Genomic DNA, 57671 nt, shown 5'->3' with positions numbered 1-57671 from the left:
ATGGATTTGGGAACTTGGGGTGCTAGGATGAGTGAAGAACAAAAGAAACAAATGCAATCACGTTTAAAAAATAGACTTGAAAAGACTTATGTCTTAAACTTCAATAAAGAAGAATCTGTTTTTGATGAAAAGGAAAAGTTAGACGCTATGTCTGGAGCGACTGACTCATGGGGTAATAATTTTGCAGCAGGAGAACAATACAAGAACGTAAAGAAAAATGAACTGGTACAAAGCCAAGAGTTTTATGGCAAGCAATTTCTAGTAAAAGACAAGCTTGCTGCTATAGATTGGAAATTGGGCTCTGAAACCAAACAAATAGGAAAGTACATGTGTTTTAAAGCTACGGCGATCATTCCTAATACAGAGTTGACATGGTATTCATTTTCTTGGAGTGAAATAACAAACAACAATGAAGAAAGTGAAGAAAAGCCCGCAGCTACCGAAGGTGATTCAGTAACTACAGAAACAATTGAAATAGAAGAAATACCATCTACTAAAGTGGAAGCATGGTATACTCTTCAAATACCAGTAGGTCACGGCCCTGCAGAATACTGGGGGTTACCAGGACTTATATTAGAAGTAAGTGCAGGAGATACGACCATGTTATGTACAAAAATCGTGATGAATCCAAAAGAGAAAATTGAAATAGAAGCTCCTGATAATGGAAAAGAAATTACTAAAGTGTCTTATAAGGAGACTATTGTAGGTAAAATGATGGAGATGAGAAATAACCGAGGAAGAAGAAGAGGTTAAGAAGAACAATTACAGCTTTTTTATTTCCATTTCAAGGATTACCTATAATGAAGAAAATATGTTTTTTACTGCTTTTAATAGCAGCAAATTTTTCCTTTGCTCAAGTTAAATTGCAAGGAGTTGTTAGAGACAGTTTAAAACAACCGCTAGAACTCGCTAGTATTGTAGCCTTTAATCAAGAAACAAAGGCACTAGAGTCCTACGGAGTTACTAATGACTTAGGTAAGTACTCTTTATCTTTAAAAAAGAACGTCACTTATAAGATACAAATCAGTTATGTTGCGATGAAAACTCTTGAAGAGTCTCTTGTTGTTAAAGAAGTTGATATTACAAAAGATTATACCTTATATGCAGAAAACTCTTTAGACGCTATTGAGCTCATTTATGAAATGCCAGTAACCATAAAAGGAGATACGGTTACTTACAATGCAGATTCTTTTCAAAATGGATCAGAAAGAAAATTAGAAGATATTCTAGCCAACCTTCCAGGTGTGGAAATCAATGAGGATGGACAAATAGAAGTAGAAGGGAAAGTAGTCAATAAACTCATGGTAAATGGGAAGGATTTCTTTGACGGCGACACCAAATTAGCTTCAAAAAACATCCCTGCTAAAGCAGTGGACAAAATTCAAGTACTGCGTAATTATTCTGAGGTAGGCCAGTTACGTGGAGTGACCAATAATCAAGATAACGTAGCGCTCAACATCAAGCTCAAAGAAGGAAAAGAAAACTTCTGGTTTGGTGATGTTACGGTGGGTGCCGGAAGTGCTCCTGATAAAGAACTCTATTTATTACAGCCTAAATTATTTTACTATACTCCTAAATACAGCATCAATTTTATAGGTGATTTGAACAATACTGGAGAACTAGCATTAACCAGAAGAGATATTCGGAATTTTGGTGGTGGTTTTAGATCTCCTAGTAGGAGCAGTGGAACTGATATTAATTTAGGAGATAACAGTCTTAATTTTTTAACTAATCAAAATAATGCCGTTGAAATTGAAAATCAATTGGCTTCAGCAAATTTTAGTTATGCTGCAAACCCAACTTTAGATTTAAGTGGATTTGTCATCTTTAACAGCAGCCAGATTGCTTCTAAAGAAACTAGTTTTGTTCAGTATACCAATGAAGATTTAGGTATTCCTGATGAGCTTACAGAGCAAAACAATAACGAACGTTCTAATCAAGGGCTGGTAAAATTAAGCGCTTCCTATCAACCTAATTTTAGTAATCAATTGGAATATGATGTTTTAGGTCGTATTTCAAACGATAGGCAGCGACAGAATCTCTTCTCTTCTATTATTGGTAATACAAATCAGGCAGAAGAAGTCACTCCTTATAATATCAATCAAAGTCTTAAGTATTATTATACATTAGATGAAGACAATATTTTTTCACTAGAAGCACAACACCTTCTTAAAAACGAAAATCCGTTTTACAACGCCATATTAGAAAATGATCCAACTGGAGCAGATGAGTATGATGCTACCGCAGATAATTTAGGATTGAACCCTAATTTAGATACTTACAACATAGGTCAAAATAGACGTATCAAATCCAACCAGCTGGATGCTAAAGTAGATTATTTTCATATTTTAAATCCTAGAAGCAACTTGAATTTTACGTTAGGAACGATTCTGAGTAGTCAAGAATTTAACTCCAACCTATTTCAGTTTTTAAACGATGGAACAACTTTTAATCCTACACCTACCATTAATAATGGACTTGCTGTAAACGATACACAGTATAACTTTACAGATTTTTATTTAGGTGCTCATTACCGATGGAAAACGGGGAAGTTTACGATAACTCCAGGATTTTCTTTACACGCATATGGCAATAAGAATACTCAATTTGGTGAAACTTTTAAAGATAACTTTTTAAGGTTGCTACCAGATTTGGAAACACGTATTCAATTCAAGAAAAGTGAGTCCCTTACTTTGAGATATGACATGCGTAATCAATTTACAGATGTTACCAGACTCGCGCAAGGTCTTGTTTTGAATAGTTTTAACAGCATACAATCTGGTACGCCAGACTTACAAAATGCGTTATCTCATAATGTGAACTTGATCTATAGCAGCTTTAACCTCTTTAATTATACCAACGTATTTGCTAGAGCTTCTTATTCTAATAATATAGATCAGATAAGAAGTTCGACAGATTTTGAAAGTGTTATCAGAACCAACACATTTTTAAATTCTGCTTTTGCAGATGAAAACGCTAATATTTCTGGACGTATACAACGTACTTTTGGAAAAGTAAGAGCAAGTTTTAATGCGGGTCTTAATTACAGCAAGTTCAATCAATTTATACAGGATCAGCGTTCCGTAAATGAAGGCTATACACAATCTTATACGCCTAGCATACGTACGAATTTTAAAGTAGCTCCTAATGTGACTCTAAGTTACCGATACAGCATTAATGATAACAATCAAGGTGGTCGTAAAACGCAGTTTATCACCACATCTCCTTCTATAGATGTAGATGCTTATATTTGGAAGTCTGTAACTTTTAGAACCAACTATTCTTATACCAATCAAAATATAGGTAATGGACAGTCACAATCCTTTCAAAATTGGGATGCCAGACTTTCTTATAGAAAAGATCGAGATGCCAAATTTGAATATGAAATTAATGCGACAAATCTTCTGAATATCGCATCTCAGGTAACCAACAGAGTGAATAATATATCGGCATTTACTTCAGAGACTTTTATACAGCCACGTTTTGTGACTTTTAGAGTGGTATATAGTTTGTAATAATTTAAAACAAGTAGGACCAGGTGCTATTTGCTGCGGTGGTTAAGTACCGGCTTATATGTTCTTTATAGTTATTGATATCTCGCTTCCATACCGCAACGAGTGCGGCATCACTTTCTTTTTTCGAAAAGAAAAAAGAAAGTGAAACATCCACAAACACCATTGCTTATATCTGGTAGATAACTTGAAGAAAAAAAGAGTAATACATCCCACATATTCAATGAAATTGTAGAAATTTGTTCTAAGAATAAATTCGTTAAAATGTCCACACAACTTCCAGCAACTATTACTGATACTAATTTTAATTTTCCAGGTCAAAAGAGTATTTACAAAGGGAAAGTAAGAGAAGTTTATAACATCAACAATGAGTTATTGGTGATGATTGCCAGTGATCGTTTAAGCGCTTTTGACGTGGTGATGCCTAAAGGGATCCCATATAAAGGACAAATTCTAAATCAGATTGCCACTCAAATGATGGCGGCAACTCAAGATATTGTTCCTAATTGGTTAATTGCTACGCCAGATCCTAATGTGGCTATAGGTCACCTTTGTGAGCCGTTTAAAGTAGAAATGGTGATACGTGGTTATATGTCTGGTCACGCTGCACGAGAATACAAAGCTGGTAAAAGAACCCTCTGTGGTGTCTCTATGCCAGAAGGAATGAAGGAAAATGATCCATTTCCAACTCCCATCATTACCCCAGCTACCAAAGCAGAAATGGGCGATCACGATGAAGATATTTCTAGAGAAGATATTATTTCAAAAAGCATAGTTTCTAAAGCCGATTATGAAGTTTTAGAACAATATACCAAAGCCTTGTTTCAACGAGGTACAGAACTGGCCGCAAAACGCGGATTGATTCTCGTGGATACGAAGTATGAATTTGGTAAAACAAAAGAAGGAAAAATAGTCCTTATAGATGAAATTCATACACCAGATTCTTCTAGGTATTTCTACGCAGACGGTTATCAAGAGCGCCAAGATAAAGGAGAATCTCAAAAACAATTGAGCAAGGAATTTGTACGCCAGTGGTTAATTGCCAATGATTTTCAAGGGCTTAAAGGTCAAAAAGTACCTGAAATGACTGATGAATACATCACATCAGTGAGCGATCGCTACATAGAGCTTTACGAAAATATTACAGGTAAAACTTTTGAAAAAGCAAATACCTCAGATATTATTTCACGTATAGAGACCAACGTGTCTGCTTGGATGGAAAAAAGGGTCTAGTTACTAAGGCTGCTATTCAACTATGAGGAAGGAACTTTTTTATAGCATTCCTAACGAATCCATTTTTAGACAAGTTCAAGTCATTTCAGCTCTTTTGCCAAAATTATAAAATAACTCTAATTAAATAATATTAACAGAAATTTACCTACTGTAATTCTGTTAATTTATTGAATATTTATCAAATTGTAAGTTAGCTTAATATAGAAATTACTGCACTAGAACTTGACACAAGAAGAAGTTAAAATAAAAAAGAAAACTAAGAAGTATAAATGGTTGCGCAGGATAGCACGCGTGCTACTTAGCCTTTTAATTCTCTCGATATTGCTCCTCCTGTTCATACGAAGTCCTTGGGGACAAAGCATCATCATCAATCAGGCAGTCTCCTATGTAAAAGATAAAACGGGAACAGAAGTACAGCTGGAAAGTGCATTCATCACATTTGATGGTCATATAAAAGTAGATGGATTGTATCTGGGGGATTTAAAAAATGACACCTTGCTTTACTCTCGCAGTTTAGAGGCTAATATTCCGTTATTACCACTTATTAAAGGAACTGGCTTTGAAATTGACGATGTCTCATGGGATGGACTTACTGCACGAGTTAAAAGAACAGACACTATAGATGGATTCAACTATCAATTCCTTGTCGATGCCTTTTCAACCGCTCCGGACACCACCGCAAGTGAGCCTATGAATTTTAAAATAGGCACTATTCAACTGACTAATTTTGATATTATGTATCAGGATGAGGTGGGTAAAATGGACGCCATAGCAAAATTTGACGAGTTGTTAGTTGAAATGAATGAATTGGATCTCGATAAAATGCTTATTGATCTAGAGACTCTAACTCTGAGAAATGCTGTTATCAACTATGAAAAGGATATGGTTACCGCTTTCGCTAAAGCGACTGCAGCTTCCAACCCGCATAAAGACACCAGCCTTACTAAAGAATGGCCACTGCCATTACTTATAGCACATAAAATACGACTGGACAGTGTGAAAATCAACTACAATTCCGAGCCCGACGGAATCGTGATCCGTACAGATTTTGGAGTATTAGAAACCTCTATACCCAAAGCAGATATTCAAAATAGCGATATTCTTGTATCCTACCTTAACCTAAATGACAGCAATATGGAGGTAATGATGGATGATGTAGCATCTTCAGCTTCTGATGAGCTTATCATATATGAATGGCCAGATATGAAAATAGGTTTAGAAAAGCTGACGCTAAAAAACAATAGATTTTTATACGCTCTTAATGGCGCACAGCCTCATGCCTCACAGTTTCAATCAGATGCTGTTTTGCTGACAGGTATTCATGTAGAATTGCACGACTTCAAATTAGCTGATAAAAATGCGGCAGTAGTAATAGATAGTGCATCGGTATATGTAAACGCTGGTTTGCGACTGCACCAATTAAAAGGAAAATTAAAAGCGTCTGACACAGACCTTAATATTAGTAATCTGGTAACCAGTGTAAATAAAAGCTCGCTTAAGGGAAACATTTCACTAGGCTATACAAGTATCAATGCATTGATCAATAATCCGGAAGCATTACAACTAGATATTGCCTTGCCTTTCTATAGCTTTGATTTAAAGGAGATGTATACTTTTCAACCAGATCTAGCCACTAATGAATACTTTTCTAAACTAGCTCAAAAACCTTTAAAAGGTAAGATTACTGCTAGAGGAAGCAGTGAAAACCTTAGGCTAGAAAAGTTTGAAGTGACATGGGGAGCGAGTACATCCATTACAGCAAATGGGACATTACAGCACATCACTAATGTAGAACAACTGTACTTCAACTTGCCTGAACTTATTGCTACAACAAATAGAAACAGCATTCTCGCATTTATTAAAGAAGAAGATTTAGGGATCACATTACCAGAAACAGCACAATTAATTTCAAGCGTTTCTGGAACTCTTAATCGCGTAATGACTAAATCAAGCTTGCAAACCAGTTATGGTTCCCTGATGCTGGACGGTAGTTTTAGCAATTCTGATCAATTAAAATATGATGCTCAACTACAAGTAAATGAATTACAGCTTTCTAAAATGCTCCGTATGCAAGGTATCGGTCGTTTAAGCTTGCAGTTAAAAACTCAGGGAAGTGGTAGTGACCTCAGTTCCCTAGATGCTTCTATAAACGGGAAGATCCTAGAGTTTGCTTATAACGACTATCCATTAAAAAATATTCCTCTCCAAGGAAGTATAAAGAATGGGGATGGAAGTTTTTCTTCCAAATTTAAAGATGATAACATCAATATAGCGCTTTATGCAGCTGTTCAATTAGAAAAAGAGAGTGTTAAGTCACAAGCAACTATAGATATCACTGGTGCAGATTTAAAAGCTTTTAGTATGAGTTCCAAAAACCTAAAAGCTGCTGGAAAAATAGATGTGAATTATGAAGGAGATGCAGCGGGTTATAAAATCAACACTAAGGTAGCTGATGGAATTGCCGTTTTTGATGAGCAATCCTATTTATTAGGCACCCTAAACGTCGATGTTTTTGTAAAGCCAGATTCGACTTCCTTAGATCTGAAAAACAAAATGCTCGATTTACAACTGAGATCTAATTCAGATCCGCAAAATATAGGTAAAGCTTTAAAACGTCATATAAATAAGTACCTAACTAACAGCATTAAAACAGACTCCCTATCCCCAGTAGTCTTGCAGATTACGGGTAAAATTACTCCAGCACCCATATTGAGAGACGTGATACTTCCTGAATTGCAAGCACTGGATCCCGTAATTTTTAGGATGGATTTTAATGAAAAAGACCGCAGACTTGATAGTGATATAGCGGTGCCTTATCTCAAATATGCCGATAGTGAGGTTGATAGTTTGTTTATTTCCTCAGAATCTGATACACAAAACCTAACCTTTCAACTGGGCTTCAATAAAATAGAAGCGGGACCTATAACGATTAAACGAACAGCTTTGACAGGAATCGTCTCAGAAAACAAGCTGAATCTTGATTTCACCTCTTATGATGAAGAGGAACGACTCCTCCATTTTGCGAGCACGCTTTCGCGAAAGCGAGACAGCAACGGAATAGAAGACCTTATTTTTAATCTTTCACTAAATGACCTGATCCTGAACAAGAAACCATGGATCATTCCAGAAAGCAATGAGATTGCTATAAGAGAAAATAGGATTGCATTCAAAGATTTTAAACTGACTAATGGAGCACAAAGTATCGAGTTAAGAAGCGATAGGCCTACAACCGATAAAGATCATATCGCCTTGCTTTTAAGAAACTTTAGATTACAAGCTTTATTGAGTTTCTTAAATCCTGATGAAAAACTTGCTTCTGGAGAGGTTAATGGTGAACTTATTTTAGAGGATATCTATGGAACTACAGGATTCTTAGCAGATCTTGAAATAGTCGATTTGCACGCTTTAGAAATTCCTTTGGGAAGGTTGAAAATCAATGCGAAAACAGAGGATGGATCAATATATAACACTGCGATCAGTGTCAAAGGCGATGCTGTGGATGTGGTTTTAGCGGGCTATTATAAAACCGATGAAAAGGCAGCAGACCTGGATTTTGACTTAGATGTCAATAGAATCAATATGAGTACGATTACAGGTTTTTCTTCAGATTTTCTCAAGGAAGGAACAGGTTCTATAAACGGAGCGTTTAAAATAGCTGGAACTACTGCAAACCCTAAATACAAAGGGGTTTTAAGATTTGATAAAGCGGCTGCAAGTGTTTCTATGTTAAATACAAGTTTCACTTTTAAAGATGAAGAGATAAAAGTTGATAACTCTGGAATCACTATGAATAAACTTCATATAGCCGATGCGCAGGGAGATATATTTACGGTAGATGGAAAAATAGGAACCGATAATTTATTAGTTCCAACCTTTGATCTAAAGCTTACTGCAAAGGATTTTACCGCCATAAATAGTACCAATAAAGATAACGAATTGTATTATGGTCAAGCAACATTTGACGCCAAGGCCGCTATAACTGGAAATCTAGATGTACCTGTGGTGGATATAGACTTGACCGTAAAAGAGGTTACTGATATTACCTATGTAGTTCCTGCGACAGAACTAGATGTGGTGCAGCGCGATGGAATTGTACAATTTGTAAACAAACAAAATCCAGAGGCCATTTTAACCCAAACAGAAGAGGAAACGGCAACACTTACAGGCTTTGACATAACAGTAAATTTTAAGATTAAAGATGATGCTAAAGTCACTATTATCATTGATCCAACTACAAGAGATCAATTACAAGTTTCTGGAACAGGGGATCTTAAATTTCGAATGACTCCTAATGGAAGAATGACTCTTGCTGGGCGATATGAAATAGCAGATGGGTATTACCAACTCAATTTGTACGATATTGTATCCAGACGATTTGAGCTTGCCAAAGGAGGAAGTGTGACCTGGTCAGGAGATCCTTTTGATGCTAATTTGGATGTGAGTGCTATCTATAAAGTGGAAACTAGTGCAAGCGCATTAATGGCAAGTCAAACTAGTGGAGCAGATATTACTGACAAAAATAGATTCCGTCAAGTGTTGCCGTTTTTAGTGTACTTAAATGTAGATGGCGAGTTGTTACAACCAGAAATCAGCTTTCAAATAAACCTTCCAGAGGAGGAGCAAGGAGCTATAGGCGGTCAGGTAAACGGCAGATTGCAACAACTCAATACCCAAGATCAAGAATTGAACAAACAAGTATTTTCTCTATTGGTATTGAATAAATTTTTTCCAACCAGTGGTTCTGATGGAACTAATGGAGGAACAGCAACCATAGTTAGTGATAATTTAAACCAAGCTTTGAGTGATCAACTCAATCAATTTGGTGGTAAATTGTTGGGTAATTCTGGGATTGATTTAAATTTTGGTCTGGATAGTTATACGGACTATCAAAGCGGCGATGGTCAACAAAGAACACAACTCGATGTTACCGCGAGCAAGAAATTAATGGATGATCGCTTAATTGTGAGTGTAGGTAGTGAAGTAGCTATTCAAGGCAGTCCGCAAAATGGAGAGCAAGCTCCAGCAATAGGTAATGTAAGTATAGAGTACCTTCTTACTGAAGCTGGGCAATGGCGATTAAAAGGTTTTCGCAGGAATCAGTATGATAATGTGGTGGATGGACAGTTGATCGTCAGTGGTATTGCATTGGTATTTAGTAAAGAATTCAACGAGTTTAAAAACCTATTTAAAAAAACTGTAGTTGCTGAAGAAAAAAAGGCAAGACGAGAAGAAGATGAAAAAGAGAAATTAATAAAAGAAGCAGCTGAAAAATAAACATAAAAATAATAAACAAATCTTGAGTTCCAATAAGTACATACTTGGTTTTACAGCTATTTGCTTAATGTTAATAGTATCTTCCTGTGCTGTAAAGAAATACATTCCAGAAGATGAACTATTGTTTACAGGATACGATTTAGAAATAAAGCTAGATTCCTTGGCAGATGTTAGGGATGTAGCTGATTTAAAGCTTCAATTAGAAGAGGTACTAACTCCAAAGCCCAACAGTACTTTTTTAGGAATGCGACCAGGCTTGCATTATTACTATAAAGTAAATAAAGACAGTGCGGGATTTATAGGTCGCTTTATAAATAAAAAAGTAGGTGAAAAGCCGGTTTATCTCTCTGATGTGCAAGAGGAGACTACACTTGATCTACTGCGCAACCGACTGGAAAACAGAGGGTTTTTCTTTAGTAATATCAGTTCAGAGACTTTAAAAGTAGCAGACCTTAAAGAAGGAAGTGTTTCTTATAAAATAAGCTTACCTGATCCATATCGCATGAAAACCTATCAAGTAGAGCCTGATTCCATTCCTTTTTACCATGTATTAGAAAACCAAGTTAAAGAATCACCTATAGCGCTAAATTCTCGTTTTGATTTGAGTGCTTTAAAACAAGAAAGAGAGCGCATTGACACGAATTTAAAGAACAAAGGATATTATAATTTTAATTCTGGATTTTTAATTTTTCAAGCAGACACCAATCGGTACGACAATAAAAAGTTTGACTTGTTTCTTAAGCTTAAAAAAGATGTTCTTTCTAAATCGGTAAAGCCTTATCAAATTAAAACTGTGAATGTATATCCTTATAATATCACTAGAAGTGATTCTATTGCTATGGACACCGTAGGTTATGCAGGTAAGGATTACATTCAAAAATCAAACTTCTTTAGACCAGATAGACTGGATCCATTTATATTGATAGAACCCAGTGATTTATACAGTCCTAAAAAATCAAAATCTACCAGTCGCCGTTTGGGTTCCATAGGAGCTTACAAATTTGTGAATATTGAATATACAGAAATGAACGGAGAGGCAAATGATAGCCTAAATTACTTAGAAGCAAACATCTATTTATCACCACTAAATAAACGAGCCATAAGAGCAGAATTGCAAGCGGTAACCAAGTCCAATGATTTTGCAGGACCTAGTTTAGGGCTTACTTATTCTAATCGGAACCTTTTTAAAGGTGGAGAGGTGTTCAACTTAAAAGCAACAGCAGCATATGAAGTTCAAATAGCAGGAAGTAATAACGCAGGACTTACCAGTACCGAATTTGGTCTAGGTGGCGATTTAATTTTCCCGCGTATGTTAGCACCTTTTACCGTAGATAAAAATTATTTTGAATATGCGATTCCTAAAACTAAAGTCAGCCTCAGTGCTGATATTTTGAACAGGAGCCAGTTGTACAGTCTGCTTACTTTTTCTGGAAGCTTTGGTTATGTATGGCAAGCCAATAAATATGTGACGCACGAGCTCAATCCAGCTTCTATCAACTACGTGAATTTACTGAATACCTCAGAAGAATTTGATGCTATTCTTTCTGATAACCCCTTTCTTCAAAGTAGTTTTGAGCAACAATTTATATCTGGATTGACTTATTCTTTTACGTACAATGAGATGGTAAATCAGCAAAAGAGAGCCTTGTTCTATGTGAATAGCACCTTAGATATAGCAGGAAATAGTATCAGCTTATGGAGTAAAGAGAATGAACAAGGAAAAAATGAATTTCTAGGTCTAGAATATGCACAATACGCAAAAGCAGATGTAGATCTTAGGTTTCATTATTTACTAAGTAAAGAATCCAGACTGGCGACTCGATTCTTTGCAGGTTATGGACTGCCTTATGGAAACAGTGATGTGTTGCCTTTTAGTAAACAGTATTTTGCTGGTGGAGCTTATAGCGTTCGGGCGTTTAGAACTAGGTCATTAGGTCCTGGAACTTACAGTCCAGATAATTCAGATGACCGTTCTTTCTTTGATCAGTCAGGAAACCTACGCCTGGAAGCAAACATAGAATATCGTTTTCCCATTTACAGCTATTTTAAAGGAGCTGTTTTTGCAGATGCCGGTAACGTATGGACCACCGCTAAAAATGGATTGCCAGGTGGTGAGTTTGGAAGTAATTTTATCAATGAGTTTGGAATAGGTGCAGGAGTAGGACTGCGTGTGGACGTTCAGGGATTTGTCATTCGTTTTGATCTCGCAGCGCCGTGGCATGATCCATCTATGCCCGAAGGAGAACGCTGGGACTTCGACCTAGAAAATCCGGTTTTCAATTTTGCTATAGGTTATCCTTTTTAGTAGAGTGATACGTATTTCTGTTGTCTTTTATTTTAGAATGGAAGATGCTCTTTTGATCGCTCAGGGCGAAAGCAGCACGCATACAACTATTAAGATCATTTGAAATTTGCTTAAAACGTATGCTGATTTTAATGGAGTTCTCGATACAGTAATTCCCTAAGAAAAAGAGATGTACGAAGCTCGTCGACATATAAAGCAGGCGGCAATGATTTCGTCACGGACGAAAGAGCCACAAAAAGACTTTGATAGGTTTCTGGAATACTTCAAGAAAATTCTATGTTACCAGCCGTTTGGGATTAAATCTGTGAGTTACCACTGCTTCTCCCTCGTTAAACCTTGCAGGTTAGCGCTATAGTAGTTGAAGCAATGAACTAAATTCAGCACAGGCTTCGTCAAAAATGTGAACCAAAGAAAGACACTATAAAAATTACAAATCAATTATCATTAACCGTTAAAGCCTTCTAAAGTTTTCTTTATCATGGGGTTTATCATTGTACTTTTAAAATAAAAAGATGATCACCACCATAAATCCTTATAACGGCAAAGAGCTTCAGCAATACCAGGAACTGAATAAAAAGGAAATTAAAGCTAAATTAGAAACGGCTCAAAAAACTTTTGAAGATTGGAGAACAACTAGTTTTGAGCATCGTGCAAACCACCTGCGTAAAGTAGGGGCATTGCTTAGAAAAAATAAGGAATCCTACGCAAAATTAATGACAGCTGAGATGGGTAAGCCTGTTTCACAATCCAGAGGCGAACTAGAAAAATGCGCTTGGTTATGCGATCATTATGCTGCAAATGCTCCAGGTTATCTCGCAAAAGAACATATAGAAACAGAGCATTTTAAATCTTATGTAAGTTATGAGCCTATAGGGGTGGTGCTTGCCGTCATGCCTTGGAATTATCCGTTTTGGCAAGTTTTCCGTTTTATAGCACCAGCGCTTATGGCGGGTAATGTAGGAGTTTTGAAACATGCGAGCAGTGTCATGGGATGTGCAGAATTAATCCAAGACATTTTCCTAGAGGCTGGTTTTCCAGAAGGTTGTTTTCAGAATTTTGTGATTGGAAGCGATGCTGTAGAAGCTATTATTGAAAATGATATTATTAAGGCGGTAACCTTAACTGGCTCTAAGCCGGCTGGTGCAGCGGTTGCTTCTACCGCTGGAAAACAAATTAAGAAAACTGTATTAGAGTTAGGTGGAAATAACGCTTTGGTAGTGTTTAAGGACGCAAACATTGATAGCGCCGTAGAAGAATGTGTGGCTGCTAGATTTCAGAACACAGGACAAAGTTGTATAGCAGGAAAGCGATTGCTGTTGCAAGAAGAAATTGCGGAGGAGTTTCTAGATAAATTCACCCAAAAAGTAAAGACGCTTGTTTCTGGAGATCCGCAAGAAGAAAATACCTATATAGGTGTCATGGCAAGAGAGGATCTGGCTGAAGAACTAGAAGATCTTATGAATGCCTCTATAGAAAAAGGAGCAGAGCTGCATTACGGAGGTTCTAGGGATAAAACTTATTTTGCTCCTACCATTTTAACTAATGTCACTGCTGATATGCCTGTTTTTAAAAAGGAAACTTTTGGTCCTTTGATGGCTGTCACTACCTTTAAAGCAGACGAGGAAGCTATAAGATTAGTCAATAATTCAAAATTTGGTCTTGGAGCCAGTCTTTTTTCAACCGATTTAAAAAAGATGGAAGAACTGGCTGCTCAAATAAAAGATGGAGCGGTTTATATCAATCACAAAGTAGCAAGTCATCCTGCGTTGCCTTTTGGCGGTACTGGAATTTCTGGTTATGGGAGGGAATTATCTCATTATGGGATTAGAGAATTTGTAAATATTAAGACGGTGGTGATCGCATAATTTAAGGGTTGTTTTGCTTTCGCGAAAGCGGAACGGTCCAACCTTTTCTTTGATAAAAAAAAACATAAAAAAAGCCTGTCCATTTAGTTAGGACAGGCTTTCTAATGATAGAGTTTTAAGAACTACTTCTTGATAAACTTCTTAGTTACTGTTTGCTCGCCATCGTTGATTTGAATGAGATAAACATTTGCTTTAAGTGCTGCAACGTCAATTGCATTTCCATTTAGGGTTCCCATAGCAACACGTTGTCCACTGATGTTGTAGATCGTGTAAGTTACTTTCTCACCAGTTGCAGTCGTAAATAAATTGGCACCGCTTACTGGGTTAGGGTAGATGGAAATACTCGCAGGTATGTTCACAACGCTAGCAGTAGCTTCTCTTGCAGTACCACAAGTTCCTAAATTAGCCCAACTCGCAGCTAATCTTTCAAAAAGTGTGTTTTGATATACAACACGATCACCTACAGAATAAGAGTTTGCGCTATTGTATGCAGGAACGCCAGCACACTTATCAGTAGAGATGGCACCACTCGTAATTTTTAAATCATCTACAGCGATGTCACCTTGCCATGAAGAAGTAGTATTTACGGTCAATCTTAATTGAAGATCAGTACCTGCATATGCCGCAAGATTCACATTAGCAGTTAACCATGCTGAACCTTGATCTCCAGACTTCGTAAAGATAGTAGCATAAGAACCACCAGTACTCGCTTCAACTTTAAGAGTCCCTACTGCGTTACCTGTCATCTGGTATTGGAAAGATAAGTTGGCATTATTCTGACTGCTTAGGTCAAAACATGGAGAATCTAAAGAAGCCGTTTTGCTAAAGTTAGGATTAGAAGCTTCTACATAAACATAGAAGGAACCTTGAGCAGCTGCAGCTGGACCTGTACTACCAGAAGGAGTCCCACCAGAACGTAATGTCCAGTCCAGCGTATCGCTGTTGTTTTGTGACCACTGACCTAATGTATTTTCAAATCCTTCAGCATAAGGGAAAGAAGAAACTCCATTTAAACAACCAGAACCACCAGAAGTAGCAACTGTGATTCCAAATCCATCTACAGCGATGTCACCTTGCCAAGAATTTGTGGTGTCTACTACTAATCTTACTTGTGCTGTATTAGCACTTAATGTAGCCGTTCCAGTTATCCATGCAGCACCTTGATCACCAGTTTTGGTAAATACGGTAGACCATGAAGTTGAACCGTCAGCTCTCGCTTGTAATCTTAATGTACCAACAGCATTACCTGTCATTTGATATCTAAAAGAAGCAGTAGGAGACGCTCCACTTGCAAAGTTTAAACAGGGAGAATTCAAGACAGCTGTTTTGTTAAAGTTAGGGTCAGAAGCTTCTACATATATATAGAAAGAACCTTGGTCTGCTCCAGTTGGGCCTGTACTGCCTGACGGAGTTCCACCTGATTGTATGGTCCAGTCTAGGGTATCGCCAGTATCTTGTGTCCAGCCACCTAATGTGTTTTCAAAACCATTAGAATAAGGAAAACTGTTTATAGTACTGCTGCAACCAGTAGAACCGCCACCTCCAGATGGAGGAGTGCATTTAGTTGATTGTGCCAAAGCAGCGTGAAAACCACCACTTAATAAGTTAGCTCGCATACGTGCCTTTTGACCTAAAGTAAATAGGTTCATACAAGAGTCATTAGAATAATCCATATAATTTTGAACCATATCTGTAGTACCACAAGAAACAGTACCTATAGCACATCCACCATTTGAGGCGTCAGATTCTGGAGTGTCTGTCACAAAATCATCAGCACCACAAGGTCCATCGCCCCAAATATGGCGAAGACCAAAAAGGTGACCTACTTCGTGAGTGGTAGTTCTACCTCCATCAAAAGGAGCAGATATGGCACCAGTGCGACCGAAGTAGTTATAACCCATCACTACACCGTCTGTAGCACGACTTCCTCCTGGGAATTGTGCATAACCTAAAATACCAGCTTGTCCGTTACTGTTTAAAGCAGAAACGGTCCACATATTAAGGTATTGGGTAGTATCCCATGGGCTCGTTCCACCTGTTGAAGAACTTTTCATTCTGTTTTGAGTAGTATTCCAGGAAGTTACCGAGGATGCCTTTCTTGTTATACCGTTAGTAGCATTTCCATTGGGATCCACTTGAGCAAGACAGAATTCAATTTGCATGTCGGCCGCTTGAGACCAAACGTTATCTGCATCGCTGTTTGTTCTTCTGAAATCTTCGTTAAGAACATCTATTTGAGATTGAATTTGTGCAACGCTTATATTTTGTGTCGAGTTACTGTATAATACGTGTACGACTACCGGAATAGTAATGACACTTCCATTAACTGATTTTTGAATTAGTAATTCATTTGCTTTTTGCTGCGTGTATCGCTCTACATTTTCTACACTTCTTGCTAGTGCAGGATTTTGAGACATCGCCAGCTGCAAGTCTTCATGGGTGGAACACTTTCTTTGTTGTGCAAATGTAAAGGAGGAGAAAAGTACTGCAATGATCAGTACTAATTGTGTAAAGTTTTTTTTCATGATTGGTGTTTAGAGGAATAATTAAAAGCCTAAAATAGGAGCTTTTATCAATTATGCAATAAATCATTTCTTTAAGCGATGCACTATTCAAGGTATTTGATGAGTTGTTGACAGTTTGATCGATCTAAGTCTTAAATTATAATCATACTATTCTTGTAGGCTAATCAATTTGTTATCAATTTGTTAATTTTATAGCTACAACGATTGCGTAAAGTGTTTACTCGTTTTTGTATCACTTATTTTAAGAGGTTAACAGGTATCATATTTATAAAAAAGAGAGTGTATTTCATCGGTATTTTTGAATTCACTATATAAATTAGTCGGTAATTAGAGAAGGGAGTATTTTAATTTAAGTAACAAGTAAGCTAGTTTTAAAATAGGTACTTTATGTCATAACCTATGGTAAAGGAGCTATTAAAATGGTATTTAGAAACTGAATTTGAGCAATAAAAATCCGACACTTATTTTGTAGAATTCCTTCAGATTTAAAAAATCATAAAATGACGACAATGATAATTTTGATCCAAAGGAAGTGTAAGAGCGTCATTATCTTTTATGATTTAGGATGTGATCAACCCTTAAATAAGCAGCCGTATGTATTTATCCACATCTTATGCTTGAAATATGTTAATTAAATTAGCTTTTGTAGCTAGACAGGAGCGGTTACAATCCTTATATTTCGGCTCATACAGATTTTATTTTAATGGACGGAACTACACAATATACCGAGGATAATATACGCTCTCTCGACTGGAAGGAACACATCAGAATGCGTCCCGGAATGTATATAGGTAAGCTAGGAGATGGTTCCAGTGCTGATGATGGGATTTATATCCTTCTTAAAGAAGTCATAGATAACTCTATTGATGAGTATGTTATGGGAGCTGGTAAGACCATTGAGGTTTCTATTCAGGGAGAACGAGTTATTGTGCGTGATTACGGTCGTGGGATTCCATTAGGTAAAGTAGTGGACGTAGTTTCAAAGATGAATACTGGTGGTAAGTACGATTCTAAAGCTTTTAAAAAATCGGTAGGATTAAACGGTGTAGGTACCAAAGCCGTAAATGCACTTTCTTCATTTTTTAGAGTAGAATCTACAAGAGATAATAAAAGCGCTAGTGCTGAATTTGAAAGAGGTGAGCTTACAGGAAAAGACTTTATAGAAGAAACAACTCGACGCAAGGGAACAAAAATGACTTTTATTCCAGATGCTGAGATCTTTAAAAACTTTAAGTACCGACCTGAATATGTAGTACGTATGTTGAAATACTACGTCTATTTGAATCCAGGCCTTACGATTATCTTTAATGGCGAAAAATTTTATTCTGAACATGGTTTAAAAGACCTTCTAGGAGAAACCATCATAGAAAGCGATCGCTTGTATCCCATTATCCATTTAAGAGCTGAGGATATTGAAGTTGCTATTACCCATAGTAGAACGCAGTACAGTGAAGAATACCACTCCTTTGCAAACGGTCAGAACACCACACAAGGTGGGACACACCAGGCAGCTTTTAGAGAAAGTATTGTCAAAACGATACGAGAGTTTTACAATAAAAATTACGACGCTAGTGACGTTCGTAAATCTATAGTGAGTGCTATCGCCATTAAAGTGATGGAGCCTATTTTTGAATCACAGACCAAAACCAAACTAGGTTCTACAGAAATGGGAGGAAACCTTCCTACGGTAAGAACCTTTATTAATGATTTCATGAAGACCCAACTGGATAACTACCTGCATAAAAATCCAGTAGTTGCAGAAGCGCTTCAAAAGAAAATCGTACAGGCAGAACGAGAGCGTAAAGAACTTTCTGGAATTAGAAAACTAGCTCGCGATCGTGCTAAAAAATCCAATCTGCACAATAAAAAATTACGCGATTGCCGCGTCCACTTGGGAGATACTAAAAAGGATAACAACTTAGACAGCACCTTATTTATTACTGAGGGAGACAGTGCGAGTGGATCGATTACCAAATCTCGTAACGTGAATACCCAAGCCGTATTTTCTTTGCGAGGAAAGCCATTGAATTGCTACAACATGAGCAAGAAAATTGTTTATGAAAACGAAGAATTTAACCTACTTCAAGCGGCCTTAAATATTGAAGACAGTATGGAAGATTTGAGGTATAATAAAATAGTGATCGCAACAGATGCCGATGTAGATGGAATGCATATACGCTTGCTTCTCATTACTTTCTTCCTTCAGTTTTTTCCAGAATTGATCAAGAAAGGACACCTTTATATATTGCAGACGCCCTTATTTAGAGTGCGAAATAAAAAGGAAACCAGGTACTGTTATACACCACAAGAACGAAGTGATGCAATGGCTACATTAGGAAAAAACCCAGAAATCACTCGATTTAAAGGACTTGGAGAGATCAGTCCAGATGAATTTGTTCATTTTATAGGAGAAGATATACGTCTGGATCCTATTATGTTGGATGATGGAATGAGTATTGAAGATTTATTGAGGTTCTATATGGGTAAAAACACACCCGATAGGCAAGAATTTATTATTGATAATTTGAAGGTAGAATTGGATGTGATTGAGGATCAATAATAGGGTAAGAATATAATTTTATTCTGCTTTGGTACCTCAACTAGTGCGGCATAAACTTCTTATATTTCGCTTTCGCGAAAGCGAAACATAAGAAAGCGTGACCAACACAAGAGAAACAGTTATCTAATAACTGATAATAATTAACTGATAACGGACTACTGTCCCATGAGTGAAGAAAACGAAGAATTAGAGCATTTAGGAGATGGCTTGGAAGAGCAATCAACAGAAACCATTACGCGTGTCACTGGCATGTACAAGGAATGGTTTTTGGATTATGCGAGTTACGTTATTTTGGAACGTGCTGTTCCAGCTATTGAAGATGGTTTTAAACCAGTGCAGCGGCGTATCATGCAATCCATGAAGGACCTGGATGATGGGCGCTATAATAAGGTAGCAAATATAGTAGGTCACACCATGCAGTATCACCCACACGGTGATTCAAGTATAGGTGATGCTATGGTGCAAATAGGTCAGAAAGATTTATTGATAGACATGCAGGGGAACTGGGGAAATATACTTACCGGTGATCCTGCAGCTGCTTCTCGTTATATTGAAGCGCGTATTTCAAAGTTTGGATTAGAAGTTCTTTTTAATCCTAAAATTACAGAATGGCAGTCCAGTTATGATGGACGTCGCAAAGAACCTATCAATCTACCAGTAAAATTTCCTTTGTTGCTAGCTCAAGGAGCTGAAGGTATTGCCGTAGGATTATCAACAAAAGTATTGCCGCATAATTTCAATGAATTGATAGATGCTTCCATCAAGCATTTACAAGGCAAGCGATTTAAGATATTCCCTGATTTCCCTACAGGTGGAGCAGCTGACATGTCTAATTATAAGGACGGTCTCCGTGGAGGAAAAGTTAGGGTGCGGGCTAAGATGTACTCGCCTGACAAGAGTTCGATTATTATAACAGAAATTCCATTTTCGACAACTACCAGTACACTGATTGATTCGATCCTTAAAGCAAATGAAAAAGGGAAGATAAAGATCAAGAAAATTGAAGATAATACAGCCGCAAATGTGGAGATTTTGATCCACTTACCATCAGGGTTATCTCCAGATAAAACCATGGATGCGCTTTATGCTTTTACCAATTGTGAGGTAAGTATTTCCCCATTGGGATGTGTAATTGAAGATAATAAACCGCTTTTTGTAGGAGTGACCGAAATGTTGCGCCGCAGTGCAGATCATACAGTAGAGATACTCAAAGCAGAGCTAGAGATTTTACTGCATGAAGTAGAAGAGCAGTGGCATTTTGCATCACTCGAACGTATTTTTATTGAGAATCGCATCTATCGAGATATAGAAGAAGAAGAAACCTGGGAGGGTGTGATAAGTGCTATAGACAAAGGCTTAAAGCCACATATAGAGCATTTAAGAAGAACGATTACAGAAGAAGATATTGTAAGATTGACAGAGATACGCATCAAGCGCATTTCAAAATTTGATATTGATAAAGCTCAACAAAAAATTCAGGCACTAGAAGACCGGATTGCAGAGTTAAAGCATCATCTCGAAAACCTTATTCAGTTTGCTATTGATTATTTTACAAAATTGCAAAAGGATTACGGGAACGGTCGGGAACGGAAAACGGAATTAAAAAACTTTGAAGACATTATTGCTTCTAAAGTGATCATTCGTGATACAAAACTCTATGTAAATAGGGAAGAAGGTTTTGTAGGAACTGCATTGAAAAGAGATGAATATGTTTGCGACTGTTCAGACATTGATGACATTATTTGTTTTACAAAAGAAGGAACCATGATGGTAACTAAGGTTGATGCTAAAACCTTTATCGGGAAAAACATAGTCCACGTGGCTGTTTTTAAGAAAAAGGATAAGCGTACCATATACAATGTCATCTATCGCGATGGTAAAAATGGCCCAAGTTTTGTCAAAAGATTTGCTGTAACTAGCATGACCAGAGACCGAGAATACCCTATGGGTAAGGAAGAAAAAGGTTCACAGATGCATTATTTCAGTGCAAATCCTAATGGAGAGGCTGAAGTAGTAACTATTAACCTACGTCAACAAGGAAGCATTAAAAAACTCAAATGGGATTTACATTTCTCAGAAATCTTAATAAAAGCACGTACTTCAAAAGGAAACCAAGTTACTAAATACAACATCAAAAAAGTAGATCTTAAAGAAGAAGGTGTTTCTACCTTAAAACCACGTAAAATCTGGTTTGATAATACCGTACAAAGACTCAATTTAGATGAACGAGGGGATTTGTTAGGTGAATTTAGAGGTGAAGATCGCCTGTTGGTAATTACGCAAAGGGGTATTGTAAAGACTATTATTCCAGAAGTTACTGCGAGATTTGATGAAGATATGGTGGTCTTAGAAAAATGGATTCCCAAAAAACCGATTACAGTCATTTATTTTAACGGTGAACGTGAGCTTTTTTACATCAAGAGGTTTTTAATAGAAAATGAAGAACGTGAAGAGTCTATTATTTCCGATCATGAAAGTTCTTATCTAGAGGTGATCTCTACAGACTATAGACCTATGGCAGAATTGATTCATGTAAAACCTAGAGGTAAGGAACAACCAGAGAATGAGGAGGTCAATTTAGAAGAGTTTATTTCTATCAAAGGAATCGCTGCTCAAGGCAATATGCTTACTAAAAGTAAGATCAAACAAATTAATTTGTTAGATCCTTTGCCTTATGAGCCAGAAGAAACTATTCCAGCCCAAGAGGTAGAAGTGAATCAAGAAGAGGTGGTCAACCCTAAGAGTAACACAAACGAAGACGAAAGTATATCCACTTCTAAAGTGGGTCCTAATGAACCCGACCCAGGGATAGACGATACAGGACAGTCCAGTTTGTTTTAAACTTTTTATAATCTTAAGGAAGCGGTAAATTTTTAAATTTAGCCGCTTTTTTTATTTTAATTTCGCTCTTGGAAGCCGTTTAATTCATCACCGTTTTGTATTCTCTGTAAAAAATAAAAAGAGGACTATTTTCAATCAAAATTTTAAAGTTCTATAGTATGAAATTATTAAAAGAGTTCAAGGAATTTGCCGTAAAAGGAAATATGATAGACATGGCGGTAGGTATCATAATAGGTACAGCCTTTAATAATGTGGTGCAAATACTCGTTAAAAAAGTCATTTTACCGCCGCTTTCTTACCTCACTAATGGCGTGAATTATGAAGATAAAAAATACATTTTACGAGAACCAATAGAAGGAGGAACTGGGGATCGTGCCAAAGAGATCGCGATAAGTTATGGCGAGCTTATTAATGTCATCATAGATTTTATGGTCATAGGTTTTACCATATTTATAGTCATAAAGCTTATGAATAAATTACGTAACAATGCTCAAGATCCTAACAATAATAAGGTCGTAACTCCTAAGGATATCGAATTGCTCAACGATTTAAAAGAGTTGATGCAAGAACAAAATGCGATGTTGAAGCAGAAGTAATTTTATAAACGACCCAGCAGCCCGTCCCTTTGTAATACTAAAGAGTCTTATTTGATTTATGCATCATGATGGAGAAGACCTGTAGTTTTTTATGCGCTCGTTTTTCACTACACAACTTAAAATTTACAAACGCCCTAAACAATGAGAAGAAAAAAGTAAAATAAAAAACCATTTAAGGAAGACAGCTGTCTCGCTGCCAAAAAAAGCTTAAATGGGCCAAGGGAGCCACTTCTGCAATAAGCATAAACCCTATCAAAAGTAGAAAGGCAAGACCTTATACTTTTGAGGAGTGACGCTTGTTGACAAACTTTCCTACTGGATGTGTAAATAGCAGCATAATACCTACTGAAATGACTACGGCTATGATCATCAGAACCAATGCAGCATTTGGATCATCACTTAAACCGTTTATCATTCCTACAACGGTAAAAATACTATCAAATAAGAAGACGATGTTGATCATGCTAATTTCCAGAATCACTTTATAAAGAGTTGATGATTACTTGCATTTTACTTCATTATCATCGTGTCCTATTTTTTCTACCTTTTCATAAATTTCTTGAGTTGTTTTATAGAGTAATAATAAACCACAAGTAGACAGTATAAGATACTGTACAGAAACCTCTATAACAAACCATCCATAGTTAAAAACATACCAGCTACTCTGAAATCAGATTTACGCGCTGATATCAAAGAGTCTTATAATAAACAGTACCATCCCTAGTGCAAGCCCTAGATTTTTAGATCGCTTGCGATGCGTATCCCGTTTTATCTGCTGTAAGAGAGATAAAATAATATTATCTATACCTAAATTATTTTTTAGAAGGTAAAGGTTAGTAGTGCTTTCCAAGCACCTGCCTTTGCAAAGATTTCAAACAGGGTAGGTTGGTTTTATTTTCTAACAGCAGTGCCTTTGTAAATCTGATCGCGACCAGACTGTTTAAATTCAAAGGTATAAGAATCCTTATTAGTGGTCAATATTTTAAATAGGTAAGCACGGCTTTCTGCATTTGTTTTAGGATCAATAGGGATCACTCTCCATTCACAATCATTGACCCATTCAATTCTTGAAGTATCTACTTTAGTTTCAAAACGCTCAATTTGGAAATCTTTGGTACGAGTAAATTCGGTCTTTAATAATTTACCACCACTTTCTTGTTCCCATATAAATGTGCCTTCTTGAAAGTCTTCACAGTCTCTGGTGTTTTCATAGCAACCAGTTGTAAAAAATAAAATTAAGATCAATAGAGGTGAATACTTCATGTGTACTTTTTTGTAAAGTTAATTCTTGATCACGGAGTTAAGGTATAAAATATTCAAAACTTCCGTCGTCATACAACAAAATAACTTTTTGTATATTTTTCCCTTTATTTATTTTAGGTATATGATTAGTCTCTTTGTGATCAGGAGTTGAAAAAAGATCTTGAGATGCTGTTTGCATAGGTTCTGAACGGCTGGACTCCATTGCTTTCTTTTCAGGAATAGCAGTAGGAGATGTGTTTTCAGTAGGAAGTGTTTGTGGTGTTTCTGATCTGGGATAGGTTCCTTTACCATTTAGTAACCAATCGAAATCTACTTCAGGAAATTCCTTTACTGTATTAATGACAAAATCAAGGCTGGGTTTGTTACGTCCAGAAAGAATATGTGATATAGAACTACGCCCTACATGAATACGTTCTGCAAAGGAAGAAGCGTTTAAATCGTTCCTATCCATAATTTTTTGCATTCTTTTTGAAAAATCTGCTGAATTCACCATAGGTTACAAAAGTAAACAAAATATGGTTTACAATTGTGTTTATTATTGTAAACACTTGATTCACGATTGGAGTAAACAACACAGAAGCATTAATAATTACATAAACCTTTTATTTACTTGAAGTAATTTTAAATACTGAAAAACAGTTTTTTGTAAGTATAATTTAATATAAAGTACGTTCCTGGGTTACTTTAAATATAAATAGCAGTTAGATCACTTAAATAATTGATTACAATTGTAAACCGATCCAGATCCACAGCTGTTTACATTTGTAACAATCTTGTTGTTTACTTTTGTAAACCTTAAAGAGTTTACATTTGTACTAATAAAAATACCGTTCTAATGTGTTGTTAGGACGCTACTCTAAAACACTATTCTTAAATGCTTCCTAGATATTACTCCTATTCACAATTTGAAAACTATTTCCAGAAGCTCTTAAACGCTTTAGATGGTTCTAGGTTAAAAGATCTGGATATTGGAAAATCAGTCCTTAAAAGGTCTATTTACGGATTGAAGATAGGATCTGGTAAGGTTAAGGTTTTAGTGTGGTCTCAAATGCACGGTAATGAGTCTTCTACTACTAGAGCTATTTGTGAGCTTTTGAAAAGGAGTGATCTAGACCGTATACTAGAAAATATTGAATTGTACATTATTCCTATTTTAAATCCTGATGGAGCTGAAAAATGGACCCGAGTAAATGCAAATAATGTGGATTTAAATAGAGATGCGGTTTTATTATCGCAACCAGAAAGCATCTTATTGAGAAAAGTTTTTGATCAATTCCAACCCCATTATTGTTTTAACTTGCATGGGCAACGCAGTATTTACGGTTCTAAAAATGGGTCAATTCCTGCTCAATTATCTTTTCTTGCTCCTGCGGGTGATGAAAATAAAACCCTTAGTGTTGCCCGTATTAAGGCTATGCATGTTATTAATTCGATAAATACAGACTTGAATCATCATGTAAATGGTATTATAGGTAGGTACAATGACGACTTTAATATCAATTGTGTAGGAGATTTTATGATGAGTTCTTCTGTGCCTACCGTCTTATTTGAGGCAGGCCATTCAGGAGATGATTACTCACGAGATGAAGTGAGCATGTTGGTGTACAAAGCGCTTCAAATAGCTTTAAAGTCAGTTTTCACAAGTCATTTACTTGATGTTGCTGTTGTGAATGCATATAAATCTATTCCAGAAATGAGCAAAGCCTATGTAGATATTTGGATAAAGAATTATAAATCCTCGACAGGTCTCCAACATCTTTCTATTCAGTATCATGAGCAGATTAAGGATGGTGAGCTCTATTTTATTCCTATACTAATAGGTGTGAATAGAGAAGATGTCTTAAATGGGCATCGTGTTATAGACATGTCAGATGATCATAGTTTTAAAAATGATTTGATTGTAGAAGGCAATTTTGAAATACACTCGGAGTCTTTGAATATTAAAATATTTACTAATTAATTGTAAAAGTGCTGATTTAGTTAGTTTATTATCACCTATTGTCTTTATTTTACAGAAAATTGTTAGAAAAACTCATAGATATGGCAAAGATTGACGATATTGATAAGAAAATTCTTGATGTTCTTATTGAGAATACTAGAACACCTTTTACAGATATTGCTAAAAGACTTAATATAAGTGCTGGAACGGTTCATGTTAGGGTTAAGAAAATGGAAGAATCAGGGATTATTCATGGATCTTCATTAACGGTAGACTACCACCAACTCGGTTATACATTTATAGCTTACATAGGGGTGTTTCTAGAAAAAACAAGTACGACGCAATTTGTGTTGAGTAGAATTCAAGAAATCCCTTTTGTTACTGTTGCTCATATTACCACTGGCAAATTCAATATTTTTTGTAAAATACGTGCTAAGGACACTACTCACGCAAAGAAAATTATATTTATGCTGGATGATATTGATGGTGTAAGTCGTACAGAAACGATGATCAGCTTAGAGGAAAGTATCAATGATAAGAAAAGGTTGTTGCACAAGGTATTTCAAGACTTGTAATGATTCTTTTAAAAGATCTTGATAAGGAGGAGTATTCAGAATATTATACTCCTTATCTCTCGTTGCTGGAAAAGGAAGCTAGTATAGAATCAGTTTTAGTAGATGCCATCGAGCAGACAGTTCGGCTGGTGAACGCTATTGACAAACCGTTTTCTTATACATACGCAGCTGGTAAATGGTCTATAGGTCAGGTATTACAACACAATTTGGATACGGAGCGTATTTTTGCTTACCGCGCACTAAGATTTATGCGTAAAGACGCTACTCCTTTACCAGGGTTTGATCAAGATATTTTTGTTGAAAGTTTAGGGGGTTCCGCTTTCGCGAAAGCGGAATTGCTATCTTCCATTCAATCGACTCGGCAGGCAACCATCGATTTGTTTAAGAATGCTACAGAAGATTCGTTACAATTTAGAGGAGTTGCAAGTGGTCAGACCATGACAGCAAGAGTGATTCCTTTTTTAATAGCTGGCCATAGTTTGCATCATGAGAACGTTATTAAAGAACGTTATCTAGACAAATAAGTAGTCCAATAATAATTATCGGAAAGTTGATATAATAAAAAGGCTCGCATTTGCGAGCCTTTTTATTATGAGTAAATTTTAATGTTTATTGATTAAGCATTACGGGCATTACTAGCATAGTAACATTCTCGCCTTCGTCAAGTCCATCTACAGGCGTTAAAATCCCTGCGCGATTAGGTAATGACATTTCAAGAGAAACATCATCACAAGTCAAGTTATTGAGCATTTCAATAAGAAATCTACTGTTAAAACCTATTTGCATATCGTCACCTTGATAATCACAAGTCAGCCGTTCGTCAGCTTTATTGCTGTAATCTAAATCTTCAGCACTTATATTGAGCTCAGCGCCAGCCATCTTAAGTCTGATCTGGTGTGTTGTTTTATTCGAAAAAATACTCACACGTCTAACAGAGTTTAAAAACTGTGTTCTAGAGATGGTCAATTTATTAGGGTTTTCCTTTGGAATCACCGCTTCGTAATTAGGGTACTTACCATCGATTAAACGGCAAATGATGTTGGTAGAATCAAAACTGAATTGCGCGTTACTATCGTTATATTCAATCAGTACTTCAGACTCGCTGCCTTGCAACATTGCTTTAAGAAGATTTAAAGGTTTTTTAGGCATGATGAATTCTGCCGTCTGACTAGCCGAAAGATCTTCTCTTTTGTAACGCACTAATTTATGAGCGTCTGTAGCTACGAAAGTAAGTGAATCACTTGCAAACTGAAAAAATACACCGCTCATTACAGGTCTTAAATCGTCATTACCAGCAGCAAATATAGTTTTGTTGATTGCTGTAGCAAGGGTGTCTCCCATTATAGAAGTGTTGCTAGGATCTGAAATAGAAACCGCTTTCGGAAACTCTGCTGCTGCTGCACAGGCTATTTCAGACTTACCTTTATCATGACTTACCGTCATCATGGTATCCACAGAGTGAAAAGTAAGCGGCTGTTCTGGAAATGTTTTAAGCGTATCTAGTAATAATTTTGCAGGTAAAGCAATACTCCCATCATCTTCACTCTCCACCTCAAGCTTACTAACAATAGTAGTCTCCATATCGCTGGCAGATACTTTAAGCTCGTTACCAGTTAATTCTAAAAGGAAGTTATCTAAAATAGGTAAAGTGTTATTGTTATTTATCACACCACCTAATAGTTGAAGGTGTTTTTGAAGATAGGAGCTAGATACTATAAATTTCATCTTAGAGTTATTAGTTGTTATGTTAAAGTCTTTTAAATTAAATAAATAAAAGAATTTTATTTAAATAGCAAGTATTATTAAATTACATTGCTTGTATTGCTTATATAGAGCAAAGGTATTTTATATATATCTAGTAGCATAACATATTTATCAACAATTCACCTTTACTTATAAAAACAGTTTTATGTTTAAAAATAAAATGTTTGTTATTTTTTCGATTTTGCTTGGATCCATACTTTACTCTACCGCACAGACACAAGAAGAAAAGATTTTCATAGCTCAAAGCTATAATCAAGAAGAAATCAATTCCTTAGATGATTACTTAAAACAGCTTCACAAGATGAACACGAGTCGTTTTGAGCGATTACAAGCTATTCATGGCTGGCCAGAAATTACTCAAACTAAGAACGGCACTACAAGCTATTTAATAGGGGTAAACATATTAGATGAGCCTATCTATATAAGCACTATGAATGATCAGGCTGCCCAAATGCAAGGCGCAAGAGAGCTTCAAACAGGAGGCTCTTTCGGTTTAAATATAGAAGGTCAGGGAATGACTGTTGGTGTTTGGGATATTGGTAAAATCAGAGAAACACATCAGGCTCTTATAGGTAGAACTGTTGCAGGAGAGACCATTACTACATTAAATGGTCACTCTACTCATGTTGCTGGTACAATCGCATCAAATGGAACTGGTGATATGAGCGCAAGAGGAATTGCCCCACAATCTATCATCGAGTATTATAAATTTCAATCGTCACCAAGTGAAGTAGATGATGAAAGAGAAATGTCTCGAGCTGCTTCAACAGGATTACTCGTTTCTAATCATAGTTATGGCATCGCTTCTGCCCAAGTATCAGATGTCCTTTTAGGTAAATACGATGTTAGAGCACAGTCCTGGGATCGAGTTTCTAATACATATCCCTATTATTTAATAGTATGTGCTGCTGGCAATTCACGTATTAGCAGCGGCGTTAATCCCGCAGATAATGGTTATGATATATTAACCTCTACTTCTAATGCAAAAAACAATTTGGTTGTAGGTGCGTCATTTGGTGTATTAAATTACACAGGACCCTCTAGTGTTGCTATGTCCTCTTTTAGTAATTGGGGCCCAACAGATGATGGCAGAGTCAAACCAGACATCACTACAAAAGGAGTTGCTACCATCAGCACAGATGACTCAGGAGATGATCAATTTTTATCTAGAACAGGTACTTCTATGTCCTCTCCGGCAGTTGTTGGTGGAGCTATATTGTTACAACAATACTTTAATAGTATCAATGGCAACTACATCAAAGCTGCAACACTCAAGGGGTTAATTCTACATACAGCAAGTGAAGCCGGATCTGCAAATGGACCTGATTATGAATTTGGTTGGGGTTTAATGAATACTAAAGGTGCAGCAGATGTAATTCAATTTAATCAAAGCTCTGCCTTAATATCTGAGATATCGCTCCAACAAGGAATGTCTTTTACCAAGTCCGTAACTGCAAATGGGAATGCCTTGTTCTCTAATAAATTGACCGTTTCAATATCATGGAATGATCCGGCAACTGCTACCGCTGATTTCCCTTCTATGAATCAAGAAGATGACAGAACTGCGATGATCGTTAATGACCTAGACATTAGTGTTACAGATCAAAATGGTACTCTTGTTTATAGACCTTGGAAATTAAACCCAGCTATACCTACTGCCGCTGCGACAACAAGTGTTAATGATGTTGATAATTTTGAGAAAATAGAAATTGATCAACCAGTTGGAAATTATACTATTTTAGTAAATCATAAAGGTAACTTGCTTAATGGGGTTCAGGATTTTTCTTTGATTATTTCTGGGGCTGACAATATGACTTTATCAAGCCAGTTAGAAGAATTAGAAACATTTACTTTATATCCTAATCCTACAGATGACCGCTTTACAGTTGTATTGAGTAATGATTGGTCTGAAAAACTTGTTTCCATAGTGGTTTACGATATTTTAGGAAAGCAAGTTCTGAGTAATACATTCGAAAATACAGGTAGATTTGAAAAAAATATCGATGTGTCTAATTTCAATAGTGGTATTTATCTAGTTAGAGTAGGAGATGGAAGTATATTTAGAACTAGAAAGCTTATTATTAGATAGATATATCTACAGTAAATTTATAACTTGCCTTAGACAAATTGAAGGCATTTTTTTATGATAGATCCAGCGTTAATTATATTTTTAAAAGAACTCGTTCAAAACAATAATAAACCATGGTTTGAAGAACGCAAGCCCTATTTTAAAAGTTTAGATACCAATTTTAAAACCTGTGCAAATGACATTATGCTAGATTTAAATCAGCATGATGTGATAGAAAGAGCTAAAACCTTTAGAATTTATAGGGATATACGCTTTTCAAAAGATAAAACGCCTTTTAAAGCTCATCGCAGTGCTAATTGGATCAGAGCCGGAGCAGATAAAAGAGGAGGTTATTACATGCGCATCAAACCTAATGAACATGTTATAGGTGTAGGGTTCTTTTCTCCAGAGAAGGAGGATCTCTTGCGCATACGAAAAGAGCTCGAATTAGACGCTCAAGAATTAAGATCGATTATTTCTAATGAGCCGTTTATAAAATGTTGGGGCGATTTGCAGGGAGAACAATTAAAAACAGCTCCAAGAAATTTTGATAAAACGCACCCAAATATGGACCTTATCAAATTTAAATCTTTTTATTTTATGAAATCATTTACAGATCAACAAGTACTGAGTAAAGATTTCTCAACTATCGTCAATACATCGTTTAAAACCGCAAGACCTTTTCTAAATTTCATGTCGGACGTTTTGACCACAGATCTTAATGGAGAGTCTTTGTTATAAGTCTACGACTGGCTTTTCAAACAACTGTATATTACTAATCAATCGTTCTCGTACAAGATTCATCATGCGTTTATTAAGTGCGCTAGAATTGGTAATGTAATGTTGATATTCTGCCATGGTAAAATGTCCCATCATCATTCCCTTTAAAGAATTTCTGAATTTTTGATCCCTATTGACGGCATTTTCAATGTAATCGATGCGTTTATGTGCCGTAAGGCCGCAAAAAACATTTTTATGTTTTTTGATGTAGTTCCTAAAAACAGCTATGATCAATTCATTTTGCAATTTTGAGATAGGGCGTAAGGTGGTATTTTGAAAACGTTCTTCATCACTCATGTTTTCATCTACTCGTGCACCCTTAATTTCAGGTCTTAAGGCTACTAGATATTCGTCTCTATCATTCATAATAAATAGTTTTTTTAAAGATATGATCGCTTGTCGAGTTATCTTAAAGATAAAGCTCCAGTTTCTCAACAAGTTTGTTAACATGAAAATAAGAGGAGAGCTAGCAAATGGGTTAGCTATAATGTCGTTATGAATTGCCGACAGCTAATCGAAATAGGTTCTTTTTAAGCAAATTACAAAAAAAATACCCTCTATGGGGTATTTTAAAATTGTGATTTTTCACTTATTTTTAACTTTTAAAATTTTAAAGACATGAAATATTTAATCGCAGCATTCATTTGCTTTACGCAGTTAGTGCCAGCTCAAACAGAAATTACCGACATTGATGCCGAATCAAAACTATTGGTTAATAATGATAAATTAATAGTCGTAGACTTTTATGCGACTTGGTGTGGTCCATGCAAAATAATGGATCCTATCCTAAAGGAACTTTCTAAAGAGTATGCGGGAAGAGTCGACTTCTATAAAATTGATGTAGATGAAAATGCTGTGGACGATGCCTTAGGTGTTACTGCTATGCCCACTTACTACTTTATTAAAAATTCAGCAAGTTTAGATGTAGTAAAAGGTGCTATGTCTAAGGGGGATATGACATCATTAATCGAGAAGTATGTAGATTATACCAGTGAAGATATTGTCGCAGTAGAAGAGGTCCCAGAGGAGGCAGGGTATGATAGCTTTAATATCAATGAAAATCACGGCACTGTTACTGAATTTTCAGATAAGGTAGTAGATGAGATTTGGAATGACTATTCAAAATTAAATTCACTCGCATGGCATGCTTATGAGTACCATGATAAAATTAATGATTTATTAAAAGCAATAGAAATTGTAGAGCGTTCCATAGAATTATATAAAATAAATGCTAATGTAGATACGCACGCTGCATTGTTATTTAAGACAGGTAATTATACGCAAGCCCTTAAAAAAGCTAAAGAAGCCATAGAAGTGGCAAAGCAAAATGGGGAGTCTTATGAAGAGACCTCTCAATTAATGAATAAAATAATAGATAAGATGTAATCTTAATGATCTAAACCATTATAAAGCACAAATTCTTCCTTAGAATTTGTGCTTTTTTATTTAGTATCAGAACCAAAAACCAAAAGAGCTTCTTATTTTTACACCTTATGCAGCATTTCATTGATGTTATTTTACCACTTCCTCTAGAACGTTATTTTACTTATACGGTCAATACAGTTGAAGCTGATTTTCTAAAGCCCGGCATGAGGGTGGCTGTGCCGTTTGGTAAATCAAAGATCTATACAGGCATCGTTCATCGAGTACATCAGGAAAACACGGCCACTTACGAGGTTAAGGATATCGAGTTTATTATTGATGAACAACCAGTAGTCACAGAAAGCCAGTTACAGTTTTGGGAATGGATAAGTTCCTATTACCTATGCGCGGTAGGTCAAGTAATGCGAGCATCTTTACCTAAATCTTTTCTTTTAGAGAGTGAAACCATTGTTTTGAAAAATGAAGCCACTTTTATAGAGAACACATTGCTAGACGACCGAGAATTTCTAGTTATGGAAGCCTTGGAATCTCGCAATGCTTTAAAAGTTCAAGAAGTAATGGATATTCTGGACCGCAAGAGTGTGTTGCCTATTCTGCAAAAAATGCTGGAAAAGGATTTGATTATCCTACAAGAAGAGCTCTATCATACTTATAAGCCTAAAACAGAAAAATTTATCCTCCTACAAGAGGAATTAAATGAAGAAGAAAAGCTTCAATCGGTACTTGAAGAACTGCAACGTGCTCCTAAACAAAGAGAAGCTGTTATGACGCTATTCATGATGCAGGCAGGAAATTCTAAAGAGGTGACTAAAAAACAGCTTATAGAAAGAGCTAATGTTACTGCTGCTGTCATTAAAACACTCGTATCTAAAGGTATTCTTGTAGAAATTGAAAAAGAAATAGATAGGGTACTGGATAAGGAAGAAGAGGGAAGTGAGTTGTACCGTTTAAATGAAGATCAAACGAAGGCCTTGCAGCAGATTAAAAGTAGTTTTAAAGTTCGTAAGACAGTCTTGCTTCATGGGGTAACCTCAAGTGGTAAAACGCAACTATATGTAGAACTTATTAGAGAGCAACTAGAAAAGGGTCATCAAGCCTTGTATTTGTTGCCAGAAATTGCACTCACGACTCAATTGATCTCCAGATTAAAAAACTTTTTTAAACATCAAGTACTGGTGTATCACTCTAAATACAACCTCAACGAGCGCTTGGAAGTTTGGAATCATGTTATCAATGCAAAAGAGCCTTATGTGATTATAGGCGCCCGCAGTGCTATGTTATTACCGTTCCAAAACCTGGGCTTAATTATTGTGGACGAAGAGCATGAAACTAGTTTTAAGCAATACGATCCAGCACCTCGATATCATGCTAGAGATACTGCGATTGTATTGGGTCACATGAAAAAAGCATCTGTACTTCTTGGGAGTGCGACACCAGCATTAGAAAGTTATTACAATGCTAGTTCTGGTAAATACAACCTGGTAGAATTGAAGAAGCGTTTTGGAAATGTCCAGATGCCAGAAATCAATATGGTAGATATTAAAGAAAAGCACAAGCGTAAAAAGATGACCGGTCACTTTTCTGACACACTTATTGAGCATATGCAGCAAGCTTTTAGGGACAAGAAACAAGTGATCCTTTTTCAGAATAGGAGAGGCTATGCACCTATTATGGAATGTGGCACTTGTGGGAATGCACCACAATGTCCCAATTGTGATGTCAGCCTCACGTATCATCAATACAAAGGACAGCTAAGATGTCATTACTGCGGTTACCATACTTTTGTGCCTAAAGAGTGCCCGTCTTGCTCTAGTAGCGCAATGGATACTAAAGGTTTTGGTACAGAACAAATAGAGCAAGAGTTTAGGATGTTATTTCCTAATCACAAGGTTGCTCGTATGGATTTGGATACTACCAGAGGTAAGAATTCTTATGAAAAGCTCATTCATCAAATGGATGCGGGAGAAATAGACTGCTTGGTCGGTACACAAATGCTTACAAAAGGTCTTGATTTTAGAAATGTAAGTCTCGTAGGGGTAATGAATGCAGACTCTATGCTTAATTTTCCAGATTTTAGAGCTCATGAAAGGTGTTTTCAATTGCTTACACAAGTCTCAGGAAGAGCGGGGCGTACTAAAGAAGTAGGTAAGGTGTTGATACAGAGTTACCATCCAGATCATATGATCTTACAGCAGGTAAGTTCTTACGATTATGCTACCATGTATAAAGAACAGATTGAGGAGCGGTATCAGTTTAAGTACCCACCGTTTCAGAGATTGATAAGGATTACTTTTAAACATCGCGACTATCAGACAACCTTTGATTCAAGCACTTGGTTTGTAAATGCTTTGAATCAAATTCCTCATGGTGTGGTAGTTCTTGGGCCAGAGTTTCCGCCAGTTTCACGTATCAGGAACCTTTATAATATTCATGTCATTATAAAGTTATCAAAGCAACAGGCTCCAGATCAGGTAAAAGGCTATATCATGAAAGTAAAGAAAAGCTTTGAGTCTATTAAGCAGTATCGTTCTGTAAGATGTAACATAGATGTAGATGCTTACTAGATAGGATCTATTTTGGTTCTCGCTTTCGCGAAAGCGGAATTAAAGCCAGTTATTCATCACTAATAATTATAGAGGTTCTTGTAAAAGATTTACAAAAAAAAGCCGCCCTTCAGAGCAGCTCGTATAATGTAAGTATATAGGATTTAAAATTGAGACAGTGCCTCAACAAGTTCTGATTTTCTATTGCGACTTAAAGGCAATACTTCATTACCTAACTCTACTGCCTTAGAATTGAACTTCTCGACTTTTCTCAAATTTACTATGTAAGATTTATGAATACGCAGAAAGTCTTCTTCAGGAAGGGTGCTTTCAAAGGACTTCATAGTAGAAAGAACGATTAAGCTATCCTCATCTGTGATTAGTTTTACATAATCACCCAGTGCTTGAATGTATTTCAGTTCTTTAAGGTATACTTTACGTTTTTTAAGATTGCTTTTTACAAAGATAAATTCACCGCGATCCTCGATCATTTCAGTTTTCATCTTATGTGCTAGCAGTGCTCGCTCTACTGCATAAAGAAAACGATCTTTTTTAATAGGCTTTTGTAAATAGTCAATGGCTGCATAATCAAATGCTTTAAAAGCATACTTGGTTTGTCCAGTGACAAAAATGACACCTGGTTTTTCTGTAATGTCGTCTAATAAATCAAAACCAGTAAGAATGGGCATCTCTATATCTAAAAAGATAAGATCTACTGTTTGTTCTTTTAATGCTGTTTTAGTCTCCACAGCGTTGCTAAATTCGCCTATTAGCTTTAAGTTTGGATGACCTTCTATCATTTTTACGATAGCGAGTCGTTGTATACTAGAATCATCTACTACAAAACAGTTTAGAATAGTGTTGCTCATCGTCTTTATTTATCGTTTCTAGACAATAGTACTTACTTTTCTGATGAAATACAAATTAAAAATACGTTTAAACGGATATATTAACAAGTTAGCGAATTTACCATTATTCTAACATTCTGTAAATAATTAGTTTGTAATTAGTTAACCTTGTATTTCATCGACGTTTTAGTTTTATAAAAAATATAAATCTAATTATTGACATTTGAATATTGCTGAAAAACAATAGGTTGAGTATTTTTATTTTTTAACTTTAGTTACAATTATACTGTTTACTACCGGCTTATGAACTTTTGTAAGGATAGGAATGGAAGAATCATCATGTGTTAAGTGTTCCCCTGCGGGATAAAATGATGTCCTATCATAAGATCAAAGAAAATATAAAAGATTCTTATTGTTTAAATAAGAGAAAAAGATTATTTTTGCAGCCGTTAAAAAACAATATTAATTATGAATCAATACGAAACTGTTTTCATTTTGAATCCCGTTTTATCTGATGACCAGGTAAAGGAGACAGTAAAGAAGTTTGAGAATTTCCTTACTGATCGCGGTGCAAAAATGGTAGCCAAAGAAGATTGGGGCCTAAAAAAATTGGCTTATGCAATCGAAAACAAGAAAAGTGGTTTTTACCACCTCTTTCAATTTGAAGTACCTGGTGAGGTAATTAACGACTATGAAGTAGAATTCGGTCGTGATGAGCGTATCATGAGATACCTTACTGTAAAACTTGATAAATATGCAATCGAGTGGGCAGAGAAGAGAAGAGTTAAAATGTCTAAAAAATCTAAAGCTTAAATTATGGCAACATTACAACAACAAGCTAAAGGTAAAAAAGATGGTGACATCCGTTACCTTTCTCCTTTAAAGATCGAGACTCAACAGAGAAAAAAATACTGCCGTTTTCAACGTAGTGGTATTAAATATATAGATTATAAAGATCCTAATTTCCTTTTCGGATTTGTAAATGAGCAAGGGAAGTTACTTCCACGTCGTTTAACTGGAACTTCACTAAAATACCAACGTAAAGTTGCTATAGCTGTAAAACGTGCTCGTCACATCGCTATCATGCCTTATGTAGGGGATTTACTTAAATAACAAAATCAGATTAACAATATGGAACTTATATTAAAGAAAGACGTAGAACATTTAGGTTTTACTGACGATTTAGTGAGTGTTAAGCCTGGTTATGGTCGTAACTTTCTAATACCTAATGGACTAGCTGTTATGGCTACCAGTAGTGCTAAAAAAGTACTGGCTGAAACGCTTAAGCAAAGAGCTCATAAAGAAGCTAAAAACATAAAAGCTGCTCAAGATCAAGCTGATCAACTTACAGCTCTTGATTTGAAAATAACTGCAAAAACTGGAGACGGAGACAAATTATTTGGTTCTATCACCACTGCAGATGTTTCTAACATCTTAGCAAAGAACGGTATCGAGATAGAGAAGAAGTTTATCTCTGTTGCTGGAGGTGCTATTAAGAGACTTGGTCTTTATGAGGCTGATGTACGTTTTCACAGAGAAGTAACTGTAAAGCTTGCTTTTAATGTAGTAGCAGACAAATAAGACTCGATCTTATCACATGTAAAGCCGTTTCATTAAATTGAAACGGCTTTTTTAATACAAATTTTTAAATAAGCTTTTTTATGAAATATAGAAGACTTACCAAAGAGCAACTGGAAGAAATGCATCCAGAGTTCATCAATTTCCTCGCAACACAAACCATTACAGCTAAAGAATGGGTAGACCTTAAAACAAATCAGCCAGAAGTGGCAGAGCAAGAAATAGATGTGTTCTCTGATTTGGTATGGGAAGGTGTGCTTCAAAAAGCAGCATTTCTAGAGCATATTTCGCCTAGAACTATGAATTTATTTTCCTTAGGAGAAAAGGAAATGGAATTGATATCTATTATGGTAGGAGATGAGTTGATTGATATTACTACTAAAGAGGGATATCAATGGCTTCAAAAAAACTTAATGGACGATGAGGTAAAGATTTTTACCGCAAAAAAAGCCTACAGTGAAAACCCTAATGAAGATAAATTCAAACTCATCGAGACCGGAGCAGTTATAACTAAAGGAGATTTGTTTAATTATTTTGACGATCTAATGGAATTAGGCAAAGAAACTAATGGTTTCTAAATTCATTACATAACGATCATCATACAAAAGCCGATTCTTATGAATCGGCTTTTGTGGTTATATCTGCTTAATTCTGAAGTATTCCTTATCAGTTTGTCACTGTCAATTTAAAACAGGTTTCAAGATATTTATTTGATTGCCTGTCATGAATTTTAAACCCACAAGTGATAGGATTTTTTACACTTCCTTTACTCATCGTTATAGATCTATATAATTGATCTCCTAAGTTTGTAGCAATCACCAGTTCTGGAAATAAGTTTTCGTTAGAGGTGAGTATTTTACCATATGCATCAGTAAGAGAGATGGAGTCTTTTAAACTGGTCATGCCATTATCATCAATTGTAAATCCTTTTGTCCCTTCAATTAATAGATATATTTTTTCATCAGGCACTATAAATTCATCTATAATAGAAACATTTCTATCGCTACTCTATAAATATAAAATATCGTAATCAACACCCTTTACATTTGTTTCAAATCTAGGCTGGTCTACTACTGTAAATTCTTTTTTCCAGTTAAAAAGGCAGTACTATTTTTATCACTAATGTTAATATGAAAAGTGTAAGTATGATCTGTGAACAGGGGTTGAGCAACAGTGATGGAAGTTCTTAGATGCAGTTCATCCTTTGGGTAGCCTACTTCAATATCTTTAAATAAATCTTTTGAGTTAATATAGTGTCACCTATAATATTGGTCGAGTAAATATCAATATCTGGAAATACCAGGTTATCTACCAGTTTAAAACCGGTCATGTTCTTATAGTAAAAAGTGATCTTCTCACCATAATAAACTGTGGAACGTTTGATCTTGCCTGTATAATTCCCCATTGTTATACCGGCACATTCCATATGATGACTAGATTTTGAGAAATCTGAAATATAGTTAGAATCTGTTGAAGTTTGAGCTACTGAATAAAGAGTAGAGAACAGTACCGTCAAAAATATAAAGGACTTTTGAATCATATGTATAGTAATTGGTGGCTGGAATTATCTCTATCTATCTGATAGTTAAATATAAATATACCATTCCATATTTTAAACCTTATTTAATAAATACCATTGTAAACTAATGATACTAATGGAGTTAGTAAAAAAGCGTTCCTCCAGTTTTTGTCTGATTTCGTATCTAGAGATTTTAACCAATTCAATATCTTCCTTTTCTGAAACAGAACCACCACCTTTTGACGTTTTTTGATCTGAATTTACTTCACCATAAAATAGGATGATTTGTTCTGAGAGCATGCCAGGGGAAGGGAAGTATTCCACTATAAATTCCAAACGATCTATACGGTAGCCTATTTCTTCCTCCACTTCTCGTATGGCGGCCTCTTTTGCTGATTCTTTTGCATCTATAGCTCCTGCGGGAAGTTCCAGTGTCCAAGGATGACCATGACGCGCACTGGGATATCTAAATTGCCTTATAAATAAAAAGCTATCGGTGTCTTTTTCGTAAAGCAAGACGGCAATGGCATTTCCTTTATCTAAGGCCAGGCGAGAAGCAGTTATTTCCTGATCACTATTAAAAGAGTCGTGAGTAACCTCTGCTTTATAAATTTTTAGAAAATCGTCAAATACGAGTGCTTCTTTGTTGATGTTGTGTTTCATAATAATAAAAAAAAACCGCTCATTCTATAAGGAATGAGCGATTTAGGGTGATTATAATTCTATTGTTTACCTCTTAATTTTCGCTCCGAACTTATTCATATAACGCTCGTACAATTCTGTTTGGTGAGAATTAAGGGAAATATCTCTTCCGTCTATAAAAGCACGTGTCAATTGATTACCTCGCATATCTAAGGCATTTCCTTTAGATATAAATAAGGTAGCGCTCTTTCCTTGTTCTAAAGAGCCATATTCCTTGTCAATTCCTAATATTTTTGCTGGAGTTAGTGTGATCATCATTAAGGCTTGCTCCATATCCATTCCGTAACCAGCAACAGTTCCTGCATAGAAAGGAAAATTACGAGCTTGATGTCTTTCCATACTTCCAGAGTTTTCTAGCGCTACCATCACACCTTTATCTGCAAGGAGTTTAGGGAATTTGTAGGGCATATCAAAGTCTTCATCTTCTCTAGCTGGAAGATCATGAACACGTCCAGCAACTACAGGAACATTCATCGCAACCAGCTCAGCAGCCACTTGATCACCTTCACGACCTCCTATGATCACTGGCTTTTTAATATCGTTTGCTTTGATAAATTTCAGCACATCTCTTATCGCTTTTTCTCCATCGACATGGATATAGAAATTTTCATCTCCATTCAAGACCGGTTGAAGAGCAGCATACTTCAAGTTTAACCCTTCTGGCTTAATATCTGAATTATAAGCTTTTGCACTTTTTAAAAAGTCGGTAAGCTCTGTTACTTGCTCGTCATAATTTTTGCTTGGTTCGATAGGTCCTGGTTCATACCAAGTACCACTTCTTCTAAAACTAGAGGGCCAGTTGATGTGTACACCATCATCGGTAAGTATAGAGGCATCCTCCCAGTTCCACGCGTCCAATTGAACAACGCTAGATTTTCCAGAAATACGACCGCCTCTAGGCACTATTTGCGCTATAAGTACTCCGTTAGGACGCATAGATTCCACTACGCGACTCTCAGCATTGTAAGCGATCAAAGATCGTATATGCGGGTTAAAAGTTCCTATCTCGCGCTCGTCATCACTAGCGTTTACTGCATCAACCTCTACTAATCCTAAAGTAGAATTCATCGCAATAATTCCAGGATATACGTGCATGCCGTACCCGTCGATCTTTTCTCCTTTGATGTTCATTCTTACTACCCTAGCGTCTGCAATGGCAGTGATAATTCCGTTTTCAATAACGATCACAGAATTCTCGATCACTTCTCCATTGCCTATATGCGCGGTAGCATTCATAATGGTGTATACTCCTTTCTGTGCAGGAGCAGGTGTCTGTTGTGCTGCTGCCGTTAGGGCAAATACGGCACAAATAGTATATAATATGTTTTTCATTGTCTTCATGTTACCAGTGAATTGTTTCGCATTCATATAAAGTCTTGTCTTTCTTTTTTGGTGTCTGAGTTTTCATTCCTTTATTTTTGGCCATGATCATCTCATTTACGAGTTGTTGTCTTTCTTCTTTTATGCTTTCGCGAAAGCCTAAGTCACGTTCCAAATCAAAAAACACAATTCCATCAATCATCGTGATTTCAGGTCTAGCAGTCACACTTAATGGGTTGGTATTCCAAAGCACTAAATCGGCATCTTTCCCTTTCTTGATACTACCGGTGCGGTCATCAATATGCAATAGTTTTGCAGGGTTCAAAGTCACAAACTTCCAGGCTTCTTCTTCACTCACACCACCGTATTTAACTGCTTTAGCAGCTTCTTGATTTAATCGACGAGACATTTCAGCATCATCAGAATTAAAAGCGGTAAGCACTCCTTGAGAGTGCATGATCGCACCGTTGTAAGGAATAGCGTCGTTTACTTCGTATTTGTAAGCCCACCAGTCACTGAAGGTAGATGCACCAGCGCCGTGTTCAGCCATTTTATCAGCTACTTTGTAACCTTCTAAGATATGGGTGAAAGTGTTGATACGGAAACCGTGCTTTTCAGCAACTTTCATCAACATATTGATTTCGCTTTGCACATATGAGTGACAAGAAACGAAACGCTCACTTTCTAAGATCTCTAATAACACTTCCATTTCTTCATCATAACGGAAGTCTTTAGAGTCTTTTGCATTTGCATAAGCGCGTGCTCTAGAAAAATAGTCTTCAAAAACTTGTTCTACTCCCATTCTTGTCTGTGGAAAACGCACTCCATTTGGAGAACGAGATTGTTTTACATTTTCTCCTAAAGCAAATTTGATAAATTTAGGAGAGTCGCTGTAAATCATCTCATCTGCTTTGTAGCCCCATTTTAACTTAATGATAGCGCTACGTCCACCAATTGGGTTAGCACTACCGTGAAGTAATTGTGAAGAGGTTACTCCACCTGCAAGATCTCTATAGATATTAATGTCTTCGTGATCTACTACGTCTTCAATGGTTACTTCTGCAGTGGAATTATGTCCGGCTTCGTTAACTCCGCTGTCTATAGCGATGTGACTGTGCTCATCAACGATTCCACTGGTTAAATGCTTACCAGTAGCATCTACGATTCTAGCATTTCCATCACTTAGGTTTTTACCTATCTTAGCTATTTGGCCGTCTTTAACAAGCACGTCGGTATTTTCTAGAATCCCTTCCTTTTCATTAGTCCATACGGTAGCGTTGCGGTATAAGATGGTTTCTGTTGTAGGTTTTGATTCACTTCCATAACCTATGTTAGGATAGGTCATCGTTCCCATTTGCTTTATGGCCTTATCATCATCTCCTTTTTCTTCCTCTTCCTTATCCTCTTTAGAAGCATCTTTGTTTTTTATTGCGGTGAAAGCCATTTCTTGACCATTAGGTAAGTAGGCAGTTCCGCTTATGTTGTCAACTTGAGATGTTGCTAAAAAGCGAGTATAGGATTTATTGTCAGCGTCCTTTTGAGTTGTTACAATATTGATCCAGTCACCGTCGTATGTAATTTTAGAACCTAGAGTGATGCTGTCTATTTTTACTGTAGACTTTTTACCTTTTCCTTTTATCGTAATATCATAGGTAGTTCCGTTTATTGTAGTGGCATAAGAACCGTCAATGTCTTTTGTACTTCTGTCTTTTATAACATGCTTAGAACCTTTGACCCAGTTTTCATAAATCTCTGTATCGTCTTCAAATAGTTTTCCAGAGGTCATTATAAAGTTAGCCAGCTTTCCTTTCTCTAGCGTTCCTACTAGGTCAGTTACTTGAAGCATTCCAGCAGGAATAGTAGTAAGAGCAGCCAATGCCTGATCTTCAGTTAGACCATATGCGATGGCTTGCTTTAATTTACTCATTAAATCTGCTGGAGATTTTAAATCTTTAGTAGTTACCGCATAAGTAATACCTGCTTTAGATAAGGTCATTAAATTACCTGGAGCCTGTTTCCATTCTCTCATATCGCCTAGATTTACAAACCATTCTAAATTAGGATTGGAAACATCATAAGCATCTGGGAAATTAACAGGAACAATAAGAGCAGCGTTAGTAGCTTTCACATCAGCAATCATCTCATAAGCGTCTTCTCCACCTACGATTACAAATTGCTTTCCTATACGATCTCCTAATTTATCAACTCTAAGAACGTTTTTCTTATTTCCAGCTTCAATGATTTGAACTAGGTTTTTCTTTGCATTCAGAGCCTCTAGAGATAAATCTTTTGATTTAGAGTGTCCTTTTGCATACCAGTCTGCATCAAAATGAGTCTGACGTAATAAAGCCAAACCTCCCATCATGGAAGTAGGATAACTTTGATTAGACTGACGGCTTTTACTCAACGAGAAGAAATTACCGCTTTCTTGTTTTAAAATACGGTCTGCGTCAGTACCGTTATTATCTAGAGCTATCAACATACCGTTACCACGGGCAATACCGTCGTGAAGGTGCGTTTGTACAGTTCCAAAACCAGCATCTACATATTTTTTTGCTTCTTTTTCATCGTACACAAAATAATCCATCGCGCTTTGCTCTGCTCTGATGTGATCATTCCAGTAATATCCCTTACGACCTTCGTCGTATTGTGCGGTTCCATTACGGCTAGCTCGTTGCGGAGTTTTCATGGATAGGTCACCATAGGACTCTATAAAAGAAGGGTAGATGTAATTACCACCAGCGTCTTCTATTACAGCATTTTTAGGTATAGAAATGCCTTTTCCTATAGCTTCTATTTTACCATTTTTAATAATAATGGTTCCATCGGAAATCATTTTACCAGGACTTGTAACGATAGTCGCATTAGTAATCACCCTAGTGATATTGCTTACCGCACTGATGTCGTCGTTGTTAGGGAAATACTCTTGTGCTTGCACGGAGATGCAAACCAATAGCAAGAGAGAAAATATTCTTTTCATGAATTAAAGTTTAGATTCTAAAGATAGCCAAAACTCCTGCAACCTGACCTCTTAAAGAATTCACAAAAAGCGCAAAGTTATTTGTAGTAGTTAACAATAAGGGCAACTACGTAGCTGTAAGTCTCCATTCCACCTGGCTGATTATTGGCTTTTAGATAGGTGTCGTAGGTCACCTGAGAAACTTCTTCTATAACCCCTTTATACTGGCTCCAGAAGTCTTGTAGCTCCTTATAATTCTCAAAAACACCATCACGTATTAAGGGTCTTATCTCCTCATAAGCCTTAGGGTCTTTGAGGTATAATTCATTGATGCAATAGCGCAATGCAAAAATACTAGCGCTGTACTGAAAGTGAAGATCGTCGTGATTCATTCCAGCAATGATCGCAATAAAATTGGCTTCATTTTCTTTTGCAAATCCCAACTGATGCGACATTTCATGTAAGGTAAGCACTGGAGTTTTGTAATTATTGATCCAGGCATTTGTTTGTGCCTCACCAGTCAGCGGATTCAAATAACCACTGTAACCCATATAAGATAAGGGCATTGTGAGCAACGATTCTTTGATGCTGGAATTCCCGTAATCTAGTGCTGGATAAATATGGTCTATGTTTTTAAAAGCAATAGGAGCTAGGTCAAAAATTTCTGACTGCGACCTCGTAAACGTCACAGGAAGGGAGTCTGTCTTTTGTAATTGTTCGTGTAATTTATTGGAGGTGAAAACAAGCTGGTAAACGACTGCTTTTAGTTCTTCAGTACTGTATTTATTATCTAGTTCTAATACCTCGTGTAAGGGCTCTCTGTAATAATTAAACCCCCACATACAGTGAAAAAGAGCAAGGATGATATTTAAGGAAAGAAATAGTTGTGTGTATCGTTTTCCTGCCCGCCCACGGGCATGGCGGGAAAACGAGATCAAATCCCTTTTACTCAACCACAACCACCTTATGACCATAATGATAGCAACAGAGTATACCAGATCTCCAAATGAGAAGGGAACCCATCCCAAACCTAGCCTCATAGCTTTTGAGATAAAGGGATAAACACCTGTACTGTAAAGCGACTCTACGGTAGATGGGAAAAAACGCAAGCTGTAATAAAAGCTGACTTGAAGAGTTAATAGTCCTATGGCAATAAAGAGCGAGCGGTTTTTTTGCATCTGGCTAATTTAGTAATTTATCTAGGTAATATTGCCGTGTTGGGGTAATATAGAATCGAGATGAAAGCGTTGACAACAGAAGGGATTGTTTTATCGCTGCGTGATAGTTTTGTTGACGACCGACTGATTTGTTATGCTGGAAATTTACGTGACAAATATTTGAACAGGCGAAATTTTTTGACGCTGATTTGTTCAGCATCCGATAAATACGCTCCGTACTCGTAAAGGTCGCGATAATTTGAAATCCTATTAGAGTTTTTGACAACAGACTAGCTTGTTTATCGCAGCACTGTAAAACTTGCTGAAGACCGACGACCGACTTTTTATACTGAAGATTGGATTATAGAGTAGGGAATGTAGATTTTATGTTGTGGGGATTTACATTAGAGATTTACAACTCACAACTCAAAGCTCACCGCTCACCGCTCACAGACTCAAAGTTAATAGACATCCAATAAAAATTCTCGATACATTTACACCTGTTACATTTATAGGAATTCAAAATGAAAAATGAAAATAGTTTTACGACCTTTGATCCTAGAAAAGAATCCAGACCTATGAATTTTATCCTAGCCGACTTTAATAAGCACGAAGAATTATTGCCGTTTACTTATACACGACCTACATGTGAGATACGTTGTGGTATTTTGACATTACGAGAGAAGTGGGAAAAGCAGCTAGAAGAAACAGTTAGTTTTCAAACAGAGGATTATTTACAAACGAAATACCCACTGGTAGAAACAAACGACAATATAGTAATTGCAGGAAATGTGTTTGCTACTGCAGCACTATGTAAAGCGATAAAAAGCTTAAAGCCACAGCAAAAATTACTGGCAGGTAACGATCTGGTTGCCTATAGAGTAAAAGAATTACACACGCCTACCATAGAGTTGGAACAAGTACTTTTCTTAGAAGAAGAAGTAGACGGGATTGATTTTACTTGGGATATTTTTTCTAAGAATGGAAAAGCATTAGAAGCAGATTTTGACTTAATAACAAAAGGAAGAAACAGCCAGCCTATTCCTGATAGCGTGAATTGTATCAATGAAGATCGCATTTTTATAGAAGAAGGTGCTACACTTCAATTTGCAACTTTAAACGCTTCAACAGGAGCTATTTATATAGGTAAAGATGCTGAAGTGATGGAAGGCTCGATCATACGTGGTGCTTTTGCCTTGTGTGATCACAGTGCCACTAAATTAGGAACAAAGGTTTATGGCCCTACAACTGTAGGACCGCATTCTAAAATAGGAGGAGAGGTCAATAATTCTGTAATTTTTGGCTTTTCAAATAAAGGGCATGATGGTTTCTTAGGGAATTCTGTCATAGGAGAATGGTGCAATTTAGGAGCAGACACCAACACCAGCAACCTAAAAAACAACTATTCAGAAGTAAAACTCTGGAATTATGAAACAGGTCGTTTTGCAAAAACCGGGCTTCAGTTTTGTGGATTGATGATGGGAGATCACTCTAAATGTGGTATCAATACCATGTTCAATACTGGAACCGTAATAGGAGTGAGTGCCAATATCTACGGAGCTGGCTACCCGCGTAATTTTATCCCATCGTTTAATTGGGGTGGACCACAAGGTAATATGACTTACAAACCTGCCAAAGCTTATGAAGTAGCTGACGTTGTTATGAAACGCCGAGGTTTATCACTGGAGCAAGTAGATATTGATATTTTAGATCGCGTATTTGAGCAAACGGCCCAGTACCGCAAAGATTAATTTAGCATCAGTTGACCCTTATATAACGTTCCCCGCAAGGCTCGATACAAAAGTGTGATACCTCAAGAAACCTTTCATTAAAGGAATAAGTTCCTGTACAATTATCTACATCTATTGTGGTTGTGGGAACATCATAAGTTCCTGTGCTAGTAGCTTGGGTATCCTGACCGAAGCAAAAACTGATGTTGCAATGGACCACACTTTGATCGGTAAACTGGAGCGTTTTACCACTCGCTGGTTGAAAAGTGCCACTGCCATCTCCTGGATCTGAAAGAATGGCGACCAGTTCCCAGTTGCCTACTATTTCTGATTCAGCCATAGGAGTATCATCGTCACAATCCGTACAAGCTGATAAGGTGACAAAAAAGCTAAGAAGTAAAAGGATTTTTTTCATGGTATTCATGAGTTGATATAAAGATGCAGCTGGTTCTGAAAGGTTGCGTGTAATTACTTTTCTTTTGTGCGAATCGGTTATCTTTAGTCTTTTTTTAAAATTGAATTATGAAAATTACTAGGTACATCGTTTCCTTATTGTTTTTAGTTTCCGCTTTCGCGAAAGCGCAGTCTGCAACATCTCCCCAGCAATTTAAAGGCTATTACGACTTCACTTATCAGGAAGATAAAGGTAATATAATTCTAGAAGTCAAAGATCTAGACAAGGAATTTCTTTATGTACATTCCTTGACCAGTGGTTTAGGATCTAACGATATAGGACTAGATCGTGGACAACTAGGCGATGGAGTTGTAGTTAAATGGATCAAAAGTGGTAACAAGTTATTACTCCTACAGCCTAATTTAAACTATCGTGCAAGTGCTACCAATGAAGATGAAAAAGCATCCATAGAGCAAGCATTTGCAAAGTCTGTATTGTTTGGTTTTGAGATTAAGGAACATAAAAACGATACCTATGTGATAGATTTGACCCCGTTTTTAATGGAAGATGCTCATGGCGTAGCAAAAAGGTTGAAAGACAGCAAACAAGGAACTTATAAACTAGATAAATCACGCAGCGTTTTATGGATGGAAAACACCAAGAGTTTTCCTAAGAATACTGAATTTGAAGCCATGCTTACTTTTACAGGAACACCTACGGGAAGAGATGTGAGAAGTGTTGCTCCAGACGCCAGTAGTATTTCTGTCATCCAGCACCATAGTTTTGTAGAATTACCAGATGCAGGTTACAAGCCTCGTGCATTTCATACGCGTAGTGGATCGTTTTACACGAGTTATATGGATTACAGCACACCCGTTTTTGAACCTATTGAAAAGCGGTTGATTACCAGACACCGATTAGAAAAGAAAAACCCAGAAGCAGCAATCAGCGAGGCAGTAGAACCTATCATTTATTATTTAGATCGTGGAACACCAGAGCCAGTGCGCAGTGCTTTATTAGAAGGTGCCGGATGGTGGAATGAAGCTTTTGAGAGTGCAGGGTATAAGAATGCGTTTCAAGTGAAGATGCTTCCAGAAGGTGCAGATCCTATGGATTTGAGGTACAATGTGATCCAATGGGTGCATCGCAGCACTCGTGGCTGGAGTTATGGAGGCAGCATCACCGATCCACGAACTGGTGAGATCATCAAAGGTCATGTGAGTTTAGGAAGTTTGCGCATACGTCAAGATTTTATGATTGCACAAGGATTGCTTAAAGAACCTTTTAAAGGAAACGATAAAAACCATGAGGCCATGATGGATATGGCACTCGCAAGAATACGACAGTTAGGCGCTCATGAAGTAGGACATACCTTAGGTTTTGCACATAATTTTGCAGCCAGTACACAAGGCCTAACAAGTGTTATGGATTACCCGCATCCTAAATATGATATTGTAGATGGAGTGATTTCTTTAGAAGACGCTTACGATATAGGAATGGGAAGATGGGACAAATTAACGGTACAGTATTCTTATGGAAACCCAGTAGGCAGTCAATCTGAAGCCGCTTTTTTACAATCGATTATTAAAATAGCCGACGTTGAAAACCTCAAGTTCATTTCAGACAGCGATGCCAGAGCTGCAGGCGGTGCCAGTGCCAGTGGACACCTTTGGGATAATGGAGCAAATCCTAGTGAAGAATTGGTGCATATTTTAAAAGTTCGCGAGATAGCTATGAATCAGTTTTCTATAGATAATATTAGATCTGGAGAGGCTTTAAGCGTGTTAGAAGATGTATTTGTACCTGTTTATTTTGCACACAGATACCAAGTAGAAGCAACTACAAAACTTGTCGGCGGCCTGGAGTATGAATTTTTAACAAAGGATGGAAATCAAGAATTTAATCAGGTAGATGCTTTTCTACAAGTTCAAGCATTGCGCAGTATCTTAAAAACAATAGATCCAGAGACCTTGAAGATTCCGCAATCGGTTTTAAAATTATTCCCACCACGAGCTTACGGATATAGTAGAACGAGAGAAAGTTTTCAATCAGAAACTGGAGTGAGCTTTGATCCTTTAAACGCTGCAGCTACCAGTGTAGATATGACCTTTGATCTCTTGTTTCATCCAGAACGAATGAACAGAATCACCACTGCAAATGCGCTGGTATCTAATAGCTCTAAAGAGGTGGTTAATATCAAGGATTTTAAAGATGGCTCTAATGCTATTTTGACTTTAGGAACACTATTGAACACTGTTTCTGATCAGGTATTTACAGATCACAAAAACACGGACGATTACGCTACAGCCATTGCTCATAGAACTCAAGAACTCTTTATAAATCACTTGATGAACCTTATGGCTAGTTCTCGTACGAATATAGACGTAAAAGCTGCCGCAAGAAACCAATTGAATAAGATTGAAAAAGACCTGAGCAGGCGAGATGTTTTTGAAAACCAATTATTAACGCAAATCAGACAATTCCATAGGCATCCAGAATTGTTTCAAGTAAAAAAATTACCTGCGATTCCAGATGGAAGTCCTATAGGTTGTGGGTATTCTTATGAATAGAGGACTCTAATTATTTTCTTTAAAAGTACTGCCAGAATGTACAACAGCTCCTTTTTACTGCTTAAAATAACACAGGGGGTTTTGTAAGCAAAAATGAATGGAATGCCATATGAGTGGCTAAAGGATTTGAGCGGGTTTATTATGCACTCGCAATAAAGGGTAAAATCTTTACCAAATAAGTGGATACGATCTAACAGCTATGGAAAGCGTAAACAGGAAAAAGGATTTAAAAAGTGGGATCTGGTTGTCTGCGCTGGTCCCATTTGATATCGCTTAAAGCGCTGGCTTTGATGCCTATAAAGAAGAACCAACTGTTTCTAGGACCTATAGGCGTCCAATTAAAGCTCATATTAAAACTCTCTAAGTCTCGCTGAAAACGCAGGGTGGTGAAGGAAATCCCTTTGTTAGCAAAATCATAACCAGTATTTCCACCTATAGACCAGCGTGGCGATAGTTCTAGATCACCGCTGACCATTAAACTTTGCTGGTTGATGGCATTCTGTCGTTGGGCGTTATTGTAGGTCATCGTATAAGCAAAATTCAAACTCCATGGAACTTTGAATCGGTACCGGTCTTTATTCACATTGACATCCTGCTTTTTTGGTTCTAAAGGCTCATCTAGAGAGGTATCTAAAGGTTCTCCAAAAAGGCCATCAGCACGTCCACCATTTTGCATGGTGCGATCATTAACTTTTGAAGGATCTTTCTCGTCATCATTTTCAAAATCGGTACTGCTCAACCTAAAACTGGTACGAAAACCGGCACGTGTCAAACGCAATAGACTACCACCATTGTTAATGTTAAAAGTGTTGATACGGTTATTGTTGTTATCCAATGCGTAGGGATCAAAGTTAGCATCTAGATTGATGTCAATATTTTTGGTAATCGGAATGACACCCCGTATTTGCAGTGGACTCCAATTTAAGGAATCACCGGCTAGGTTATAAGAAGTATTGAAATTTAAACTTTTAAGAATTTGAACCTTTTTAAGGTCGGTTTTTGTGGAGTCGCTATCCCTTACTTTTGCTTCTATGTTGTTTTGAACACCTAAGTTGATACTGCTAGAAAAATTACGTCCTGGCGCACCAAATAATGTACCGTCAAAACGGCTGTAAAACTGTTCTTCTCTTCCTGGAGCGTCCAGTCCTTGCTCCGTGGCTAAGCGGTCGTAATATTCATCAAAACTAGGATTTGCCGAGTAACTTAAATTAGGACGTATGATGTGTCTGATGGCTTGTACTTTAGACTCTGGATTCTTTGATTTCCAGCCACCGTAAACCGTGGTTCCTACACTGGCCCCGTAGCTATAAGTACGGTAGGCATCAAAACCATTTATAGTATCGCGAACGGTCTCAAAAACTCCACTTTCATTTTCTACAAGTGACTGTCTAAAGGTTTCAAAAACCCAATTCTCATCGTAATTAGCATTAGCACTGAAACTAAAGTAGCCTACTTTAAAGTTAGTAGCGATAGGGATACTGTGCTTTAATCCCATAACGGCATTATCAAACATCTTATCGGTAAAAAAATCTTCATCTGTTGTTGTGATGCGATTCTCTCCTCTTAAATTGTACTGTAGGTTGATGTTTTCTATGACTCCTTTTTTAGTTCCTTCTTTGGGAGCAAAAGGGAATATCCTAGAAACACTACCTTGGAGCGTAGGCAAGGTAAGGTTTACAGCATTGGTATTGGTATTTTGATTGTGCGTTACACTCGTACTGAAGTTGACTTGTGGTTCTCCAGGAAAAGCTTTAGAATAAGAGATGGAACTGCTCAAGTTGTTCACCAGCGTCGCACTTTGATTTACTTGGTTAAAAGACTGTCTAAAAAACTGACTGCTTCCTAAATTTACACTAGCGCTAAATCTAGAGCTTGGGTTGGATTTAGCATCTTGAGAATGTTGCCAGTTTAAGTTGTAACGAGAAGTTTGAGCAAAGTCAGAAAATCCGCGCTCGCTTTGCAATTGGTTTTCATATAAGAACCTCACACTACCATTGAATTTATAGCGCACTGAATAATTACTTTCGACTCGACCACCATAACTACCATTAGTAAAGTAATCCCCTAATAAAGTAAGGTCCATATAATCATTAACTGCAAAATAGTAACCACCGTTTTGTAAGAAATACCCTTGACTGTTGTTGTTACCGAAAGAAGGAATAATAATACCACTTTTACGCTCTGTCGTCATAGGAAAGTAAGCAAATGGCAATCCCAAGGGTGTCGGAACATCTGCGATGTACATATTCACCAGTCCAGTAACAATCTTTTTATTTGGGACAAACTTGATTTTACGAGCTAGGAAATAATATTCTGGATTTTCTGGATTTTTGGAAGTAGTAAAGCGAGCGTTTTGCATGTAGAAAACAGAATCGTTTACTTTTTTAGTCGTTTCTGCGATGACATTGAACTCTCCTTGAGTAGTTTCAGAATTAAAAGTTAATGCCTTTTGCGAGTTTTTATTAAAAATAATGGAGTCTGGCTTTACAATATTACTGCCTTGAGAGAATACCGGTCGTTGTGTATAGCCTAAAGAATCTTTTAAGATACCATAGGCAAAAACATCTCCTGTATTATTATTGATGATGATTTTTCCGGCCTCTATGGTGATGTCGCCGTAAATAATTTTTGCCTCGTTGTATAAGGTAATGGTATTTCCTTTTCTATCAATACGTTTGTAATCCTTAGCACTAGACTCAATGCGGTATTCCAGGAAAGCTTTTGGTTTTTTAACCGAGTCGTTAACTACAGTGTCTTTTTGAACCTCAGGAATGTTAACCACCTCTTTATTCACAGGTTTCTTTTCCTCTTTATTCTGTTCAGGATTAGGTTTTTTAACCGGAATAGGTGTTCCGGTTTCTGGAAGTTCCTGTGCCGTGATGGACATTGTGCCTGTTAAAAACAGTAGGAATAAAATAATATGCTTAAAACGTAAATGCAATCTAGGTTATGCTATTTTTGTTATTAGAAATGGTCTGGTTTTTGAAACGTCAAAACTACATATAAATTTTAAGCGTTTTTTAATAATTACGCTTTCGCGAAAGCGAACTAATAAACAACACATTCACAACTTATAGTTTCTATATGAAAACGAAGATATATTTGATTATTGTACTTCTTAGCATTCCCATCATATCGTTGGCAAATATACCGATCGATTCAACAAAAGTGACCGATAAAAAGGTTTTTACCGTTGTACTCGATGCGGGACATGGTGGTAAGGATTCTGGTAAGTATGTAGCACAAACTGCCGAAAAGGATATTGCTCTGAAAGTAGTACAGCTTTTGGGTAAACAGTTGGAATCACATAAGGATATAAAAGTAGTCTACACGCGTACTACAGATAAGTTTTTGGAATTGTATCAACGAGCAGACATCGCAAATAATTCAAAAGCAGATCTATTCGTATCTGTTCATTGTAATGCGGCAGCCGCTACAGCTGCAAAAGGAAATGAAACGTGGGTATTAGGTATTCATAGAAATGCAGCTAACCTAGAAGTGGTGCAACGAGAAAATTCTGTGATTTTATTAGAAGAAAATTACAAAGAGAAATATGTAGGTTTTGATCCTAATGATCCATCTAGTTTTGCGACCAACTTAATGATACAAGAAGAATACTTAGATAACAGTATTGAAATGGGTGCCAATGTACAGTCTAGATTCCAAAAGCAATTGAACCGAAAGAATCGCGGTGTAAAACAAGCTGGATTTGCCGTTTTAAGACTTTCTTATATGCCTAGCGTATTGATAGAAACTGGTTTTCTTACCAACAAAGAAGAGCGTACGTTTTTAAGAAGTAGCTCAGGTCAGAAGAAAGTAGCCAATTCTATTTATGTTGCTGTATTGGATTATCAAAAGAATAGAGATATCAATCTTTTTGAAGTAGAACAGGTAGGGACTTCTGAAGCAGCCCCCGCAGCTGCAGGAAATAATGCCGTTTATAAAGTGCAAATAAGTGCTAGTAGTAATATGTTAGAGGCAAAATCTTACAACTTCAAAAGTCTGCCAGAAATCTCTCGAGAGAAAGAAGGTGGTATTTATCGCTATTTTACAGGTAATTTTTATTCTCTTAAAGAAGTGTTAGATTTAAAAGAAAAAGCCATAGCAAAAGGATATACATCTGCATTTATAGTGGTTTATGAAAATGGAGAACGTCGCAGGTTGTGATAAATCCTAAAAAAATGTTAGCCCTTATAAATATAGCTTGTCTTATCTTTACACGTTCAAGTACATCAGTTTTATGAAGTTTTCAAAAGAAATTAAGGTCGGTATCCTAACAGTAGGAGCGATAGCTCTGTTTATTTTTGGGTATCAGTATTTAAAGGGTCGCAATCTTTTGAGAAGCGACAGGTCGTTTTATGCCGTTTATAATAATGTAGAAGGGCTGACTTCTTCTGCACCAGTAACTATAAATGGTTTGCGAGTAGGAAATATAGATGACATCGATTTTCTTGATGGATCAGGAAGATTGTTGGTTAAATTTCACGTAGATGAATCTTTTAGTTTTTCTTCAGAAAGCGTAGCCTCTGTTTATAGCACCAGTCTGATAGGAGGGAAAGCTCTTGCCATAGTGCCTAATTATGAAAGTACAGCAAGGCAGGCAAAACCAGGAGATACCTTACAATCCAATACAGATGACGGTATTCAAGGAAAGGTGATGGAGGAGTTTATTCCGTTAAAAGATAAAATTGAGCACATGGTGGTAAGTGCAGACTCTGCTTTAGCTTCTATAAGTCAAACCTTGAGTCCTAAAACCCGACTTGCTATTACCAGCAGTCTCGACGAGGTCAACAGAACCTTAGTTTCCATAAGAACTATTTCTAATAATGCAAATCAGCTGCTTACTGATAACAGAAAACAGTTGGATAGAACCATAGGGAACTTAGACAAGACTACTAAAAACTTTGCTGCTATTTCAGATACTTTAGCTCGAGTTGAAATTGCAGGAACGGTGAAAGAACTACAAGTTGCTGTTGCAAAATTCAATATTGTATTAGATGATATAGCGTCGGGTAAGGGAAGTCTTGGGAAACTAATGACAGATGATTCCTTGTATAACAATTTAGAAAGAACCACCAGGCAAGCTGAAATGTTGATGCAGGACATCAAACTGAATCCTAAGCGATATGTGCATTTTTCTGTTTTTGGAAAAAAGCCAGGAGAATACGAAAAACCAGAAGATAGAGAACAATAATTACCTATGGAATATATACCTAATATCATATTTGTTTTACTTCTCATTGCAGGAGTAGGTTATTTTGCTAGTAACATCAAAAAGATGATACGCAATATTAAACTTGGAAAAGAAGTAGATCGCTCCGATCATAAAGGGGAACGTTTTGCCCAAATGGCACGTATTGCTTTGGGACAATCAAAAATGGTCAGACGACCTATTGCTGGTTTCCTGCACGTCGTAGTTTATGTAGGCTTTGTAATTATAAATATTGAAGTATTTGAAATCATCATTGATGGTATTACTGGGCAGCACAGAATATTTGCTCCATATTTAGGAGGTGCTTACAATGTGCTGATCGCTACATTTGAGATTCTTGCATTTCTAGTTTTAGCAACAGTTGTTATTTTTTGGTTGCGTAGAAATGTAATGAACATCAAGCGTTTTATGATGGGCGAGCTGAAAGGCTGGCCTAAAAACGATGCCAACTACATTCTTTATTTTGAAGTCGTATTAATGACTTTGTTTCTAACTATGAACGCTACAGATCTTAGCATACAACAAGGGGTGCTGGCGGGTCAGTTTACTAGTGAAGCTGCCACACATTATGTCAATGCGGGTAGTTTTCCAATAAGCGGATTTATTACTCCCTTATTTGATGGAATGAGCTTTAAGAGCTTGCTTATTTTAGAAAGAACTTGTTGGTGGTTGCACATTGTTGGAATTTTGATCTTCTTAAATTATTTATATTGGTCCAAACACCTGCATATTATGTTGGCGTTTCCTAATGTATATTTTGCAAAGTTGACTCCTCAAGGACAGTTCACTAATATGGCAGCTGTAACTAAAGAAGTAAAAATGATGATGGATCCAAATGCAGATCCATTTGCGGCTCCAGACCCTAACGAAGCAGATGAGGTTCCAGCGGCCCTTGGGGCAAATGATATTTTTGATCTAGATCAAGTACAACTGCTCAATGCATACACCTGTACAGAATGTGGTCGTTGTACGTCAGAGTGTCCGGCAAATATCACTGGTAAGAAGTTGAGCCCACGTAAAATAATGATGGATACCCGTGATCGATTAGAAGAGGTAGGGGCGGTGATCAACAAAGAAGGAGAGTGGAAAGATGATGGAAAGACCTTGTTGAATGATTATATCTCTCCCGAAGAGCTTTGGGCATGTACGACCTGTAATGCCTGTGTAGAAGCTTGTCCTATAGGTATCGATCCTTTGAGTATTATCATGGAGATGAGGAGGTATTTAGTGCTAGAAAACAGTGCTGCACCTACTGAATTAAATGCCACTATGGGTAACATTGAAAACAATGGAGCGCCATGGCCTTATAACCAGATGGATCGCCTTAATTGGGCAAACGAATAATATATGAGTGAAGAACAGTTTAAGGAAGCCCTGAATAAAGATGGAACCCTAGCAAGTCCAGTACTTCCAGCAGGAGTAAAAAACTATTTAATAGATATCGATGGAACCATCACGGAAGATGTGCCTAACGAAGAGCCGGAGAGGATGGCTACTTGCGCACCCTTTCCAGATGCGCTAGTAACGCTCAATGAATGGTATGATGAAGGACATGTTATTTGTTTCTTTACTTCCAGAACTGAGGAGCACCGTCAGGTAACAGAAGACTGGTTGAATAAACACGGTTTTAAATTTCACAGCCTGTTAATGGGCAAACCTAGAGGTGGAAATTACCACTGGATTGACAACCACATGGTAAGAGCAACTCGTTATACAGGTGAGTTTACTCACTTGGTAGAAAAAGAAGTGAAGATAGAGGTTTTTAAAAACCACAAGTAATTGGTCAGTGAGCTGTGATGGGTATCTAAAGCACTTGAGATAGCTTAGCAGAACAGCTTAATAACCGATAGTATAAGTAAATATCAATTCTGAATTCAATATTTTTGAATTCTCAATATAAATATATGAGTAACAAATTAGTAGTACCTACAGCGGCAGAATTTATTGCACAAGGAAAACAACCCGAAGTTTTGTTTTGGGTGGGATGTAGCGGTAGTTTTGACGACAGAGCAAAGAAAATCACCAAAGCTTTTGTAAAGCTTTTGAATAAAGCTGGAGTAGAATTTGCAGTTTTAGGAGCAGAAGAAAGCTGTTCTGGAGATCCTGCAAAAAGAGCAGGGAATGAATTTCTTTTCCAGATGCAAGCCATGATGAACATAGAAGTGCTGAACGGATATGAGATCAAAAAAATCGTTACTGCTTGTCCTCATTGTTTCAATACGCTTAAAAATGAGTATCCAGAATTAGGTGGAAACTATGAAGTGATTCATCATACATCATTTCTTAAAGATTTGATTTCTAATGGTAGACTGACCATTGAAGGAGGGAAATTTAAAGGAAAGAAAATCACTTATCATGATCCTTGTTATTTAGGACGTGCTAATGATATTTATGAGGCTCCAAGGGAGCTGATAGAAAAGCTAGATGCAGCATTGATCGAAATGAAACGCAGCCGCCGTAATGGTTTGTGTTGTGGAGCTGGTGGGGCACAAATGTTTAAAGATGCAGAGCCAGGAGACAAAGAAATTAATGTCGAGCGCACGGATGAGGCCATCGATACAGGAGCTGAAATTATCGCCGCTGGATGTCCATTCTGTAATACCATGATGACAGATGGTGTAAAAGCAGCCGAAAAAGAAGGAAAAGTAGAAGTGAT

General features: G+C 36.8%; 42 protein-coding genes (2 of these 42 cut by a window edge). 27 read left to right on the top strand and 15 right to left on the bottom strand.

From position 1 onward, the window contains the following. The 6 genes from F0365_RS14975 to F0365_RS14950 form a co-directional block, all read left to right on the top strand. Nucleotides 1-753, top strand: partial view of a GLPGLI family protein gene (locus tag F0365_RS14975; RefSeq protein WP_169934441.1) — the 3' portion only. 111 nt of this gene lie to the left of the window's left edge; only the last 753 of its 864 coding nucleotides appear in the window; the start codon falls outside the window, past its left edge; it ends in the stop codon at nucleotides 751-753. Between the two features lie 47 nt (nucleotides 754-800). Further along, nucleotides 801-3515 carry a TonB-dependent receptor gene (locus F0365_RS14970; protein WP_169934440.1) on the top strand — a complete coding sequence of 905 codons (2715 nt, stop codon included), beginning with the start codon at nucleotides 801-803 and terminating at the stop codon, nucleotides 3513-3515. A gap of 261 nt (nucleotides 3516-3776) precedes the next feature. Beyond that, on the top strand, nucleotides 3777-4745 hold the full coding sequence (locus F0365_RS14965) for a phosphoribosylaminoimidazolesuccinocarboxamide synthase (RefSeq protein WP_169934439.1): 969 nt from the start codon (nucleotides 3777-3779) through the stop codon (nucleotides 4743-4745). 321 nt (nucleotides 4746-5066) lie between these two features. After that, a complete protein-coding gene (locus F0365_RS14960) occupies nucleotides 5067-10019 on the top strand; it encodes a translocation/assembly module TamB (protein ID WP_240961719.1) in 4953 nt (1650 codons plus the stop codon). A gap of 67 nt (nucleotides 10020-10086) precedes the next feature. Next, on the top strand, nucleotides 10087-12324 hold the full coding sequence (locus tag F0365_RS14955; protein ID WP_169934437.1) for a BamA/TamA family outer membrane protein: 2238 nt from the start codon (nucleotides 10087-10089) through the stop codon (nucleotides 12322-12324). A 512-nt stretch (nucleotides 12325-12836) separates the two neighbouring features. Then, nucleotides 12837-14189 (top strand): NAD-dependent succinate-semialdehyde dehydrogenase, encoded by a 1353-nt coding sequence (locus F0365_RS14950; RefSeq protein WP_169934436.1) that lies wholly within the window; start codon nucleotides 12837-12839, stop codon nucleotides 14187-14189. 122 nt (nucleotides 14190-14311) lie between these two features. Here the strand turns inward: F0365_RS14950 and F0365_RS14945 are convergent, their stop codons facing one another. Further along, a complete protein-coding gene (locus tag F0365_RS14945; RefSeq protein WP_169934435.1) occupies nucleotides 14312-16714 on the bottom strand; it encodes a M43 family zinc metalloprotease in 2403 nt (800 codons plus the stop codon). 703 nt (nucleotides 16715-17417) lie between these two features. On the opposite strand from F0365_RS14945, the gene F0365_RS14940 reads away from it, so the two are divergent. From F0365_RS14940 to mscL, 3 genes are all read left to right on the top strand, one after another. Continuing rightward, entirely contained in the window at nucleotides 17418-19274 is a 1857-nt protein-coding gene (locus tag F0365_RS14940; protein ID WP_169934434.1) for a DNA topoisomerase IV subunit B, read from the top strand. A 165-nt stretch (nucleotides 19275-19439) separates the two neighbouring features. Further along, the gene (locus tag F0365_RS14935) at nucleotides 19440-22115 is read left to right on the top strand and encodes a DNA gyrase/topoisomerase IV subunit A (RefSeq protein ID WP_169934433.1); all 2676 of its coding nucleotides are present in this window, start codon (nucleotides 19440-19442) and stop codon (nucleotides 22113-22115) included. Nucleotides 22116-22273: 158 nt separating this feature from the next. After that, nucleotides 22274-22711 (top strand): large conductance mechanosensitive channel protein MscL, encoded by a 438-nt coding sequence (gene mscL, locus F0365_RS14930; protein ID WP_169934432.1) that lies wholly within the window; start codon nucleotides 22274-22276, stop codon nucleotides 22709-22711. A gap of 274 nt (nucleotides 22712-22985) precedes the next feature. On the opposite strand, the gene F0365_RS16615 is transcribed toward mscL, so the two are convergent. The 3 genes from F0365_RS16615 to F0365_RS14915 all read right to left on the bottom strand — a co-directional run bounded on the left by F0365_RS16615 (nucleotide 22986) and on the right by F0365_RS14915 (nucleotide 24467). Beyond that, nucleotides 22986-23174 (bottom strand): hypothetical protein, encoded by a 189-nt coding sequence (locus F0365_RS16615; RefSeq protein ID WP_240961717.1) that lies wholly within the window; start codon nucleotides 23172-23174, stop codon nucleotides 22986-22988. Nucleotides 23175-23602: 428 nt separating this feature from the next. Further along, nucleotides 23603-23974 (bottom strand): DNA topoisomerase IV, encoded by a 372-nt coding sequence (locus F0365_RS14920; RefSeq protein ID WP_169934431.1) that lies wholly within the window; start codon nucleotides 23972-23974, stop codon nucleotides 23603-23605. Between the two features lie 37 nt (nucleotides 23975-24011). Further along, nucleotides 24012-24467 (bottom strand): helix-turn-helix domain-containing protein, encoded by a 456-nt coding sequence (locus F0365_RS14915; RefSeq protein WP_169934430.1) that lies wholly within the window; start codon nucleotides 24465-24467, stop codon nucleotides 24012-24014. Between the two features lie 381 nt (nucleotides 24468-24848). Between F0365_RS14915 and F0365_RS14910 the strand changes: the two genes are divergently transcribed. The 3 genes from F0365_RS14910 to F0365_RS14900 all read left to right on the top strand — a co-directional run bounded on the left by F0365_RS14910 (nucleotide 24849) and on the right by F0365_RS14900 (nucleotide 27012). Beyond that, on the top strand, nucleotides 24849-25934 hold the full coding sequence (locus F0365_RS14910) for a M14 family zinc carboxypeptidase (RefSeq protein ID WP_169934429.1): 1086 nt from the start codon (nucleotides 24849-24851) through the stop codon (nucleotides 25932-25934). A gap of 80 nt (nucleotides 25935-26014) precedes the next feature. Continuing rightward, complete coding sequence (locus F0365_RS14905) at nucleotides 26015-26488, top strand: Lrp/AsnC family transcriptional regulator (RefSeq protein WP_169934428.1); 474 nt, start codon at nucleotides 26015-26017, stop codon at nucleotides 26486-26488. Next, on the top strand, nucleotides 26488-27012 hold the full coding sequence (locus tag F0365_RS14900; protein WP_169934427.1) for a DinB family protein: 525 nt from the start codon (nucleotides 26488-26490) through the stop codon (nucleotides 27010-27012). Before F0365_RS14905 ends, F0365_RS14900 begins: the two co-directional genes overlap by 1 nt. Nucleotides 27013-27097: 85 nt before the next feature. Here F0365_RS14900 and dnaN read toward each other — a convergent pair whose 3' ends face one another. Further along, nucleotides 27098-28213: a DNA polymerase III subunit beta gene (gene dnaN, locus F0365_RS14895; RefSeq protein WP_169934426.1), complete on the bottom strand. Its 1116-nt coding sequence runs from the start codon at nucleotides 28211-28213 to the stop codon at nucleotides 27098-27100. A 184-nt stretch (nucleotides 28214-28397) separates the two neighbouring features. Here dnaN and F0365_RS14890 point away from each other — a divergent pair, with 184 nt between their 5' ends. Both F0365_RS14890 and F0365_RS14885 read left to right on the top strand, forming a co-directional pair. Continuing rightward, the gene (locus F0365_RS14890) at nucleotides 28398-30341 is read left to right on the top strand and encodes a S8 family serine peptidase (protein WP_169934425.1); all 1944 of its coding nucleotides are present in this window, start codon (nucleotides 28398-28400) and stop codon (nucleotides 30339-30341) included. 54 nt (nucleotides 30342-30395) lie between these two features. Next, the gene (locus tag F0365_RS14885; RefSeq protein ID WP_169934424.1) at nucleotides 30396-31061 is read left to right on the top strand and encodes a DUF2461 domain-containing protein; all 666 of its coding nucleotides are present in this window, start codon (nucleotides 30396-30398) and stop codon (nucleotides 31059-31061) included. Here F0365_RS14885 and F0365_RS14880 read toward each other — a convergent pair. After that, complete coding sequence (locus F0365_RS14880) at nucleotides 31056-31466, bottom strand: glyoxalase (RefSeq protein ID WP_169934423.1); 411 nt, start codon at nucleotides 31464-31466, stop codon at nucleotides 31056-31058. The two genes, F0365_RS14885 and F0365_RS14880, sit on opposite strands and share 6 nt — an antisense overlap. Before the next feature lie 252 nt (nucleotides 31467-31718). Here F0365_RS14880 and F0365_RS14875 point away from each other — a divergent pair, with 252 nt between their 5' ends. Both F0365_RS14875 and priA read left to right on the top strand, forming a co-directional pair. Then, entirely contained in the window at nucleotides 31719-32486 is a 768-nt protein-coding gene (locus F0365_RS14875; RefSeq protein ID WP_169934422.1) for a thioredoxin family protein, read from the top strand. A 107-nt stretch (nucleotides 32487-32593) separates the two neighbouring features. Continuing rightward, entirely contained in the window at nucleotides 32594-35047 is a 2454-nt protein-coding gene (priA, locus tag F0365_RS14870; protein ID WP_169934421.1) for a primosomal protein N', read from the top strand. Nucleotides 35048-35190: 143 nt separating this feature from the next. Here the strand turns inward: priA and F0365_RS14865 are convergent, their stop codons facing one another. Continuing rightward, a complete protein-coding gene (locus F0365_RS14865) occupies nucleotides 35191-35895 on the bottom strand; it encodes a LytR/AlgR family response regulator transcription factor (RefSeq protein WP_169934420.1) in 705 nt (234 codons plus the stop codon). A 447-nt stretch (nucleotides 35896-36342) separates the two neighbouring features. Between F0365_RS14865 and rpsF the strand changes: the two genes are divergently transcribed. The 4 genes from rpsF to F0365_RS14845 all read left to right on the top strand — a co-directional run bounded on the left by rpsF (nucleotide 36343) and on the right by F0365_RS14845 (nucleotide 38030). After that, the gene (gene rpsF / locus F0365_RS14860) at nucleotides 36343-36687 is read left to right on the top strand and encodes a 30S ribosomal protein S6 (protein WP_169934419.1); all 345 of its coding nucleotides are present in this window, start codon (nucleotides 36343-36345) and stop codon (nucleotides 36685-36687) included. A 3-nt stretch (nucleotides 36688-36690) separates the two neighbouring features. Beyond that, nucleotides 36691-36987, top strand: a complete 297-nt coding sequence (rpsR, locus tag F0365_RS14855) for a 30S ribosomal protein S18 (protein ID WP_169934418.1) — start codon at nucleotides 36691-36693, stop codon at nucleotides 36985-36987. Nucleotides 36988-37005: 18 nt separating this feature from the next. Then, on the top strand, nucleotides 37006-37455 hold the full coding sequence (gene rplI, locus F0365_RS14850) for a 50S ribosomal protein L9 (RefSeq protein WP_169934417.1): 450 nt from the start codon (nucleotides 37006-37008) through the stop codon (nucleotides 37453-37455). Between the two features lie 80 nt (nucleotides 37456-37535). Further along, complete coding sequence (locus F0365_RS14845; protein ID WP_169934416.1) at nucleotides 37536-38030, top strand: DUF6495 family protein; 495 nt, start codon at nucleotides 37536-37538, stop codon at nucleotides 38028-38030. Nucleotides 38031-38118: 88 nt separating this feature from the next. Here F0365_RS14845 and F0365_RS14840 read toward each other — a convergent pair whose 3' ends face one another. From F0365_RS14840 to F0365_RS14815, 6 genes are all read right to left on the bottom strand, one after another. Then, nucleotides 38119-38421, bottom strand: coding sequence for a hypothetical protein (locus tag F0365_RS14840; RefSeq protein WP_169934415.1), 303 nt, complete (start codon nucleotides 38419-38421; stop codon nucleotides 38119-38121). Between the two features lie 244 nt (nucleotides 38422-38665). Next, nucleotides 38666-38992, bottom strand: a complete 327-nt coding sequence (locus F0365_RS14835; protein ID WP_169934414.1) for a hypothetical protein — start codon at nucleotides 38990-38992, stop codon at nucleotides 38666-38668. Between the two features lie 72 nt (nucleotides 38993-39064). Then, complete coding sequence (locus F0365_RS14830; RefSeq protein ID WP_169934413.1) at nucleotides 39065-39634, bottom strand: NUDIX domain-containing protein; 570 nt, start codon at nucleotides 39632-39634, stop codon at nucleotides 39065-39067. Nucleotides 39635-39700: 66 nt separating this feature from the next. After that, nucleotides 39701-41005 (bottom strand): amidohydrolase family protein, encoded by a 1305-nt coding sequence (locus tag F0365_RS14825; protein ID WP_240961715.1) that lies wholly within the window; start codon nucleotides 41003-41005, stop codon nucleotides 39701-39703. A gap of 10 nt (nucleotides 41006-41015) precedes the next feature. Beyond that, entirely contained in the window at nucleotides 41016-43973 is a 2958-nt protein-coding gene (locus F0365_RS14820; RefSeq protein ID WP_169934411.1) for an amidohydrolase family protein, read from the bottom strand. Between the two features lie 77 nt (nucleotides 43974-44050). Then, nucleotides 44051-45130 carry a DUF3810 domain-containing protein gene (locus tag F0365_RS14815; RefSeq protein ID WP_169934410.1) on the bottom strand — a complete coding sequence of 360 codons (1080 nt, stop codon included), beginning with the start codon at nucleotides 45128-45130 and terminating at the stop codon, nucleotides 44051-44053. Between the two features lie 557 nt (nucleotides 45131-45687). Here F0365_RS14815 and F0365_RS14810 point away from each other — a divergent pair. Then, a complete protein-coding gene (locus tag F0365_RS14810) occupies nucleotides 45688-46860 on the top strand; it encodes a GlmU family protein (RefSeq protein ID WP_169934878.1) in 1173 nt (390 codons plus the stop codon). A gap of 7 nt (nucleotides 46861-46867) precedes the next feature. On the opposite strand, the gene F0365_RS14805 is transcribed toward F0365_RS14810, so the two are convergent. Continuing rightward, a complete protein-coding gene (locus F0365_RS14805; protein ID WP_169934409.1) occupies nucleotides 46868-47254 on the bottom strand; it encodes a hypothetical protein in 387 nt (128 codons plus the stop codon). Nucleotides 47255-47361: 107 nt separating this feature from the next. Here F0365_RS14805 and F0365_RS14800 point away from each other — a divergent pair, with 107 nt between their 5' ends. Continuing rightward, nucleotides 47362-49803, top strand: coding sequence for a zinc-dependent metalloprotease (locus F0365_RS14800; protein ID WP_169934408.1), 2442 nt, complete (start codon nucleotides 47362-47364; stop codon nucleotides 49801-49803). 226 nt (nucleotides 49804-50029) lie between these two features. On the opposite strand, the gene F0365_RS14795 is transcribed toward F0365_RS14800, so the two are convergent. Continuing rightward, nucleotides 50030-52690 (bottom strand): putative LPS assembly protein LptD, encoded by a 2661-nt coding sequence (locus F0365_RS14795; RefSeq protein ID WP_206071287.1) that lies wholly within the window; start codon nucleotides 52688-52690, stop codon nucleotides 50030-50032. A gap of 197 nt (nucleotides 52691-52887) precedes the next feature. Here F0365_RS14795 and F0365_RS14790 point away from each other — a divergent pair, with 197 nt between their 5' ends. The 5 genes from F0365_RS14790 to F0365_RS14770 all read left to right on the top strand — a co-directional run. After that, nucleotides 52888-53970, top strand: coding sequence for an N-acetylmuramoyl-L-alanine amidase (locus F0365_RS14790; protein ID WP_169934406.1), 1083 nt, complete (start codon nucleotides 52888-52890; stop codon nucleotides 53968-53970). 73 nt (nucleotides 53971-54043) lie between these two features. Next, nucleotides 54044-54997, top strand: a complete 954-nt coding sequence (locus F0365_RS14785) for an MlaD family protein (protein ID WP_169934405.1) — start codon at nucleotides 54044-54046, stop codon at nucleotides 54995-54997. A gap of 6 nt (nucleotides 54998-55003) precedes the next feature. Then, on the top strand, nucleotides 55004-56359 hold the full coding sequence (locus F0365_RS14780) for a (Fe-S)-binding protein (protein ID WP_169934404.1): 1356 nt from the start codon (nucleotides 55004-55006) through the stop codon (nucleotides 56357-56359). A gap of 3 nt (nucleotides 56360-56362) precedes the next feature. Continuing rightward, nucleotides 56363-56794: a phosphoheptose isomerase gene (locus tag F0365_RS14775; protein ID WP_169934403.1), complete on the top strand. Its 432-nt coding sequence runs from the start codon at nucleotides 56363-56365 to the stop codon at nucleotides 56792-56794. A gap of 125 nt (nucleotides 56795-56919) precedes the next feature. Then, on the top strand, nucleotides 56920-57671 hold the 5' portion of the coding sequence (locus tag F0365_RS14770) for a (Fe-S)-binding protein (protein ID WP_169934402.1). Its footprint extends 40 nt past the window's final position; only the first 752 of its 792 coding nucleotides appear in the window; its start codon is at nucleotides 56920-56922; its stop codon lies off the right edge, out of view.

Source organism: Nonlabens sp. Ci31 (assembly GCF_012974865.1).
Classification (GTDB): Bacteria; Bacteroidota; Bacteroidia; order Flavobacteriales; family Flavobacteriaceae; genus Nonlabens.
This window is presented reverse-complemented; position numbering and strand designations above follow the sequence as displayed.

What these genes read in the sequence shown, in the direction of transcription:
- F0365_RS14875 (WP_169934422.1), top strand. Translation starts at nt 31,719, where the DNA reads ATGAAATATTTAATCGCAGCATTCATTTGCTTTACGCAGTTAGTGCCA.
- priA (WP_169934421.1), top strand. Translation starts at nt 32,594, where the DNA reads ATGCAGCATTTCATTGATGTTATTTTACCACTTCCTCTAGAACGTTAT.
- F0365_RS14790 (WP_169934406.1), top strand. Translation starts at nt 52,888, where the DNA reads ATGAAAACGAAGATATATTTGATTATTGTACTTCTTAGCATTCCCATC.
- rpsF (WP_169934419.1), top strand. Translation starts at nt 36,343, where the DNA reads ATGAATCAATACGAAACTGTTTTCATTTTGAATCCCGTTTTATCTGAT.
- F0365_RS14970 (WP_169934440.1), top strand. Translation starts at nt 801, where the DNA reads ATGAAGAAAATATGTTTTTTACTGCTTTTAATAGCAGCAAATTTTTCC.
- F0365_RS14880 (WP_169934423.1), bottom strand. Translation starts at nt 31,466, where the DNA reads ATGAATGATAGAGACGAATATCTAGTAGCCTTAAGACCTGAAATTAAG.
- rplI (WP_169934417.1), top strand. Translation starts at nt 37,006, where the DNA reads ATGGAACTTATATTAAAGAAAGACGTAGAACATTTAGGTTTTACTGAC.
- F0365_RS14830 (WP_169934413.1), bottom strand. Translation starts at nt 39,634, where the DNA reads ATGAAACACAACATCAACAAAGAAGCACTCGTATTTGACGATTTTCTA.
- dnaN (WP_169934426.1), bottom strand. Translation starts at nt 28,213, where the DNA reads ATGAAATTTATAGTATCTAGCTCCTATCTTCAAAAACACCTTCAACTA.
- F0365_RS14800 (WP_169934408.1), top strand. Translation starts at nt 47,362, where the DNA reads ATGAAAATTACTAGGTACATCGTTTCCTTATTGTTTTTAGTTTCCGCT.
- F0365_RS14955 (WP_169934437.1), top strand. Translation starts at nt 10,087, where the DNA reads ATGTTAATAGTATCTTCCTGTGCTGTAAAGAAATACATTCCAGAAGAT.
- F0365_RS14890 (WP_169934425.1), top strand. Translation starts at nt 28,398, where the DNA reads ATGTTTAAAAATAAAATGTTTGTTATTTTTTCGATTTTGCTTGGATCC.
- F0365_RS14775 (WP_169934403.1), top strand. Translation starts at nt 56,363, where the DNA reads ATGAGTGAAGAACAGTTTAAGGAAGCCCTGAATAAAGATGGAACCCTA.
- F0365_RS14905 (WP_169934428.1), top strand. Translation starts at nt 26,015, where the DNA reads ATGGCAAAGATTGACGATATTGATAAGAAAATTCTTGATGTTCTTATT.
- F0365_RS14865 (WP_169934420.1), bottom strand. Translation starts at nt 35,895, where the DNA reads ATGAGCAACACTATTCTAAACTGTTTTGTAGTAGATGATTCTAGTATA.
- F0365_RS14920 (WP_169934431.1), bottom strand. Translation starts at nt 23,974, where the DNA reads ATGAAGTATTCACCTCTATTGATCTTAATTTTATTTTTTACAACTGGT.
- F0365_RS16615 (WP_240961717.1), bottom strand. Translation starts at nt 23,174, where the DNA reads ATGATCAACATCGTCTTCTTATTTGATAGTATTTTTACCGTTGTAGGA.
- F0365_RS14835 (WP_169934414.1), bottom strand. Translation starts at nt 38,992, where the DNA reads ATGATTCAAAAGTCCTTTATATTTTTGACGGTACTGTTCTCTACTCTT.
- F0365_RS14945 (WP_169934435.1), bottom strand. Translation starts at nt 16,714, where the DNA reads ATGAAAAAAAACTTTACACAATTAGTACTGATCATTGCAGTACTTTTC.
- F0365_RS14815 (WP_169934410.1), bottom strand. Translation starts at nt 45,130, where the DNA reads ATGCAAAAAAACCGCTCGCTCTTTATTGCCATAGGACTATTAACTCTT.
- F0365_RS14810 (WP_169934878.1), top strand. Translation starts at nt 45,688, where the DNA reads ATGAATTTTATCCTAGCCGACTTTAATAAGCACGAAGAATTATTGCCG.
- mscL (WP_169934432.1), top strand. Translation starts at nt 22,274, where the DNA reads ATGAAATTATTAAAAGAGTTCAAGGAATTTGCCGTAAAAGGAAATATG.
- F0365_RS14965 (WP_169934439.1), top strand. Translation starts at nt 3,777, where the DNA reads ATGTCCACACAACTTCCAGCAACTATTACTGATACTAATTTTAATTTT.
- F0365_RS14935 (WP_169934433.1), top strand. Translation starts at nt 19,440, where the DNA reads ATGAGTGAAGAAAACGAAGAATTAGAGCATTTAGGAGATGGCTTGGAA.
- F0365_RS14940 (WP_169934434.1), top strand. Translation starts at nt 17,418, where the DNA reads ATGGACGGAACTACACAATATACCGAGGATAATATACGCTCTCTCGAC.
- F0365_RS14950 (WP_169934436.1), top strand. Translation starts at nt 12,837, where the DNA reads ATGATCACCACCATAAATCCTTATAACGGCAAAGAGCTTCAGCAATAC.
- F0365_RS14820 (WP_169934411.1), bottom strand. Translation starts at nt 43,973, where the DNA reads ATGAAAAGAATATTTTCTCTCTTGCTATTGGTTTGCATCTCCGTGCAA.
- F0365_RS14900 (WP_169934427.1), top strand. Translation starts at nt 26,488, where the DNA reads ATGATTCTTTTAAAAGATCTTGATAAGGAGGAGTATTCAGAATATTAT.
- rpsR (WP_169934418.1), top strand. Translation starts at nt 36,691, where the DNA reads ATGGCAACATTACAACAACAAGCTAAAGGTAAAAAAGATGGTGACATC.
- F0365_RS14825 (WP_240961715.1), bottom strand. Translation starts at nt 41,005, where the DNA reads ATGAAAAACATATTATATACTATTTGTGCCGTATTTGCCCTAACGGCA.
- F0365_RS14795 (WP_206071287.1), bottom strand. Translation starts at nt 52,690, where the DNA reads ATGTCCATCACGGCACAGGAACTTCCAGAAACCGGAACACCTATTCCG.
- F0365_RS14785 (WP_169934405.1), top strand. Translation starts at nt 54,044, where the DNA reads ATGAAGTTTTCAAAAGAAATTAAGGTCGGTATCCTAACAGTAGGAGCG.
- F0365_RS14780 (WP_169934404.1), top strand. Translation starts at nt 55,004, where the DNA reads ATGGAATATATACCTAATATCATATTTGTTTTACTTCTCATTGCAGGA.
- F0365_RS14805 (WP_169934409.1), bottom strand. Translation starts at nt 47,254, where the DNA reads ATGAAAAAAATCCTTTTACTTCTTAGCTTTTTTGTCACCTTATCAGCT.
- F0365_RS14910 (WP_169934429.1), top strand. Translation starts at nt 24,849, where the DNA reads ATGCTTCCTAGATATTACTCCTATTCACAATTTGAAAACTATTTCCAG.
- F0365_RS14915 (WP_169934430.1), bottom strand. Translation starts at nt 24,467, where the DNA reads ATGGTGAATTCAGCAGATTTTTCAAAAAGAATGCAAAAAATTATGGAT.
- F0365_RS14885 (WP_169934424.1), top strand. Translation starts at nt 30,396, where the DNA reads ATGATAGATCCAGCGTTAATTATATTTTTAAAAGAACTCGTTCAAAAC.
- F0365_RS14845 (WP_169934416.1), top strand. Translation starts at nt 37,536, where the DNA reads ATGAAATATAGAAGACTTACCAAAGAGCAACTGGAAGAAATGCATCCA.